The sequence below is a fragment of the Vreelandella sp. V005 genome (assembly GCF_052645115.1).
In genome coordinates this window covers 228,434-286,104 of sequence record NZ_JBQXYA010000004.1, presented here as the reverse complement: position 1 = coordinate 286,104, position 57,671 = coordinate 228,434, and the positions used below count along the sequence as shown (strand labels likewise).

Sequence of the window (57,671 nt, the reverse complement as noted above, 5' to 3'; positions counted from 1 at the left end):
ACCGGTGCGCTGACCGAGTCAATTATTACACTTCACTAAAGGACACCTAGATGGCGAACAAGATTACCTTTATTGGGGCCGGCAACATGGCCAGCGCCATTATCGGCGGCCTCATCGACAGCGGCGTCGATGCAAAGTCCATCACCGCCACCGCGCCCAATGACAGCGAACTGGCAACGATCAAGCAGCGCCTAGGCATCAATACCGACACCGACAACAACGCGGCGGTGGCGAAGAGCGACGTAGTGGTATTAGCGGTAAAACCGCAAATTATGCGCAACGTCTGCGAAGCACTGCGCGACAGCGTTCAGCGCCAGCAGCCGTTGGTGATTTCGATTGCTGCCGGTCTGGATGCCAATACGATTGATCAGTGGCTAGGTGGCAATAACGCCATGGTGCGCTGCATGCCCAATACGCCCTCGCTGGTGGGTTATGGTGCCAGCGGTCTTTACGCCAACGCCAATGTTAACGACGCCCAGCGCGATGTGGCCACCCAGCTAATGGAAGCGGTCGGCATTGTGGAGTGGGTCGAAGAAGAAGCGCTATTAGATGCAGTGACCGCCGTTTCCGGCAGCGCCCCGGCTTACTTCTTTCTGATGTTCGAAGCCATGGAGGAAGCCGCGGTCAAACTCGGCCTGCCTGCCACCACCGCGCGCCGCCTTGCTATTCAAACCGCACTTGGCGCCGCTACCATGGCCCAGCAAAGCGATAAAGACCCTGCCACATTACAACAGAACGTCATGTCGCCGGGCGGCACCACTGAACGTGCCATTAAGCATATGGAAGAGGCACAATTGCGCACCACGATTGCCGATGCCATGCAGGCTTGCGCTGATCGCGCCCAGGCAATGGCCAAAGAACTGAGCGGCGATTAAGGCCACAACTCAGTAACGGATTATCAAGGAGAAAAAAGAATGGGCAATGAATTGGGTAGTGCAGGGTTAATGCTGGTCAATACGCTGATCAATATTTATCTGTTTTTGCTAATGCTGCGCTTTTTGCTGCAAGCATCGCGGGCGGATTACTACAACCCCTTAAGCCAGTCGGTCGTCAAGATTACGCAGCCGGTGGTGGGACTGTTTCAAGGCTTTTTAGGACCTGTGGCAGGACGTTTTGATCTCGCTACGCTGGCGGCAGGCTTTGTACTTAAAGTGGTCAGCATCATTGCCATCTTCATGGTCATCGGTGTAGGCATGCCCCCGATCCCCGGACTGCTCATCGCAGGCGTTGCGGCACTGGCCAACGCCATTTTGAAAATCTACTTCTTTGCCATGATTGTGATGATTATTTTGAGCTGGGTAGCGCCCAATGCCAGCCACCCCGGTGCGCTGCTGGTGATGCAGTTAGTCGAGCCCATTATGGCCCCGGTGCGTAAGGTAATCCCGTCGCTTGGCATGATCGACCTTTCGCCAATTGCGGTCTTTATTGCCATTAATTTGATTGATGGGCTGGTGGTTGGCTCGATGATTCGTGCGGCGGGCATTTCCGGTGCGCTGGTCGGGTTGTAATAACGCCTACTCGCCGTTTGCCTAGATAGCGCTACTGCCAATGAACCTGTTTAATAAGGTTCATGCAGCAGGACGTTTCCAGTCGCACTTTTTCAGCAGGACTAGCGCCTTCAATGCCTGATTCAGATACGCTTGCGTTTGCAGACCGGCCGGCGGGCTCCGTCGGCCTTGTTACCCCACACGTAGCCCGTTTCGATACGCCTCTCTCTCTTGCTTGCGGCAAGGTACTGCCTGCCTATGAGCTGATTTACGAAACCTACGGCACGCTAAACGCTGAACGTAGCAACGCCGTGCTGATTTGCCACGCACTTTCCGGCCATCACCACGCGGCGGGTTACCACAGCGAAGAAGATCGTAAGCCCGGCTGGTGGGATGCCCATATCGGCCCTGGCAAAGCGATCGATACCAACCGCTTTTTTGTCGTTTCTTTAAATAATTTAGGCGGTTGCCACGGTAGCACCGGTCCCGTCAGTCATAACCCGGACACCGGCCGTCAATGGGGCCCCGAATTCCCCATGGTCACTGTGAGCGACTGGGTAGCCAGCCAGGCGCGGCTTGCCGACCACCTGGGAATTGAGCGCTGGGCCGCCGCCGTCGGTGGCAGCCTGGGCGGCATGCAAGTGATGCAGTGGACCATGACCTACCCTGAGCGGGTGGCCAACGCGGTCGTCATTGCCGCCACACCCCGGCTGTCAGCGCAAAATATCGCCTTTAACGAAGTAGCCCGCCAGGCCATTCGCTCCGACCCCGAATTTTTTGATGGCTGGTACGCCGAGCACGACACCGTGCCCAAGCGTGGGCTAAAGCTGGCCCGTATGGTGGGGCATATCACCTATTTGTCAGAAGACGCCATGGGCAGCAAATTTGGCCGCGATCTGCGTAGCGATGACCTGAATTTTGGCTTCGACGTTGAGTTCCAGGTGGAGTCCTACCTGCGTTATCAAGGTGATACCTTTTCCACCGCTTTTGATGCCAACACCTACCTGCTGATGACCAAAGCACTGGACTATTTTGACCCGGCGGCCACCCAGGGCGGTGATTTCGCCAAAGCCTTGGCGCCAGCCCAGTGCCCGTTTCTGATTGTTAGCTTTACTACGGACTGGCGCTTTCCGCCTTCGCGCTCACGGGAGCTGGTCGATGCACTCACCCGGGCAGGCAAGTCGGTGAGTTACGCCAATATCGACTCTCCCCACGGCCATGATGCTTTTCTTCTTTCAGAACCGCGCTACGACGCTATCTTCAGCGCCTTTATGAACCGTGCAGCCCGCGAGCTCGATCTCACCGAAGCGGTGAAAGACGAAGCGAGCGCAGATCACTCGGGCACAGAGGAGACGCTATGATGCGCGCCGATTTAGAACTGATTTATGACTGGGTGCCCGAAGGGGCGCACGTGCTTGACCTTGCCTGTGGCAATGGCGAACTGCTTGAAACGCTGGCACGCCATAAGGGCGTGACCGGTTATGGTTTAGAGATTGACCACGCCGGTATTAATGCCTGCGTGGAACGGGGCGTTAGCGTTATTGAGCATAACCTGGATGACGGCTTAAGCAGTTTTTGCGACAACAGCTACGACCAAGTGATCATGACCCAAGCACTGCAGGCGCTGCGACGCCCGGATAAGATGCTGGATGAAATGCTAAGGGTCGCGGAAGAAGGCATTATCACCTTCCCTAACTTCGCCTATTGGCGCCATCGTATTCATTTAGGCCTGCGCGGCTATATGCCGGTTTCCAAGTCACTGCCTCACGCTTGGTACGACACACCCAACATTCATCTCTCGACCTTCAATGACTTTGAACATCTCTGCCGGGAGAAGGGCTTAGTGATTGTTGATCGCGCCGTGGGCGTAGGCGATCATCAGGGCCACTGGAAATCACGACTGTGGCCCAATTTATTTGGTGAAATTGCCATTTTCCGCGTACGCCGACGCTAGACGTGAACGTTGCCCCACGCTTATGACGATCCATCATGATCAATGGAGATACGCCCATGTTACGCCGCTTAATGATCAGCGCTGCCCTTATCGGCACGCTCTTCACCACTGCGACGGCTTATGCCGAACAGTTCAGCCAAATTGGCGACTATGAGATTCACTATAGCGCGGTGAACAGCAGTTTTTTGACCCCCGAGGTGGCCCAGGCCAACAATATCCAGCGCAGCGTTAGCCGGGGCTTGGTCAATGTGAGTGTTCGCGAGCGGCAGGAGGATGGCAGCACCCGCCCTGTTAATGCTAGCGTTCAGGGCCACGTGAGCGGCTTGACGGGCACCCAGGAGTCGCTGAGCTTTCGTACCGTGCATGATGGCGATGCCACCTACCATCTAGCGCCGTTTACCATGCGTGAAGATGAAAGCATGCGCTTTGAACTCAGCGTTCGCTACGACCGCAATGCCGCTCCCGCCCCGGTGAACTTTATTCAGCGTTTTTATATTGACCGCTAAGCGCTTCGCTTTCTCACTGACGGCTTTACAGCCGCACAGGCAGGCGGCGGGTTAATCTTACCCCCGCCGGGCGCCCCTGCTCTCGCGCCACCTCAATGCCATAGGCCAGCACCTCCACGCCGCTGGCCGCGGCTTCCGCGAGGGCAGCGGCATAAACCGCGTCGATATGGGCGGCGGCGGCCACGTCAGCAATACCTTCATGGGCAACACAAAACAGCAGCACCGCCCGTTCACCCTGCTCTGCCAGCACTCGCAGCGAATGCAGGTGCTTGGTACCACGCACGCTCACCGAGTCCGGAAAGTAGCCGTGGCCGTCCTGCTCTTTGAGGGTGACCTGCTTGACCTCGATATACGCCCGCCCCCGCTGTGGGTCGTCCAGCCTAAAATCGAGGCGGGCATCGGCCACTTTCACTTCCCGGCGCAGCGTGGCATAGCCTGCCAGCGGCGCGATTTCTCCCGCCTCCAGTGACGCTTCCACGATACGGTTAGCGCGGCCGGTATGGACTGAGGCGAGCGCCATCTGCCCATCGGCTTGGGGCAGTTCAATAAACTCCCAGGTCCAGGCAAGCTTGCGCTTGGGGTTATCGCTAGGAGAGAGCCAAACCCGGCACCCCGGCACATTCACCGCCTTCATCGAGCCGGTATTGGGGCAGTGGGCGACCACCTCGCGGCCATCGTCTAACAGGACATCGGCCAGAAAACGTTTATAGCGTTTGAGCAATACGCCCGGCACAAGCGCTGGATAGCCCAACATCACAGCCTGCTCACAAAACGTTCAATTCGCGCTACTGCCTCTTCCAAACGGGCAATATCATTGGTGAAAGCAATCCGCACATGGTGCTCACCGCCGCGTACGGCAAAATCAATACCAGGCGTAATCGCCACGTTCTCTTCCAGCAGCAGGCGCTCACAGAAAGATTGGCTATCGCGGCTGTATCGGGAGATATCCAGCCATAAATAGAACGCCCCTTGTGGCGGTAGATCCGGCGCCAAGCCTAAGCTTGCCAAGCCTCTCAATAGCACCTGACGACGCTCTTTAAGTATTTCACGGCGCTGTTCGAGAATCCCTCGACATTCCGGCGTAAATGCTGCCAGCGCGGCATGCTGTGAAGGCGTTGGCGCGGCAAGGAACATATTCTGCGCCAGCCGGGTTAATGGTTCCACGGCATGTTCCGGCGCCACTAGCCAGCCCAGTCGCCAGCCGGTCATGCCGAAATACTTTGAGAAGCTATTCACCACAAACGCGTTGGCTGAGAGCGAGGTGGCCGACAGCGGCGCATCGTCGTAGTTGAGGCCTTGGTAAATCTCATCGACGATCACGTCGCCTTCGCGCTCGGCTACCGCTGCGAGCACAGCAGAGAGCTGCTGCGCGCTCAACGTATGGCCGGTGGGGTTGGAGGGCGACGCCAGCATCGCCAAGTGTGTATCCTCTCGCCAATGCTGCGCGATTAGGCCAGCATCCAACTGCCAGCCGCTATCACGACCAACCGATACCGCATCGACCTCAGCACCTGCCAACGCCATAAAGTGACGATTGCAGGGGTAGTTCGGATCCGCCATCAGCACCCGCGAGCCGTTTTCGACCACTAACTGGCTCGCCAGCATCAGCGCACCAGAAGCGCCCGGTGTGACCAAAATACGCGCTGGATCCACCTTGGCGTTAAAGTGTTCAGCGTAGTGCCCGGCAATGGCCTCGCGTAGCGCGGGTAAGCCTGCGGCGGGGGTGTAGCGCGTATACCCGTTGGTAAGCGCCTGCTGCCCGGCCGCGATAATAGGCGCGGGCGTGGCAAAGTCGGGCTCGCCCACTTCTAAGTGAATCACATCAAAGCCAGCGGCTTCTCGCGCCTGGGCCATTTCCAAAAGGTGCATGACCCGAAAAGGGGCAACGAGATCGACGCGCGAATTCCAGGCCATAACAGCTCCTTTTCCTCACTATTGTCAAAACGAGGTCATTATTAAAAGCTAACTAAAACATGGAGCTGCTTTTTTAACACATTCTACCATGGTCGAAAGCACACCATTATGCTTGCAACCCAGCCATTTTTCAGCTAAACAAGCATCCCTTTGGCGTGAGATCGTGACAGTCGCTCATGGTCGATCAGTAGTCACATATGTAAGGGGCAGTCCCATGCCAGTAGCAGAAAAGAAAACGGAAGCGTCCAAGTCCTTCACCCCGTACGAGCCAGCGCCGGGTGAAGAGTATATGAACGAGCAGCAGCTAGCGCACTTCCGACAGCTGCTGCTGGATTGGAAACAAGATCTCATGGAAGAGGTGGATCGTACGGTACGCCACCTGCAAGAAGATGCGAACAACTACGCCGATCCCGCTGACCGCGCTACCCAAGAAGAGGGTTTTAGCCTGGAACTGCGTACGCGGGATCGCGAGCGTAAGCTGCTCAAGAAAATTAACGAGACGTTGGATAACATTGATGATGACGATTACGGCTTCTGCGAAGCCTGCGGCGTTGAGATCGGTATCCGTCGCTTAGAAGCCCGTCCCACCGCTACGCTGTGTGTGGATTGCAAAACCCTGGCAGAACTCAAAGAGAAACAGCTGGGTGGCTGAGTACTAGCATAACGTTCTACTTGAGCGCGGGCACCTTAGGGTGCCCGTTTTTGTTCACGGCTTTTTTCAATCACCAGGTGCTTTCACGAGCCTCGTTATGAATGATTCTGCTCACTACCGTGGCCGCTTCGCCCCTACGCCCTCCGGGCCGCTGCATTTTGGCTCGTTGGTGGCCGCCTTAGGCAGCTATTTAGATGCCCGCGCCGCCCAAGGCCGGTGGCTGGTACGTATTGAAGATATCGACCCGCCTCGCTGCCCAGAAGGCGCTGCGAGCACCATCCTGCACCAACTGGAAACATTTGGCCTGGAGTGGGACGAAGCCGTGATGTGGCAGCACACTCGCGGCGATACTTACCAGCACGCTCTGGATCGGCTGATTCAGTTGGACCTTGCCTATCCCTGCAGCTGTTCCCGGAAACAGTGGCAGGCGTTTGAGATCTACCCCGGCTGGTGCCGCGAAGGCGTGTGTGATCCTAATAAGCCGTTGGCTTGGCGGCTACGTAGCGACCGCGGCGAGCGTCCCATACGTTGGCAAGATCGGCTGTTTGGCGAACAGCAGTTTGACCCCGCTGAACTAGGCGACGTGGTCTTGAAGCGCAAAGATGGCCTATGGGCGTATCAACTGGCCGTGGTAGTGGATGACGCCGAGCAGCAGATTACCGATGTGGTGCGCGGGCTCGATTTACTCGACAACACCCCTTGGCAGCGTCAATTGCAGAGCGCGCTTCAACTACCGCAGCCGCGTTACCTGCATTTACCACTGATCGTCACGGCCGAAGGACAGAAGCTCTCCAAGCAAAACCTGGCCCCTGCCCTGGCAGAAAACGAGAGTGGAGTTCGCCAGCAGCTTTTTCAGGCGCTGGAAGCACTTGATCAAGCGCCGCCGAAAGCACTGGCAACAGAACCGCCGGCGACTCAGCTACACTGGGCGATAGCCAACTGGTCACTGGCAAGGCTACGTCCTGTGGGCCATCGCTTAACGCCCTCCTCACACTCAGCAGGAGATTGATATGTACGTCTATCGCATCATGCTGTTTTTGGTGTTTGGCGGCTATTTACTCTCTCCGCTGCTGATGAATGGCTGGAGTGATCCAGGTGCCGCCTGGTACCGGCCGTTTGCCATCTGGGGAGGCTTGATCGCCCTGACGCTTTGGCTGGAGCAGAAAAGGAAGCTGGATGAACGTTGAGTTAATGGGCCTTTTACTGTTAGGCCTGGGCTATCTGGCGCTGCTGTTTGGCTGCGGGTTTGCCGTAGAGCGTGGCTGGGTGCCGGTGCGGATCACCCGTCATCCCATTGTCTATACTCTGGCGTTGGGCGTTTATGCGAGTGCCTGGGCGATTTATGGCAGCGTAGAAATGGCCGCCAACGCAGGCTTTGGCTTCCTTGCTTATTACTTGGGCGCGGCAGGCGCTTTTTTGCTTGCGCCGGTGCTGTTGGTGCCTATTCAGCGTATTACCCGTACCTACCAGCTAACATCCCTGGCCGACCTATTTGCCTTTCGCTTTCGCTCACGGTGGGCAGGGACGCTGGTCACGTTAGTCAGTTTGCTGGCGGTGCTACCGCTGTTGGGTATTCAGGTACAAACGTTGAGTGAAGCCATCGATATACTCACTGCCAGCCAAGCGGGCGGCAGCGTGGCACTGCTGTTTTGTGCGGTGATAGCCGCCTTCGCCGTGGTGTTTGGAGCGCGCCATAGCCAATCTCATGGTCGCCACGACACCCTGCTGAGCGCCATTGCGTTTGAATCCATCGTCAAACTGCTGGCCATGCTAGGCCTCGGCGCGGTCGCGCTGTGGATGGTGTTTGACGGCCCTAGCGATCTTCAGCTTTGGCTGGAAGGCCCTGGCGCGATCCTCCAGCAACAGACACCCAAGCTTGATCCTGCCCAATGGCGCACCCTGCTGCTGCTGTTTTTTGCCGCGGCGTTTATGATGCCGCACTTGTTTCATATCAGCTTTGCGGAAAGCCTTTCGCGGCATACGTTACTGCAAGCCAGCTGGGCACTGCCGCTTTTTTTACTGCTCATGGCGCTGCCTGTGCCCGTGATTTGGTGGGCCGCGCAGTCAGTGAATTCGGACATCCCCATCGCAGCCTATGCCGCTTTTCTGATGACCGAGCATTGGTGGGTAGGCGCGCTGGCGTTTATCGGCGGCCTGGCCGCCGCCAGCGGCACGATGATCATGATTGCACTGGCGCTGTCGGGCATGGTGCTCAACCACATTGTGCTGGTAGCAAGGCCCCCTGAAGCGCGCAGCGACCTCTATGGCTGGTTGCTATGGCTACGCCGAGGCTTAGTCGTTGGCGTGATTATCGGTGGCTGGCTGTTTTACCAGGGAGTGGGACGCCATCACGGTTTAATCGGCCTAGGGTTAGCGGCCTTTGTGGGCATGGCGCAGTGCCTACCCGGCATGCTCGCTCTGCTCTATTGGCCAGGAGCCAATCGCAAAGGCATGATTATTGGCTTGATCGCCGGCGTTAGCGTGTGGCTGTGGGGTTTATGGTTACCCCTAGTGCTCTCACTCCCGCCCCCGGTACTGCCCTTTGCACCGTTCACCGCCACTGATGGGCCGCTGTGGTACAACGTTACGCTGCTATCGCTAGCCATCAATATCTTACTGTTGATTGTGATATCGCTGTTCACGCGCATCTCTGAAGGGGAGCAATCCGCCGCAGAGGCATGCTCGGTAGATGCAGTGATTCGTTCTAAACGCTTTCCGCTCGAAGCCGCCACCGCTAGTGATTTTTCGGCGCATTTAGCGCAAGCACTGGGTGACGAAGCCGCTAGCCGTGAAGTCGCTCGCGCGTTGAAAGCGCTCAACTTAACACCCCAAGAACGCAGGCCCTACGCGCTGCGCCGTTTACGCGACCGTATTCAGGCCAATCTTTCAGGCTTGATGGGGCCTTCGGTAGCGCGGGATATCGTTGACCGCTACCTGCCTTACCGTCACGACGACGCCCCGGAAACCGATGACATTCACTTTGTCGAAAGCCGCTTGGAAGCCTACCGTTCGCGGCTCACCGGGTTGGCCCGCGAGCTCGATGGTTTGCGCCGTCACCACCGGCAAACGCTGGCCTACTTACCGGTAGGGCTGTGTGTTTTGGGTGATGATGATGAGCTGCTGATGTGGAACCAGGCACTCTCACAGCTCTCGGGGATCAGCGGAGAAAGCGTGATCGGTTCGCGCCGCGACAGCCTACCCGCCCCCTGGCCCAGCCTGCTGGGGAGCGTATTAGCGGCTACCTCAACGCCGCTCTATAAACAGGCCGTCACGCTGCACGGCAAGGACTACTTCCTTACCCTGCACAAAGCCATTTTGAGCGGCCATGATAGTCGCGGCGGCAGCGTCATTTTGATTGAAGACCATACGGAAATGAAGTGGCTGGAAGATGAGCTGGTGCATGCGGCACGCCTTGCCTCAATCGGCCAGTTAGCCGCTGGGGTTGCCCATGAAATCGGCAACCCGATTACCGGCATCTCGTCACTGGCGCAGAATCTTCGCTACGACACCAACGACCCCGCGTTGCTGGAAACCGCCGACCAAATTCAGCAGTTGACCCAACGAGTGACTAAAATCGTCAACTCGCTGGTGGGCTTTGCCCACGGCGGTCGTCAAACCGTGCTGCTTCCTGCCGCACCTGTCGAGCTCGCATCGATTAGCGACGATGCATTGCACTTGATCCACCTCGCCCGCTCGGGAGAGGATGTAACGTTAACGAAAGAGACGCCCGACAACCTGATGGTGCGTGGCGATGCTCAGCGATTAACCCAAGTAATGGTTAATCTGCTCAGCAATGCCCGTGATGCCTGTGACCAAGATGGGCAAGTACACATTGACGCAGGGTGCCAAGGGCAGCTGGCCTGGTGGCGTATAACCGACAACGGCCAGGGCATTGACCCAAGGGTTCGCGATCATTTATTCGAGCCCTTTACCACCACTAAACCAGCAGGCGAAGGCACCGGCCTGGGCCTTTCACTGGCGTATCAAATTATCAATGAGCATCAGGGTAAAATAGACGTGGTTTCGCCACCGCCCGGACAGCCTCGCGGCACTGCCATTACCCTATGGCTGCCGCTTTACCAACAGGATGATCAGCCAACTCATGCCCAGGATTCTGATTGTTGAAGATGAAGCGATTATTCGCAGCGCGTTAAAGCGGCTGCTGGAACGCAACGACTATGCGGTCAGCGAAGCCGGCAGTGCCGAGGAGGCCTGCCAGCTTGAACTTACGGGGTTTGATCTCATCATCAGCGACCTGCGCTTACCAGGCGAGCTAGGCACATCCTTAATTGCCGCGTCAGCGCCGGTGCCAGTGCTAATCATGACCAGCTACGCCAGCATGCGCTCCGCAGTAGAGGCGCTCAAACAAGGCGCGGTTGACTATGTCGCCAAGCCGTTTGATCACGCCGAACTGCTGGAAACCGTTGAACGCATCCTGCATAAGCAATCGATGCAGCAAAGCCCGCCGCCGGATATTACTGACGAAGGCGGCGGGCGCCAGACCATGATCGGCAACTGCGTTGCCATGCAGCAGGTGTACACCCGCATTCGTAAAACAGCACCGGCCGATGTCACCGTATTGATTCTAGGGGAGTCGGGTACCGGCAAAGAGCTTGTGGCACGTGCCATTCACCAGCAAAGCAAACGCGCTAAAGCGCCCCTCATTAGCGTTAACTGTGCCGCCATTCCCGAAACGCTGATCGAATCCGAACTGTTCGGCCATGAGAAAGGGGCTTTCACCGGCGCCAGCGCAGCACGCACGGGCTTGGTAGAAGCTGCCGATGGTGGCACACTTTTTTTGGATGAAATTGGCGAGCTGCCCCTCGATGCCCAGGCGCGCCTGTTGCGTGTACTTCAGGAGGGGGAAATTCGTAAGATTGGCTCGGTAGAAACTCGCCACGTCGATGTGCGTTTGATAGCCGCTACGCACCGCGACCTGCGCGCGCTATCAAAAACCGGCGAGTTCCGTCTCGACCTTTACTACCGGTTGAATGTCATGCAGATCGAACTGCCCCCGCTGCGCGAGCGTGAAGAAGACGTACTTGAAATCGCCGACATTCTGCTCGACAAGGCGTGCAAACGGCACGAACGCTCTGGGCTGCGCCTATCGCGAGCAGCTCGCCAAGACCTTCGCGACTACCCCTGGCCGGGCAACGTGCGTGAGTTGGAGAACGCGCTTGAGCGCGGGGTCATTCTTGCCGAGGGGCATCTGATACACCCAGATGACTTGGGTTTGGCGCCCATTACCGCTCGCCCTCATACTCCCCCAACGGCTACCGCTACTAGCGGTGTCAGCACCGATAAAAGCGCTGATGAGAATGAAGATGACCTCTCTTTAGAAGATTATTTTCAGCATTTTGTGCTTGAGCACCAAGATCAAATGAGTGAAACCGAGCTGGCCCAAAAGCTTGGCATTAGCCGCAAAAACCTCTGGGAGCGACGCCAGCGGCTAGGCATACCCCGTAAAAAGACTGCCCGACGTCCCGGTTAGCCGCTTGGGCCGTGGCGACAGCATCCCTACGACCATCGTCTAATACGCTGATTTCAATAAGAAATATTCACACCCTACCAATTAGACACTGTTACCTTCCCACACAACAGCGTGCACAAACGGACGTAAAAGGGGTAACACTTCTTATATTGGGAAGTTCCTTATCCTTTTTTAAAAACGTCAACCTTCTGAAATTTATGACTTATCCAGCAGGTGGCACAGCGTCTGCAATATTACTGGGTAAGAAAAACAAACTGGGCAAAGCGGTAGGTCACTAACAAAAACAATATGACCCTGCTTCAACCTGAGCCATAACAAAAACAACAGGGCCAGGTAGAGATAACGGTACTAATAAAAACAACATGCTTGAGTCTCATTACTTGCTGGCGCAGGCAGTACAGGCGCTGATAACAAAAATAAAGAGAGTAAGTAGCCCGAAAGGACGCGACGTACACCACAACTTGCATCCTAACAACAACAATAGCAGTCAATGTGTACACCCCGGCGCCAATAATAACTCCCCGGGGGGAGAATAGTTCGCGGTTGGATTATTGTTTTGAATACGAGGCGGTCGGAACTATCGTGATCCTTACGCCTACCGACTGCGGTGCGTATTCAGGGCGATGTGCCATCATGAAGAAAAACAGCAGCATGGAAGCTGATTAATTGCTTAACAGGGGAGGCTCTCTTAGCCTCCCCTTTCCGTGTCTGAAGCTTGCGTTATCGGCGCAAGCGTCAAGTGCTTTGCAAGCCACTCTTTGCAAGCAATAAAGGGTCGGCTACACTCAGCCACTAACTGTTTATGTTCAGTGCTCGTTTGAAGTGCTTAATAATGACTATCTTTTCGTACCCTGCGAGTTGAAATTATCGCATGTTTAAAGGATTTACCCGTTTCCTACACAGCCCGGGGGAGCAATTGAAAACCTTGCTCGATCCCCAAGAGAGCACCACCACCGCCCTCTCTCCACGTAATATTCCACGGTCCGAGCACCCCGTTTCTCGCCAACAAATCAGCGATGCCGCCTTAAAAGTGCTCTATCGTCTCAATGGCGCAGGTTACGATGCTTATTTGGTAGGCGGTTGCATTCGCGACGCGCTGCTGGGCAAGATGCCCAAGGATTTCGACGTCGCGACAAATGCCACCCCCGAGCAGGTTCGCGATCTGTTTCGTAACTCGCGCCTGATCGGCCGTCGTTTTCGGATTGTCCACGTGCGCTTTGGCCGCGAGGTTATTGAGGTCACCACCTTTCGTGGCAAACCCCAAGACGAGCATGGCGATCACATTGCCCATCAGTCTGATGAAGGGCTCCTGCTGCGCGACAATGTGTGGGGCAATATCGAAGAGGATGCGCTACGCCGCGACTTTACCGTTAATGCGCTCTACTACAACATTGCCGACTTCAGCATCACTGATTTTGCCAATGGCGCCCGCGATATCGAGACGCGCACGCTGCGCCTAATTGGCGATCCGGCCACGCGTTACCGTGAAGATCCAGTGCGAATGCTGCGCGCGGTGCGTTTTGCTGCCAAGCTTGATTTCACGCTAGACCCAGCCACCGAAGCGCCGATGTATGATCAGGCGCCGCTACTGCTGCAGATTCCGCCTGCGCGTCTATTTGACGAAGTGCTCAAGCTGTTCATGTCTGGCCACGGGTTAGTCACCTTCCGCCTGATGAGCCATTACGGCCTGTTTGGCATGCTGTTTCCCGAAGCAGAAGAAGCCATGGCCGATGCCGCCTGGGCGGAAGAATTGATCGAGCAAGCGCTGACCAATACCGATAAGCGTATTGCTGAAGAGCGACCCGTTACCCCAGCGTTCCTGCTCGCAGCGTTTTTATGGGCACCGGTCAAGCAACGTCAGGAAGTGCTGGAGCAAGAGGGTATGCCTGCCATTCCCGCTTTGCAGGCGGCCGCCCAGCAGGTCGTTTCGCGTCAGTTAGAGCACACCTCGATTCCCAAGCGGTTTGGGATTCCCATGCGAGAAATTTGGGAATTACAGCAGCGTCTTCCTCAACGCCGCGGTAAAAAAGCCTTTCAAACTCGCGAGCATCCCCGTTTCCGAGCAGGGTATGATTTACTCCTACTACGTGAGCAGGCGGGCGAAATTCCTCGCGGATTAGGTGATTGGTGGACCGCGTTTCAGCGCGGCGATGAACACGAACAGCGTCGCCTGCTGCAAAAAGTCGGCGGTGACCCGGCCAGCCAAGGCGATCGTCGTCGCAAACGCCGGCGTAAGCCCCGCGCCGCAGAGTAGCGAAGCATCGTGGCCACGCCTTTTCAGCTTGCGTACATTGGCTTAGGCAGCAACCTTGAGTCGCCTATCGAGCAGGTGCGCACGGCTTTTGACGAGCTTGCCACACTGCCGTTAACGCGCTTAGTGGCAGCTTCATCGCTCTATGCCAGCCGCCCGGTGGGGCCCCAGAACCAGCCGGATTTCATCAATGCCGTGGCGGCGCTGGAAACGCGCCTCTCGCCACTGGCCTTGCTTGATCAGCTCCAAGCATTGGAGCAGCGGCATCGCCGCCGCCGCCAGTTCCACTGGGGACCTCGAACGCTTGACCTTGATTTGCTGCTCTACGCCCACGATGACATCAAGACGCCGCGTCTACGCATACCCCACCCTCAAATGACCGCCCGCGCCTTTGTACTGGCACCGCTGGCAGAGATCGCCCCCACGTTAACACTTCAGCAGCAGCCGCTATCCATGTGGCTGAAAAGCACGGCGGCACAGGGCGTTGAGCGCCTGCCCGCTGCTTCGTAGACGGCCAGCGCTACCATTTGACACACATCTCGACACAGACCACACATTCAGGTAACAATTGCCGGTTACGCCACTTCGCGCAGGCAGGGAAGCCGCGTCACTAATGGTCGGCTGCCTAGGTGGCACTGGCCTAAAGAATAAAGAGAGCACGCCATGAAAACCGTCACTCTAAGTACGCTGCAAGCCTATAAGCAGGCTGGCGAGACATTCAGTTGCCTGACCGCTTACGACGCCTCCTTTGCTCATGCGGCAAGCCAGGCAGGCATTGACGTCCTGTTGGTCGGTGATTCCCTGGGCATGGTGCTACAAGGCCATAACAGCACGTTACCCGTCACTATCGACGACATCGTTTATCACACCCGCTGTGCAGCACGTGGCAAAGGGCATAGCCTGTTGATGGTCGATCTGCCGTTCATGAGCAATGCCACCACTGAACGCCTGCTGGAAAATGCTGGCGCCGTCATGCGTGCAGGCGCTGAACTGGTCAAACTAGAGGGCGAAGCGTGGATGGCTGACGGCATTCGCGAACTGACTCGCCGCGGAGTACCCGTCTGCGCCCACCTGGGTTTAACCCCACAAACCGTACACCAGCTTGGCGGTTATAAAGTGCAGGGCCGCGATTCCGCTCACGCCGAGCGCATCATTAATGATGCTAAGGTGCTCGTTGAGGCGGGCGCCTCGGTCATTCTGTTAGAGTGCGTTCCCGCGAGCCTGGGCAAAGCGGTCACCGAAGCACTGGAGGTGCCGGTCATCGGTATCGGTGCTGGGCCTGATACCGATGGTCAAATACTGGTGATGCACGATGTGCTCGGCGTTACCCATGGCCGTACGCCACGCTTCGTCAAAAACTTTATGACCGATGCTGACAGCATCCAATCGGCTTTTCAGGATTACCACGAAGCGGTCAAAACACGCGTTTTCCCAGCCCCCGAGCACTGTTTTTAAAGACTGTTTTTAAAGACCGTTTTAACCAGAAGACAACTCAATTATGCGCACCTTGCGAGACATTGATGAGCTACGCAGCACGCTGCAGGAACACCGCCAGCGCGGCCAGCGAATCGCGTTAGTGCCCACCATGGGTAACCTTCATGCGGGGCATTTAGCCCTGGTCGCCTGCGCGCGCCAGCAGGCCGATATCGTGGTCTCCAGCCTGTTCGTCAATCCGATGCAATTCGGCCCAGGCGAGGATTTAGACGGCTACCCCCGCACCTTTGATGCCGATCAGGCGCAGTTGGTTGAGGCTGGCTGTGACGTGCTGTTTGCACCGGCGGTGAGTTCGCTCTATCCCAACGGCTTGGATGCGCAAAGCCGTGTTCATGTACCCGTTGTCGGCGAAGGACTGTGCGGGGGTTCACGCCCCGGCCACTTCGACGGTGTTTCTACCGTCGTCAGCATGCTGTTCAACCTAGTGCAGCCAGATATTGCCTGCTTCGGCGAAAAGGATTACCAACAGCTTGCCGTCATTCGCAAGCTGGTGCGGGATCTGCACATGCCCATCGAGATTATCGGTGTACCGATCGTGCGAGCAGCGGATGGCCTGGCACTCTCCTCACGCAATAGCTATTTAAATAGTGAAGAGCGTGCGAAAGCCCCCGCGCTATACCGTACGCTGTGCACGCTTCGCGATAGCCTTGAACACGGCGCGGCTATTGAAGCCATACACCATCAAGGCAAAAGCGCGCTCTATGAAGCGGGCTTTATACCGGACTATCTGGAGCTACGAGATATGTCGCTCGGCCCGGCGAGCCCTAATACCCGCCAAGCGATACTGTTGGCCGCCGCCAAGCTCGGCCCGGCGCGATTGATCGACAACGTGACGGTGCAACTCCCAGGCAGCACTATCAGCTCTGCCAGCCAATAAACCAACAACGGGTCATAGAGGAACTCCCATGCATACCATTATGCTCAAAGCCAAACTGCACATGGCACGCGTTACCCATGCAGTACTCAATTACGAAGGCTCCTGCGCCATCGATGGTGACCTGCTAGATATGGCAGGCATTCGTGAAAACGAGCAAATTCAGATTTATAACGTGGAGAATGGCGAACGCTTCACGACTTACGCTATCCGGGGAGAGGAAGGCTCTAGATTGATCTCAATCAATGGCGCGGCGGCTCACTTGGCATCCCCTGGGCACCGTATCATCATTTGCAGCTACGCCCACTACTCAGAAACCGAACTGGAACAACACCAGCCCGCGCTGGTCTATCTCCAGGAAGGCAACCACGTTAGCCACACCAGCAATATCATTCCGGTGCAGTTAGCCTAGCGTTAAGGCCTATAACGCTTTCTCCTGACGGGCCACATGTTGGCCCGTTTTTATTTGCCTCTGTGTTTATTTGCCTATAAAAGCGTATTGCCGCAACGCATCACCTTCCCCTATGCTGAAGAGACGGCTGACAGAGCACGAATAAAAGAGTACGGCTGACAGAGCACGCCTATCGGGCATCTGGCTTCAGAATGTCTGTTCTTTACCCAGGAGTCATCTTATGCAAGAAGTAGTCATTGTTGCGGCACGCCGCACCGCCGTGGGCGCTTTCGGAGGTTCCCTTGCGGGTATCCCAGCGAGCGACTTGGGCGCTTTAGTGATTAAAGATATTCTCGCCTCCACCGGCGTCGCCCCCGACCAAGTTGACGAAGTACTGCTCGGCCAGGTATTGACCGCAGGCGTCGGCCAGAACCCGGCTCGCCAGGCAGCCATCAAAGGTGGCCTGCCGGACTCGGTGCCAGCCATGACCATCAATAAAGTATGTGGTTCGGGCCTTAAAGCGATTCACCTCGCGACCCAGGCAATCCGCTGCGGCGATGCTGACCTGATTCTAGCGGGCGGCCAGGAAAACATGTCTGCCTCGCCTCACGTATTGCCTAACTCGCGCAACGGTCAGCGCATGGGCGATTGGAAAGCCATCGATACCATGGTGCACGACGGCCTGTGGGACGCGTTCAACGATTACCACATGGGCATCACCGCTGAGAACTTGGCTGAGAAGTACGGCATCACCCGGGAAGAGATGGATCAATTCGCCGCCCAATCTCAGCAGAATGCCGCGAATGCCATCAAAGAGGGTAAGTTCAAAAGCCAGATCGTGCCGGTAGAGATTCCTCAGCGTAAAGGCGACCCGGTGGTTTTCGATACTGATGAGAATCCACGCGCGATCACCGCCGAGAAGCTGGCGGGCATGAAGCCTGCCTTCAAAAAGGATGGCACCGTTACCGCCGGTAACGCCTCCTCTTTAAACGATGGTGCGGCCGTCGTGATGATCTGCTCCGCTGAAAAAGCTAAAGAGCTTGGCCTGGAGCCGCTCGCGCGTATTGCGGGTTACGCCAATGCTGCCGTTGACCCCGCCATAATGGGTATTGGGCCTGCACCCGCTACTCGCCGCTGCCTAGAAAAAGCGGGCTGGAGCCTGGATGATCTTGATTTAGCGGAAGCCAACGAGGCATTCGCCGCTCAAGCGCTCTCCGTCAATAAAGAGCTCGGCTGGGATGTCAGCAAGGTAAACGTTAACGGCGGCGCGATCGCCCTTGGCCACCCCATTGGCGCTTCCGGTTGTCGTGTATTGGTATCACTGCTGCACGAAATGATCGCTCGTGATGCCAAGAAAGGTCTCGCCACGCTGTGTATCGGCGGCGGCCAGGGTGTCGCGCTGGCGATTGAGCGGCCTTAATTGCCCCGCTAGATAGCCAGTAACGATTGCCGGTAACGTAGCGATGCCCCCTTTTATTCGGGGGCATTTTTTATAGCACGTCTTTCTTCAACGTGTTTTCTCACCGACCACCTTGGCTGGGGTGCTAAGCACCAACAGCGCGCCTAGCAGGAACAGGCCAGACGCCGCCCACATGGCAATGGGCAGGCTAGTGCCATCGACGATACGCCCACCTAGCATGGCACCTAAACCAATCGACATATTGAAAGTAAACGCCATCAACGCCGTGGCGGCTTCGGTATTGGGTGCTGTGCGTAAAATCCAGGTTTGAATGCTGACCGATACGCTGCCAAACACCGCGCCCCACACCATCAGCAGCATGACCCCGCTGTTCGGCTGAATCCCCAGCAACGGGAAGATGGCCACCACAATGACCAGTAGGCTGGGAATCGCCAGCACCGCACGGTAGGGGTGACGTCCGGCAAACATCCCCGCCAGGATATTACCCACGATGCCTGCCGCCCCGTAAAGTAGCAGCAGACTGCTGACGTGACGCTGAGAAATACCGCTGATCTCTTGCAGGATGGGGCTAATAAAGGTGTAGGCAGCAAAGTGCCCGACCACCACAAAGGCCGTGGTTAACACCGCTACCCGCACCCCGCGATTGCTAAACTGCTGCGCGAGTATTCGCAGCCGCACTGGCTCCCGGGGTGGTAACGGCGGTAGCCAACACCACAGTGCCAAGGCCGTTAACAGGCTAAAACCGCCCAGTGCCCCAAAGGCGACGCGCCAGTTGCTGAGATCTCCGAGCAGCGTGCCTAGTGGCACCTCCAGTACGGAGGCTGCTGCCACGCCTCCAAAAATCATCGTCATCGCTTTTGGCACCTGGTCTTCAGGCACAAGCCGTGGGGCAATGCTGCCTGCCACCGCCCAGAATCCACCAATGCTAAGGCCAACCAATACGCGGGCGGACAGCAGCAATGCAAAGCTGCTCGCCAGTGACGACAGTACACTCCCGGCGACCATAACCAGCATCAACACTGTTAACATGATGCGCCTATCCAAGCGCCCTACAGCGACCGGTAACAGCGGGGCTGAAAAGGCAGCCACCACGCCGGGCACGGTGACCATCAAGCCCGCCACGCCCGGCATAACGCCCATTGATGTGGCCACTTGAGAAAGCAGCCCAATCGGCAGCTGTTCAGCAGTCACCAATAAAAAAATGCCGATCATCACGGCCACCACCGCCCACCAGCGCGGCGCTTGTTCCTGCTCCATCTGCAGCTCCCTGATTCTCTCTAAATCCGGCGAAAAAAACTATTCCTGCCACAAAGCCGACACCCTGCAAAAACAACGCCCCCGCAGCCAGAAGCTACGAGGGCGCTATCAGATACCTAGCTAACGATTTACATCACTCGCTTTAAATCGTCGCTTCGGTTTCCGCTTGTTCCGCTGTAAAAGCGGCTTTCTCTTCTTCGGTGATCTCTTTCATCGACAGCTTCACGCGGTTGCGGTTGTCGATATCCAGTACTTTAACGATCACATCATCACCTTCGTTCAAGAAATCGCGCACATTATTGACGCGCTCAGCAACGATCTGTGAGATGTGCACCAGGCCATCAGTCCCCGGCATGATGTTAACGAAAGCCCCGAAGTCAGCAATACGTACGACCTTGCCGTTATACAGCTTGCCGATTTCCGCTTCGGCGGTAATCGCCAGTACGGTATCGATGGCGCGTTTCGCAGCGGCTTTATCTTCCGCATAGATACGGACGGTGCCATCGTCATCGAGATCGATGGACGCGCCGGTGTCTTCGCAAATTTTGCGGATCGTTGCGCCGCCTTTACCGATAACATCACGGATTTTGTCAGGATCGATTTTGATGGTGGCCATCGACGGCGCGTTGTCGGAGACATCGCTACGGCTCTGGCTAATCACGACATTCATTTGCTCGAGAATACTCAGACGCGCGGTCAGTGCTTGCTGCAGCGCGAGCTCCATAATCTCTTCGTTGATGCCTTCGATCTTGATGTCCATCTGTAGGGCGGTGATGCCCTCTTCCGAACCGGCCACTTTAAAGTCCATATCCCCAAGGTGATCTTCGTCACCCAGGATATCGGTCAAGACAGCAAAGCCATCGGCGTCTTTCACCAGGCCCATGGCAATACCAGCGACCGGTGCTTTCAGCGGCACACCAGCATCCATCAAGGCCAGCGAAGAGCCACACACAGACGCCATTGAGCTTGAACCGTTAGACTCGGTGATTTCAGACACCACGCGGATGGTGTAGGGGAAAGCGTCTTCGGCGGGCAGCATGGCCTGAACGCCACGACGCGCTAAGCGGCCGTGACCGATTTCACGACGCTTCGGGCCACCCATAAAGCCAGCTTCGCCCACTGAGTAAGGGGGGAAGTTGTAGTGCAGCATAAAGCGATCTTTACGCTCGCCTTCCAGCGATTCAATTAACTGCGAATCACGCAGCGTGCCCAGTGTCGCCACGGCAATTGCCTGCGTCTCACCACGGGTGAAAACGGCAGAACCGTGTGCTTTCGGCAGCACGCCTACTTCGATGGCCAAAGGACGCACGGTTTGGTTGTCACGACCATCGATACGCGGCTCGCCTTTGACAACACGTGAGCGCACAACGCGTTTTTCCAAGCCAGCGAAGGCGCCTTTGACGTCATCTTTGCTGAATTTGTCGTTAACCGGTTCGCCTTCATCGGCTGCCAGTTGCTCGATCGCCTGCTCTTTTAACTCAGCCAGTGCATCCTGACGCTGCATCTTGTCGGTGATGCGGTAGGCGTCGCCCACTTTAGCTTCAAACGCATCGGCCATAGCGGCTTTGAGCGCCTGGTTCTCTTCAGCGGCCTGCCACTCCCAGCGCGGCTTGCCCGCTTCGGCAACCAGCTCGTTGATGGCACTGATGGCGACCTGCATTTCCTGGTGACCAAACAGCACGGCACCCAGCATTTCATCTTCGAGTAGCTCTTTGGCTTCGGACTCCACCATCAGCACGGCTTTTTCAGTGCCGGCAACGACCATGTCGAGCTCTGAAGTAGCTAGCTCTTCAACAGTTGGGTTGAGGAAGTAACCCTGCTCTTCGTTAAAGCCAACGCGAGCTGCGCCAATCGGGCCACTAAACGGTACGCCAGAGATACTCAACGCGGCGGAGGTGCCAAGCAGTGCGGCGATATCTGGATCGTGGTTACGATCGGTAGAGAGAACGGTACAGACGACCTGCACTTCGTTCATAAAGCCTTTGGGGAACAGCGGGCGGATAGGACGATCGATCAGACGCGAGGTGAGCGTCTCTTTTTCAGTGGGACGCCCTTCACGCTTGAAGAAGCCGCCGGGGATTTTGCCCACTGCGTAGGTTTTCTCTTGGTAGTGTACCGAGAGGGGGAAAAAGGGCTGGCTCGGGTTTGCCTCTTTACGAGCAACCACGGTGCACAGCACGACGGTGTCATCCATGGTAACCATGACAGCGCCGGTAGCTTGGCGAGCAATACGCCCGGTTTCGAGCGTGACGGTGCTACGACCGTACTGGAACGTTTTCTTTACCGGATTCACAGCGACTTCCTTCAGCATTATCAATATCTACTTGTCTATTCATTTAGGTCGTTTTGACTCGCTACCATTCTAGGCGCTGGAGCACGATAGGGCTACCAGTTCCCTCCCTGGTCAATGCGAAACATAAAAAAACGGGCAGCTCACAAGGAGCTGCCCGTTTCTAATCGTTGCCGTTAACGCTTAACGACGCAGACCCAGACGCTGAATCAGGGACTGATAGCGTTCGAAATCTTTACGCTTTAGGTAATCCAGCAGTTTACGACGCTGGTTAACCATGCGGATCAGACCACGACGTGAGTGGTGATCCTGCTTGTTGGTCTTGAAGTGATCCTGCAGGCCATTGATGTTGGCGCTCAGCAGGGCAACCTGCACTTCAGGGGAACCGGTATCGTTGTCGCCGCGGCCGTATTCAGTAACGATCTCGGCCTTCTTCTCAGCGGTTAAAGCCATCTGTCTCTCCAGTAAGCAATATGCCTAAAAATGAATGGGTGAGACCACGCATATTTGCAGTCTCAAGCTGCTAATTTCTAATAGCTAACTTCTAATGGCTGATTTCTACTAGCCATCTTCTATTAACTATTTTCCCGTAGAAGGTGCATCCTTGCAACGCTGTTTACGAGATAGCGACGGTGCTTAACAGTCGCTTAGGCGCCACTTCCTGGTCGCCTTTCACTACGCCAAGGCCGATAAACGTCTCGGCGTAATAAAGTCTAGCTAACGCCTCTGGCGCAAGCGTGCCGGTAGTTAGAGCGGCAGGCTGGCCATGGGCTAAGCGGGTATGGGCAGTATCGTCCACCGTCAACGACGGCAAATGATCGACCAGCACATCCACGGGCATCAGTTCAGCTTCCAGTGCGGCTTGGTCAGCTAACGCTTCCAAGGCCTCTAATGTCCACATCGCATCGGCTAAAAAAGGCCCCGTTTTGAGCCTTCTTAGTTGACTAATGTGCGCACCACAGCCAAGCGCTTTACCGATATCTTCGGCTAACGTGCGGATGTAAGTGCCTTTGCTGCAGCTTACTTCCAGCTCAAATGCAGTGCCATCAAACGACAGCAGGCGCGCATCATACACGCTTACCCGGCGTGCTGCACGCTCTACGTGCTTGCCTTCCCGGGCCAGTTCGTAAAGTTTTTTACCCTGGTGCTTCAAGGCCGAATACATAGGCGGCACTTGGTCAATGTCACCGCGAAAGCGGGTGAGCACAGCTTCCACGTCATCGACGCTTAGGCTAGGAACCTCATGCTGCTCAATAATCGTACCTTCAGCATCGCCGGTGTCGGTGATCATCCCTAGCTCTACCCGGGTGCGATATACCTTATCGGCTTCCAGCAAGTGCGATGAAAACTTGGTAGCTTCGCCCAGGCAAATCGGCAATAAACCGGTTGCCATCGGGTCTAGCGTGCCGGTGTGCCCAGCTTTTTGCGCCTGGAACAACCGACGAACGCGCTGCAGCGCATGATTGCTGGAAACGCCCTTGGGCTTATCCAACAAGAGTACGCCATTAACCGGCAAACCACGTCGTTGACGTGCCACTAGCGAGTTTCCTCACTGGCGTCTGGCTCGTCCTCGTCGTCATGATGACGGGCGCGATCAGTCGTCACCGCCTCATCAATCAATGAAGAGAGCTGCTGACCACGCACCACGCTCTCATCAAAATGAAAGCGTAGTTCTGGCACGTGGCGAAGCTTGATACGCTTAGCAATCTGACTTCTTAGAAAACCAGCCGCGCGCTTCAGCACCTGCAGGTTTTCCTTAATACGCTCGGGCTCTTGCTCACCCAGCAGAGTGACGTAGACATCTGAGTAGCCAAGATCACGGCTAACGGTAACACCGCTGACCGTGACCATGCCTAGACGTGGATCTTTCACTTCACGTTGAATAAGTACCGCCAGCTCCTTTTGGAGCTGGTCGGCTACCCGGTCGGTACGCTTAAATTCGCGCATGGTTAGCTCCTCGCAGCCTTACAGGCTACGCTCGACCTTCACTTGGTCGAAGACTTCGATCTTATCGCCGACTTGGACATCGTTGTAGTTCTTCACGCCGATGCCACACTCCATGCCATTGCGCACTTCCTGCACATCGTCTTTGAAGCGGCGCAGCGATTCGAGTTCGCCTTCGTAGATCACCACGTCATCACGCAGCACGCGGATCTTCTTATTACGATGAACGTTGCCTTCGATGACCATACAGCCAGCGATAGCACCAATCTTCGGCGCACGGAATACATCGCGCACTTCAGCAATACCGACGATCTCTTCTTTCCACTCAGGTGCGAGCATACCGCTCATCGCCTGCTTGACCTCGTCGATCAATTGGTAAATAACGCTGTAGTAACGCAGATCCAGGCCTTCGCGCTCAACGATCTCACGGGCAGCGGCATCAGCACGGACGTTAAAGCCGACCACGATGGCTTCAGACGCTAGCGCCAGGTTGGCATCGGTACCGGTGATACCGCCCACACCCGAGGAGACCACCGCCACTTCGACTTCATCAGTGGAGAGCTCTTCCAGGGCGCCTTTGATCGCTTCCAGCGAGCCTTGTACGTCGGCTTTGAGGACGATGTTGACCTTGGCCACTTCGTCTTGGCCCATCTGGCTGAACATGTTCTCCAGCTTGGCCTTCTGCTGACGCGCCAGGCGCACTTCGCGGTATTTGCCTTGACGGAAGTTAGCCACTTCCCGGGCTTTCTTCTCGTCGGCCACGACCATGAAGTCATCACCGGCATCCGGCGTGCCGCCCAAGCCTTGAATCTCGACCGGCATGGCCGGGCCAACTTCATCGACTTGCTGGGCAAGTTCGTTGGTCAGCGCACGTACGCGGCCGTAGTGCAGGCCAGCCAGGACGATATCGCCCTTTCTCAGCGTGCCGTTCTGAACCAGCACGGTAGCGACCGGACCACGACCTTTATCAAGGCGTGATTCAACCACAACCCCTTTACCCGGTGCGGAAGGCACCGCTTTTAGCTCAAGTACTTCGGAGGCCAGCTGGATCGCTTCCAGCAGCTCTTCCATACCTTCACCGGTCTTAGCAGACACGTGAACGAACTGCGTATCACCGCCCCACTCTTCCGAAATAACGCCGTGCTGCGAAAGCTCGTTTTTGATGCGATCCAGATCGATGCCCTGCTTATCGATCTTGTTCACCGCCACCACCATGGGAACTTCGGCGGCTTTGGAGTGCTCAATCGCCTCAATGGTTTGCGGCATCACGCCGTCATCCGCTGCGACAACGAGAATGACCACGTCCGTTGCCTTGGCACCACGGGCACGCATAGCGGTAAACGCCGCGTGACCAGGCGTATCCAGGAAGGTCACGCCACCGTGGTTATCTTCCACGTGGTACGCGCCAATGTGCTGGGTGATACCACCCGCTTCACCGGTGGCCACTTTCGCTTTACGGATGTAATCCAGCAGCGATGTTTTACCGTGGTCGACGTGACCCATCACGGTCACGACCGGTGAACGAGTGATCTCTTCGCCTTCGTAGGAGATGCCTTCGAGCATTTCCGTTTCCAGCGCGTCATCTTTCACCAGCTTCGGCGTGTGGCCCATCTCTTCCACCACGATCGCAGCAGTATCCTGATCGATGGTTTGGTTGATAGTGACCGCCGCGCCCATGTTAAACATGGCTTTGATCACTTCGTTGGCCTTGATCGACATTTTGTCGGCCAATTCCGCCACGCTGATGGACTCAGGGATCGACACTTCACGCACGATCGGCTGGGTCGGTTTCTGGAAGGCGTGCTTGCCATTGCCGGTCTGGTTGCCACCACGGCGACCACCACGACGTTGCTCGGCACGTTTTACCTTCTTACCGCCACCACCGCGCTTACGCTCTTCGCGATCGCCACGATCTTCATCGTCACGACGTCCTTTGGCTTTCGCTGCGGTCTTCTTAGGCGGCGCCGTACGGCGGTCAGAGCGGCCTTCTTTCGGCGGCGCTGGCGGCATATCGTCGCCGGATGGTGTGTCGTCAATCTCAAGATTGGGCACGTCGATATCGGGCGCTACCGGCGCTTTTTCAGTTTTCGGCTTGGCGTCGGCTGGCTTCTTAGCGGCAGCTTCTTTCTTGCTAGCAGCCTCTTCAGCGGCTTTAGCTGCCTGGGCCTTCTGCGCAGCCGCTTTTTCTTCGGCGGCACGTGCATCGCTGACTTTACGCTCAGCTTCCGCTTCTGCCATATCGCCGACTAGCTGGCGTGGGCCGGTATAGCTAGGCTCAGGGGCTTTCGGCTTCTCATCTTCAGCGCTTTTGACGTAGGTTTTCTTCTTACGCACCTGCACTTCGATGGTTTTGCCGCGCTCACCGGTATTGATACGGCTACGCGTTTTACGTGTCAGCGTAATACGGTTTTTACTGGCATCACCCGTGTCGCTACCGCCGTGGCTCTTCTTCAGAAAACTCAGCAGCTTCTGCTTATCTTCTTCAGACACTGCATCGCTTTCAGAAGCATGCTTTAAACCCGCTTCTTTCATTTGCTCTAATAGGCGAGGCACATCACGGCCCACCTTTACTGCGAAATCTTTAACTGTCATATCTGACATAGTGACCCTCCTCAGCCCGTGACCTGTTTACTGTGTGTTCGAATCCGATGCGTCATCGACTTCAAACCAGGGCGCACGGGCAGTCATGATCAGTGCCGCTGCGCGCGCTTCGTCCAACTCCTCGATATCGACCAGATCGTCGACAGACTGCTCGGCGAGATCCTCCATGGTGACAATGCCGCGACTGGCCAGGATGAAGGCCAGGTGGCGCTCCATGCCATCCATTTCCAGCAGATCTGCTGCTGGTTGGGCACCGTCTAGCGCTTCTTCCGAGGCAATTGCCATCGTCAGCAGCTCGTCTTTCGCACGTGCACGTAGCTCTTCGACCAAATCTTCATCGAACTCTTCGATTTCAAGCATTTCTTCCAGCGGCACGTAGGCGACTTCTTCCAGGGTTGTGAACCCCTCTTCCACTAACAGGCGGGCGACATCTTCATCCACTTCGAGGTGTTGGATGAAAGAGTCGACCAGGCTATCAATCTCTTGGTCGCGCTTAGACTCTGCTTCCTCTTCGGTCATGACGTTAATGCGCCAGCCGGTGAGCTCAGAGGCCAAACGTACGTTCTGACCGCTCCGGCCAATGGCCTGGGCCAGATTGTCCTGGGCCACGGCCACGTCCATCGCGTGGGCATCTTCGTCAACAAGGATAGACCCCACGTCGGCAGGCGCCATGGCGTTAATCACCAACTGGGCAGGGTTGTCGTCCCACAGCACGATATCAACGCGTTCGTTTTGCAGCTCCGAAGAGACCGCTTGAACGCGCGAACCGCGCATACCTACACAGGCGCCGACGGGATCGATGCGGCGATCATTGGTTTTAACCGCAATTTTGGCGCGCGAACCGGGATCACGCGCGGCCCCTTTAATCTCAATTAACTGCTCGGCGATTTCAGGGACTTCAATCTTGAACAGTTCAATGATCAGCTCAGGGCACGTGCGAGACAACTGAAGCTGAGCACCGCGAGCTTCTGGGTCTACTTTGACCAACAAGGCACGTACCCGCTCATTCATGCGGTAACGCTCGCCGTGGATCATTTCATTGCGCGGCAAAAAAGCCTCGGCGTTTTCGCCCAAATCGATGATCAAGCCATCGCGGGTCGTCTTCTTAACGATCCCAGCCACCAGCTCACCTTCACGATCAGCATATTGACGCACGACTTCGGCCCGCTCGGCTTCGCGTACTTTTTGTACGATCACCTGCTTGGCGGTTTGCGCAGCAATACGGCCAAAAGACGCATTTTCGATGCTTTTTTCGACCACATCTCCCAATTTCAGCGGCGGATCGCGCTGCTCGGCAATGGTCTCTTTAATTTCGTAATCTGGCGTTTCGAACTCGTCGTCTTCAACGACTGTCCAGAAGCGAAAGGTTTCGTATTCACCAGTGCGGCGATCAATATGCACGCGCACATTGGCTTCTTCTTTTTCGAAACGCTTGCGCGACGCGCTCGCAAGAGCAGCTTCTACCGCTTCGAAGATGACATCACGTGGGACGCCCTTCTCATTGGAGATCGCGTCAACGACCATTAAAATTTCTTTACTCATGCGTATGCCTCGCCAGAAAACCTATCCTTATGTGCATCACACCGGCAGCCTGCCGGCAGCGCCGCTACCCGGTTAATCGTCGAACTGCGGTACAATGTGAGCAGAATCAATACTCTCAATAGGAAAGCAATACTCTTCGCCATCCAGCTGTAGGAGTATTTCATCCCCTTCCACACCGACCAAAAGCCCTTGATACTTGCGCCGCCCGTCAAAGGCAGTGCGCAGTTTGAGCGCGACGTGATGACCTTGAAAGCGGGTAAACTGATCCAGGGAATACAAGGGACGTGCCATGCCAGGCGAGGAGACTTCCAACCGGTACTCACCGGCAATGGGGTCTTCTACATCCATGACAGCACTGACTTGGCGGCTTATATCTGCGCAGTCTTCAACGCTGACGCCACTCTCGCGCTCGATATAAATCACCAGCCGCGAGTTTTTGCCCTGGGAAAGATGGTCGATGCCCCATAGCTCAAAGCCCATGGCAGCAACAACAGGTTCGATCAGCGCGTGAAGCGCAGCGTGTTTAGTGGCCACAGACAAAGCTCCTATAGCCGTTGCATCAGGCACCTGGCCAGGAGTTTTTAGAAAAGCTAGGTGGCTGATTGGCGTTACTCGGAAATGTGCTTCCGGTTATCCGGAGGCATCCGCTATTAAGATTACTCGTGTTAGCAATGAGCGGGCGATAGCCCACTGCGCTTGCTAACCAAAAGCTGCTAACAAAAAGCCCCTTCACTGGAAGGGGCTTTTTAAAAGAAACCTTAAGTACCGTTTCAGCAACACGCCCCAGGATTAACCTGATAGCCGCCATTTTCAATCTATATAATTCAGTCTATATAAATAGAGAAAACAGCTGACAAACATGCTACTAGAAAATGGTAGCGGGGACCGGATTTGAACCGATGACCTTCGGGTTATGAGCCCGACGAGCTACCAGACTGCTCCACCCCGCATCAATCTAGGTCGACGATAATAGACATCAAAGCTACTTACGTCAAGAACTACTTGCTTCAAGCGTTACTTACTTAACGCTGACTTTTTCGCCTACCTATCGAATGCAACGTACTCATTCTGGCGAAAAAGGCATTCTGGGAAGCTGGCGAGCCAGCAAAACAGATGGTGCCGAAGGCGGGACTTGAACCCGCACGACCATACGGTCACTACCCCCTCAAGATAGCGTGTCTACCAATTCCACCACTTCGGCATCAAGGGAGACTAAAAAATAACAGCGACCGAAACTTCAACTACTTAGTCGTTGCTTTCCTCTAGCACTGGCGCGGTATTATCCACATCTGCAGGTCTGTCGTCAAGCGTGGGGACGCTTTGCTGCTGCTCGATCAGGCGTGAGTCCGGAATGCCCGCTTCAGGCGCTTGGCCAGCTTGTGTTGCGAAATAAGCCAGCGCCATGGAAGTAACGAAAAAACCCGCCGCCAAAATGGCCGTCGTACGCGACAAAAAGTTACCGCTACCCCTAGAGCCAAACACTGTTTGTGATGCGCCGCCCCCAAAAGCAGCGCCGGCTTCGGCACCTTTACCCTGCTGAAGCAGGATGAGTACCACCAGGGCGACCGCAATCACCACGTGGATCATAAGAATTGCAACTTGCATGGCGTTATCCTGCTGACTGACAAATGGCATAAAAATCATCGATCTTGAGTGAGGCTCCGCCCACTAGACCGCCGTCGATATCCGGCTGAGCAAGCAGCTCAGCCGCATTACTTGCATTCATACTGCCGCCATAAAGCAACCGAAGCTGCTCAGCGAGCCCTTTATCAAAGCCTGCCTGGTAAGCACGAATGCCTGCCATGACCTCTTGGGCTTGCTCAGGCGTGGCGGTGCGCCCCGTACCAATGGCCCAAACGGGTTCGTAGGCGATGACGACTTGCTGGCGCTGGTCTGGCTCTAGGCGAGACATCACATGCCCTACCTGGCGTAACACTACGTCCATCGTACGCCCCGCGTCGCGCTCCTCTAGGGATTCACCTACACAGAGAATCGGCGTGATATCCACGCTCAATGCCGCCAGTAGGCGCGCAAAAATCTGGTCGTCGCTCTCTTTATAAAGCTGACGCCGCTCCGAATGCCCAACCAGTACGTAAGAGACCGCAAACTCTTTGAGCATGCGACCACTCACTTCCCCGGTATGCGCTCCCGAATGAATGGGATTCAGCGTCTGTGCACCCAACGACAGCACCGTGCCTTCGAAGGCAAGACGCGCCGAATCCAAATAGGGGAACGGCGGAATGATAACGACATCCACCTCTTTTGGCGATACGGCAGCAGAGAAGGCCTGGCCAAATTCGTTGATCAACGCCACGGAACCGTTCATTTTCCAGTTACCGGCGATTAAAGGCGTACGCATCGACTCTCCTCACTCATGGTGGAGCGAAATGGTATAGGAGCGGCCTTGTCAAGACAACCGCTGTTGCAAGCACACAATAGGTTTACCGAACCAGCTAGCCATGCCGATTAGCTGGGAACGTCTATTTGAGCAGTGCCTGGACTTGATTGGCTAAACTTTGCGCCAACTGATCGACGTCCAAATGGGCACGCCCTTCCACCATCACACGAATCAATGGCTCGGTGCCCGATGGGCGCAGCAATACACGCCCCTCATCGCCCAGTTCATACTCTAGCGCAGCCACCGCTTGCTGAAGTGGCGCAGAAGCCATGACTTCTTGAGCACTTGCCTGGGCAGGCAAACGCACATTGACCAGCGCCTGGGGCACCTTCTCCAGCTCTTTTAACAGGGTCGGCAAACTCTTCTGTTCCCGCATCATCAGCGCCAACACCTGCAGCGCCGAGACGATACCGTCGCCGGTGGTCTGCACATGGCCGCACACAATGTGGCCAGACGACTCGCCGCCCAGCTCCCAGCCGTTGGCCGCCATGCGCTCCATCACAAAGCGGTCACCCACTTTCGCCCGCTCAAAAGGAATACCCAGCCTATCCAGCGCCATGGATAGACCAAAATTAGACATCAACGTGCCCACCACACCGCCTTGCAGCAAACCACGCTCGTGACGGTCGCGGGCGATCAGATAGAGAATATCGTCACCGTCCACTTCGCGCCCATCGCCATCCACCAGCAGGACACGATCACCATCACCGTCGAACGCAATGCCTAAATCCGCACTCTGCTGAATGACAGCGGCGCGCAGTGCCGCCGGATGGGTTGAACCCACCTGTTGATTGATATTCAAACCGTCAGGCGCGGAACCAATGGTGGTAACGTAAGCGCCCAGCTCACGAAACACATTAGGTGCGATGTGGTAAGTAGCGCCATGGGCGCAGTCCAGCACCACTTTCAAGCCGTGCAGGCTGAGCCGATCCGGCAGGGTTGATTTGCAAAATTCGATATAACGGCCGGCTGCATCGTCGATGCGGGTTGCTTTACCCAACTGAGCGGCCTCTGCCGTGGTCAGCGGCGCCTCCAGCATTTCCTCGATCCGATCCTCCGTATCATCGGGAAGCTTTTTACCTTCTGCGGAGAAAAACTTGATGCCGTTATCATCAAACGGATTGTGCGATGCCGAAATCACAATCCCCGCATCAGCACGGAACGTCCGTGTTAAGTAGGCGATACCTGGCGTTGGCATTGGCCCAAGCAGCGACACATCGACACCGGCCGCTGAAAGCCCTGCCTCCAGAGCAGACTCGAACATATAGCCGGAGATACGCGTATCTTTACCGATCAGGACCCGCGTTCGACCTTTATCACGGCGCAATACCTGCCCCGCCGCCCAGCCTAACTTGAGCATAAAATCAGCCGTAATGGGCGACTGCCCCACTGTGCCACGGATACCATCGGTACCAAAATAGCGCCTTGTCATGCGTCAGACTCCTTGTTAAGCGGCGGCTCGCAGCCTTCTTGTAATACCGCCCACGCCATGTTGACTGCATCAACCGTTGCAGCGACATCATGTACTCGCAGAATATTCGCTCCACGCTCTACCGCCATGGCCGCTAACGCCAAGCCGCCGGGGAGACGCTCCTCCACCGGACGGCCTAACACCTTACCAATCATACTCTTGCGCGACATACCTACCAGCAATGGAAGCTCTAACGCCTGTAGAGCCTCCATATATTTGAGTAAGCGTAGATTGTGTTCGACGCTTTTGCCGAAGCCAAAGCCTGGATCCACTAACAGCCGATTACGGCGCAGCCCGGCGGTCTCACACTCAGCCACTCGGCGCGCCAAATAGCCAGCCACCTCCTCTTCTATGGGGCGCGTATAAGCGGGTGCCTGCTGCATGTTCTGCGGCTCGCCTTGGCGGTGCATCAAACACACGGGCAGACCACTGCCCACGGCGGCCACTAGTGCCCCTTCGCGCTCTAACGCACGTACATCGTTAATCATTCCAGCGCCCAGCTCACTCGCCTCGCGCATCACCATGGGGCAACTGGTGTCCACCGACACTAACGCATCCAGTTCGCGCACCAGCAGCTCCACCACCGGCGCGACACGATCCAACTCCTCCTGGGGAGTGACAGGGGTAGCGCCAGGGCGGGTCGACTCGCCGCCTACATCAATCATCGCCGCCCCTTCCGCCAGCATGCGCTCGGCATGGCGTAACGCATCATCCAAGGCGACATGCTGCCCGCCATCCGAAAAAGAGTCGGGCGTGACATTGAGAATGCCCATCACACGGGGAAAGGAGAGGTCTAGTAGGTGGCGCCCACAGCGCAGTTGGAAAGCAGTACCAGCGGTTCGCGTCGAAGACGTGTCCATTATTGATTTCATGCTGCAGCCTGATCAAGAAAAGAAACATTGCAGTGTATGAGCACAGCATAACAAAAAAAGGCGCCCCTTGACGGGGCGCCTTCAGCTCATACGAGTGGTCAACTATCTCATCCCCACCTCATGCTCTACGGGCCTGCAGGGCCACCCAGAGGATCAGAGGGACGCCGACGCGGCTCATCATCCTCCTCCTCTTCACCGTCACTGCCAGAAGCATCCGATGACGAATCGTCGTTAGCTTCCTGCACTTTAGGCTTGTCACCACTTACAGGCGTACCGCCACCAGACGAGTCACCATCGTCCCAACCTTCTGGCGGACGCGGCTCACGGCCTTCCATGATGTCCTTCAACTGATTGGCATCGATGGTTTCGTATTTCATCAATGCTTCAGCCATGGCGTCGAGCTTATCGCGATTGTCGGTCAGGATTTGGCGCGCCTGCTCATAACAATCATCGATGATTTTACGCACTTCTTTATCGAGCCGCGTGGTGGTATCGCCAGACTTCATCTTGCTGCCACCCTGGCCAGGACCACCCAGGAACTGATGCGATTCGTCCTCGTCGTACATGATCGGACCCATCTCGTCCGATAAGCCCCACTTCGCCACCATGTTATGGGCTAGTTCAGTGGCGCGCTTGATGTCATTTGAAGCGCCGGTGGTTACCCCGTTGGGCCCCAGTGTCATCTCTTCGGCAATACGGCCGCCAAACAGTGAACAGATTTGCCCCAAAATTTGCTGACGCGACAGACTGTAACGATCCTCTTCCGGCAGGAACATCGTCACGCCGAGGGCGCGGCCGCGAGGGATAATCGTTACCTTATAAACTGGATCATGCGAAGGCACGACCAAACCGATAATAGCGTGACCCGATTCATGGTAAGCCGTGTTGAGCTTCTCTTTATCGGTCATGACCATCGACTTGCGCTCAGCGCCCATCATGATCTTGTCTTTGGCCAGCTCAAGCTCTTCCATGCTGACCAGGCGCTTATTGCGGCGCGCGGCAAACAGGGCAGATTCGTTGACCAAGTTGGCCAAGTCCGCACCGGAGAAGCCCGGCGTACCCCGTGCGATCAACTGCGGCTTAACGTCATCTGCCAGCGGCACCTTACGCAGGTGAACACCCAGGATATGCTCGCGACCACGAATATCCGGCAAGCCAACCGTGACTTGGCGGTCAAAACGGCCTGGGCGCATTAACGCAGGGTCAAGTACGTCAGGACGGTTGGTCGCGGCAATCACGATGATACCTTCGTTGGCTTCAAAGCCATCCATCTCGACCAGCAACTGGTTCAAGGTCTGTTCGCGTTCGTCGTTACCGCCGCCCATACCGGTGCCACGCGAGCGACCCACGGCATCGATCTCGTCGATAAAGATGATACAAGGCGCCTGCTTCTTGGCTTGCTCGAACATGTCGCGCACACGCGATGCACCGACACCCACGAACATCTCAACGAAATCGGAACCCGAGATAGAGAAGAACGGCACTTTGGCTTCGCCAGCAATCGACTTGGCCAGCAGCGTTTTACCCGTACCAGGAGGACCTACCATTAGCACGCCGCGGGGAATCATACCGCCCAGGCGCTGAAACTTGGTCGGGTCACGTAGGAAGTCGACCAGCTCTTCGACCTCTTCTTTCGCTTCGTCGCAGCCCGCCACGTCGGCAAAGGTGGTTTTAATCTGATCTTGGGAGAGCAGCTTGGCTTTCGATTTACCAAAGCTCATCGGGCCGCCTTTACCACCGCCAGCCCCGCCCTGCATTTGGCGCATAAAGAACATAAAAATGCCCAAAATCAGCAGAATCGGGAAGCTAGCGATTAGCAGGCGCGTCCAGATGCTTTGCTGCTCTGGCTCTTTACCCACCACCGTCACGTTATTGCTCAACAGGTCGTCCATCAGCTTCGGATCTTCCGCCGCTGGGCGGATGGTCTGGAACTGAGAGCCGTCCGTGCGCTCACCGCTGATGGTGTAACCATCAATCGTGACACTACGTACCTGCTGATTTTGCACCTGCTGCACAAACTGGGAATAGTTCGTGTTTTGCGGTGCGCTTTCCGTACTGAAATTATTGAACACTGTCAGTAGGACGGCCGCGATGACCAACCACAGAATCAGGTTCTTCGCCATATCGTTCAAGGGGCTACCCTCATTACAAGAATCCGTCAGTTAAACCCTGATGCTCAGTGAAGTCCGCTACTAAACAATCTAGTGCTATGACATTACAGCAGCATCAAGCGTTCAACCATTGCCAAAGCGTCTTATGCCTCGGGCCATCTGTGTCACGCGCACTTATAGCGACTAATGTGACACACGTTGCGCTTGCCTGTCTGGCAATCGCGCTGATAAATCTTGGCTATGAACCACACGCACCGTTACTGCACCCTTTTAAGGTCATCCTTTAAGGGCATCGAACCATAGGATACCTTAACCGCGAAACCCTTCGGCCAGAAAATACACCTCACGGGAGCGAGCCCGAGAAGCATCTGGCTTGCGAGTCATTACCTTGCTGAAGCTGCCACGTAGCTCTTTCAGGTAAGCGTCAAACCCCTCCCCTTGGAATACTTTAGCTAAAAATCGACCACCGGGTGACAACGTTTCGCGCGCAAGCTCCAACGCTAGCTCCACTAAGTACATCGCCTGGGGCTGATCAATGGCTGCCATACCACTCATATTGGGGGCCATATCCGACATCACAAGGTCTACGCGGCGATTATCCAGGCGTTTTAGTATCGCCTCTAACACCGCTTCTTCGGTAAAATCCCCCTGGATGAAATCAACGCCTGCCAGCGCATCCATTTCGAGAATATCAGATGCGATCACCACACCTTCAGGCCCTACCCGCTCTGCGGCAATTTGACTCCATCCACCGGGGGCTGCGCCTAGGTCAATCACCGTCATTCCAGGTCTTAGCAGCTTGTCCTTCTCATCCAGTTCGATCAACTTGTAGCTGGCACGAGAGCGATAGCCATCCTGCCAACTCTGCTTCACATACTGGTCGTCAAAATGCTCCTTCTTCCAGTTATTACTGGTCTTGCTGACGGAGTGTTTACGGTTTGGGGGCTTTTGCTGCATGTAGGAATCTAACACTGGAATAAGAGATGGGCGCATTCACGCGATCGCTTTCACTCGGTGGCATTTCACCGTAAGATGGAGCGTTAAGCGCTAACCGGGATACCGCAAGATACCATGAGCTTGTCACAGGCACAAAAGAAAGCATTTCGTAGCATTGGCCACCACCTTAACCCCGTGGTCACCGTTTCTGAGAACGGCGTCTCCGAAAATTTGCTCGCAGAACTTAACCGCGCACTCACCGATCACGAACTGATCAAAGTGAAACTCGCCATTCCTGAGCGTGATGATCGGGCTGCCATGATAGCCGAACTAATCGCCAACAGCCGTGCCGACCTTGTGCAAACCATTGGCAAAATGGCGCTGCTGTACCGCAGAAACCCACAGGTGAATCCAAAGCTTTCCAATGTTACCCGCTTTGAGAATCACCACGGCCGCCATTAAGCGTTGAATGAAACGCGGGGCAATAGCGTCTCGTCGCACCAAAACGCCCTTTCAACCGACCCATAGGGTCAATTGAAGGGGCGTTTTTATTATACGTGCTCGACGCTACCTACTTCGTACTCCACATCACCACCGGGGGTTTTGACCACCACGACATCACCCTCCTCTTTACCGATGAGGGCACGAGCGATGGGCGACGTCACCGAGATACGGCCGGACTTAATATCCGCTTCATCTTCACCAACGATGCGATAAGTCACTTCTGCATCGGTGTCCAGATTCATTAGCGATACGGTCACACCAAAAATGACCTTGCCGGTTTTCGGCAATTTCGTGACGTCAATTACTTGCGCAACAGAGAGCTTACTTTCGATCTCTTGAATACGCCCTTCGATGAACCCTTGCTGCTCGCGGGCAGCGTGATACTCGGCGTTCTCTTTCAGATCACCGTGCTCACGCGCTTCAGCGATGGCCGCGATCACCTGCGGACGCGCTTCGCTTTTAAGGTGGTCGAGCTCTTCACGAAGGCTTCTTTCTCCCGCCACTGTCATCGGGACCTTGTTCATTGACTTGCTCCTGCATGCAGATCCTGAAGGCGCCGCACCGTAATCTCCCTACCGTACTCAAGCGCCATGCAAACAGCATTAGCGCCCGCCAAGGTGGTCGCATAGGGCACCTTGCGCGCGAGAGCAGTACGGCGAATGACCGAAGAGTCATTAATGGCCTGACGACCTTCGGTAGTGTTCACAATGTAGGCAATTTCGTCGTTCTTGAGCAGATCGACGATATGGGGACGACCTTCGTAAACTTTATTGACGTGCTCCACGGCAAGCCCAGCAGCTTCTAAAGCAGCTGCTGTTCCCCGAGTTGCACATAGCGTAAAACCTAATGCTAACAGAGAACGCCCTACTTCGATAATCCCTGCCTTGTCCGGTTCACGCACGGAAAGGAACGCTTTACGCTCGCCGGTCAGCGCCGGTATTGCTTCGCCTGCGCCCAGCTGAGCCTTGAAAAACGCCTCAGCGAAGGTATCGCCAGAGCCCATTACTTCGCCGGTGGACTTCATTTCCGGCGACAGAATCGGGTCGACACCGGGAAATTTATTGAACGGGAAAACGGCCTCTTTAACACTATAGAAGTGCGGCACGATTTCCTTCTCAAAGCCCTGTTCAGCCAGGGTTTTACCGGCCATGCAGCGGGCCGCAATCTGCGCCAATGACGTGCCGATGCACTTGGACACAAAGGGCACGGTACGCGAGGCGCGTGGGTTGACCTCGATCACATAGATCTCGCCATCCTGCCAGGCCAGCTGCACGTTCATTAGGCCTTTCACGCCCAGCTCAACGGCCATCTGCTTGACCTGCTCGCGCATCTCGTTCTGCACATCGGCCGGCAACGAGTAAGGCGGCAGCGCGCAGGCAGAGTCACCGGAGTGAACGCCCGCTTGCTCTACGTGCTGCATGATGCCGCCGATCACGACCTGCTGACCATCCGACACGGCATCGATATCGATCTCGATCGCAGCACTCAAGAAGTGATCGAGCAACACCGGTGAATCGTTGGAAACTTTCACCGCGTGGGTCATGTAGTTTTCAAGCTCAGAGGCGTCGTAGACGATCTCCATGGCCCGGCCACCCAGCACGTAGCTGGGGCGCACCACCAGCGGGTAGCCAATCGCTGCCGCTTTATCGAAGGCTTCGGCAAAGCTGCGAGCGGTCGCGTTGGGGGGCTGCTTGAGGCCCAGCTTGTCGATCATCACCTGAAAACGCTCGCGGTCTTCAGCGCGGTCAATAGCGTCCGGAGTGGTACCGATAATGGGCACACCGGCGGCTTCCAATTCGCGCGCCAGTTTCAGCGGCGTTTGGCCACCAAACTGAACGATCACGCCTACCGGCTTCTCTTTATCGGCGATTTCGAGCACGTCTTCCAGCGTTACCGGCTCGAAGTAGAGGCGATCGGAGGTGTCGTAATCGGTCGAAACGGTTTCCGGGTTGCAGTTGACCATGATCGTTTCATAGCCGTCGTCGCGCATGGCAAACGCCGCGTGAACGCAGCAGTAATCGAACTCGATCCCTTGGCCGATACGGTTAGGGCCACCGCCCAGCACCATGATCTTCTGACGATCAGACACATCCGCTTCGCACTCCTCTTCATAGGTGGAGTACATATAGGCGGTATCAGAAGCAAACTCTGCGGCACAGGTATCGACGCGCTTATACACCGGGCGAATACCGGCGGCCTGGCGGGTTTGACGAAATACTTTTTCGCTGACATTCAGCAGTTTGGCCAGGCGCGCATCGCCGAAGCCTTTACGCTTGAGCTGGAAAAGCTCACGAGCGGAAAAATCAGCCAGCGTGCGCTTGGCAACCGCGCTTTCAGTCAGCACCAGATCTTCCAACTGCACTAGGAACCAGGGATCGATGTTGGTTAACGCAAAGACCTCATCGACACTCATGCCTGAGCGCATGGCGTCCGCCACGTAGAAAATACGCTCGGCACCGGCGGCCTGCAGCTCGCCCTGGATAATCGCCATGTTGTCCGGCGTGAAGTCGGTAATGATCGGATCAAGACCATCGTTACCGGTTTCCAGGCCGCGCAGCGCTTTCTGCAGCGACTCTTGGAAAGTACGACCAATCGCCATTACTTCGCCCACTGACTTCATCTGCGTGGTCAGGCGGTCGTTGGCCTGAGGGAACTTCTCGAAGGTAAAGCGCGGAATCTTGGTAACCACGTAATCGATAGACGGCTCGAACGACGCCGGCGTACGGCCACCGGTAATATCGTTTTGCAGCTCATCCAGCGTATAGCCCACCGCTAACTTCGCGGCAATCTTGGCAATCGGAAACCCGGTCGCCTTGGACGCCAGCGCGGAGGAACGCGACACTCGCGGGTTCATTTCAATCACCACCAGGCGCCCGGTTTTGGGGTCCATACCAAACTGGACGTTGGAGCCACCGGTCTCTACACCAATCTCGCGCAGTACCGCGAGGCTGGCGTCACGCATGATCTGATACTCTTTATCGGTCAGCGTTTGTGCCGGGGCCACGGTGATGGAGTCGCCGGTGTGCACGCCCATGGGGTCGAAGTTTTCAATCGCGCAGACAATGATGCAGTTGTCGTTTTTGTCGCGCACCACTTCCATCTCATACTCTTTCCAACCCAGCAGCGACTCATCGATGAGCAGCTCGTGGTTGTTGGAGAGTTCGAAACCACGGGTACAGATTTCTTCAAACTCTTCCTTGTTGTACGCCACGCCGCCGCCGGAGCCACCCATGGTGTAGGAAGGCCGAATAATGGTCGGGAAGCCAAGCTCTGCCTGAATTTCCCAGGCCTCATCCATCGTGTGGGCGACCTTCGCTTTCGGGCACTCCAAGCCAATACGCTTCATGGCCTGATCGAACAGGTCGCGGTCTTCGGCCATGTTGATCGCATCGGCGTTGGCGCCGATCATCTCGACGCCGTACTTTTCGAGCACGCCATGATGATCAAGCTCCAGAGCACAGTTGAGCGCTGTCTGGCCGCCCATGGTGGGCAGAATGGCATCTGGGCGCTCGGCTTCGATGATTTTTTCTACCGCCTGCCAAGTGATGGGCTCGATGTAGGTCGCATCGGCCATGGCCGGGTCGGTCATAATCGTGGCGGGGTTGGAGTTAACCAAAATCACCCGGTAACCCTCCTCGCGCAGCGCTTTACACGCCTGGGCGCCGGAGTAGTCGAATTCGCAGGCCTGGCCGATCACAATCGGGCCAGCGCCAATGATCAAAATACTGTTAATGTCGGTACGCTTAGGCATAACGGTTCCCGCAAAAAATGGTGACGATGAGCGACAAGAGACGACAATACGGTGATACGAGGACGCGTTAGCGACGTGCCTGCATCATAGCCACGAAGCGATCAAAAAGCGGCGCCACATCGCGCGGGCCGGGGCTCGCTTCCGGGTGGCCTTGAAAGCTAAATGCCGGCCGGTCGGTAAGCTCGATTCCCTGCAAGGTGCCATCGAACAGCGACCGGTGCGTGGCGCGCACGTTAGCAGGCAGGGTCGCCTCATCTGCCGCAAAGCCGTGGTTTTGGCTGGTAATCATTACCGTGCCAGTGTCCAGGTCCTGCACCGGGTGGTTAGCACCGTGGTGGCCGTGGCCCATTTTTACCGTTTTCCCACCGGCGGCCAGCGCCAGCAGCTGGTGACCCAGGCAGATACCAAACACCGGAATATCGGTTTCCAGCACGTCTTGAATTGCCTTGATCGCGTAGTCGCAGGGCTCTGGGTCGCCTGGGCCGTTGGCTAAAAACACGCCATCGGGTTTCATCGCCAGCACCTCAGCGGCAGGCGTTTGCGCGGGCACGACGGTCAGGCGGCAGCCGCGCGCGGCCAGCATGCGCAGAATGTTAAATTTCACCCCGTAGTCATAGGCCACCACGTGGTAAGGGCGTTCGCTCTGAGCGGTATCCGCGTAGCCTTCATCCAAGGTCCACTCGCCTTCCGTCCACTCGTAGGCTTCTTTGCAGGAAACCTCTTTCGCCAGATCCATCCCCTTCAACCCTGGGAATGCTTTGGCGGCTTCCAGCGCGCGCTCAACGGCGTCATCGCCTTCGGCCTCGGCCCCTGCCAAAATGGCGCCATTTTGGGCACCTTTATCACGCAAAATACGCGTCAGGCGGCGGGTATCGATATCGGCAATACCCAGTACATTCTGGCTTTTCAAGTAATCCGACAGCGACTGACGTGAGCGAAAGCTACTGGCCATTAGCGGCAAATCGCGAATCACCAGGCCCGCCGCCGCAATCGAGGCGGACTCGATGTCTTCAGGGTTAATGCCGGTGTTGCCGATATGGGGGTAAGTGAGAGTAACGATTTGGCGAGTATAAGAGGGATCAGTCAGAATTTCTTGGTAGCCGGTCATGGCCGTATTGAACACCACCTCACCGCTTGTTACTCCCTCCGCGCCAATAGCGATACCGTGGAACACGCTGCCATCTTCCAAGGCCAATATTGCGGGTTTGCTCAATGCGGGGTTATTCAAAACAAGATCCTCCCATGCTGGTGGGAGCCTGTAGGGCGCAGGCTCAGCAAATTCTTCATGAATCTACGGCCTCATCATCAAACGATTCGTTATCAATAATGAGGTCGTAAAAAAGCGGGACGAAGCCGATAAAAAAAATCGGTTTCATCCCGCTTGTTGTTCGATGCCTTCTGAGCCGCTGGCACAACCTAAAATTGGCTAGCGGACTCGGGGCAGGCTTTGGGCTGGCCAACGCAACAAGCGCGCCGTCTAAGGTCTGTAAGTCAGAGCTTCTAAGCCACCCGGCCAAAATTTTTGAAATGTTACAGGAATTCTTGGCCTAGAACTACCCCTTAATCGTAACACCCGCAGACATTAGTGTTTTCTTAATCCAGCCCCAGCACATCCTGCATATCGTAACGGCCACTCTCTTTGTCAACGACCCAGCGCGCCGCGCGCACCGCGCCTTTGGCAAAGGTCATCCGGCTGGAGGCTTTGTGAGTAATTTCGATGCGCTCGCCTTCGGTGGCAAACATCACCGTGTGCTCGCCCACGATATCGCCCGCGCGCACAGTGGCAAAGCCAATCTCTTTATCGGTGCGAGGGCCGCACTGCCCTACCCGCTCGAACACGCCGTGCTCTTTCAGGGTGCGCCCCAGGCTGTCGGCGATCACTTCGCCCATTTTAATGGCAGTGCCGGAAGGCGAATCCACTTTGTGGCGGTGATGCGACTCGATGACTTCGATATCGTAACCTTCATCGCCCAGCGCCTTAGCAGCGGTTTCGAGCAGCTTCAGCGTTAGATTCACGCCAACGCTCATATTGGGGGCAAACACCATAGCGACTTTATCGCGATAGCTGTCGAGCTGCGCCAGCTCATCATCGCTCATGCCGGTGGTACCAATCACGATGCGTTTACCGTGTTCAGCGCAGAACGCCAAATTACCGAGCGTGACCTGGGGAGCTGTGAAGTCGATCAGCACATCAAAATCATCAACAATCGAGGCGAGTGAATCGACCGCAACGACGCCGCGCTTACCCGCGCCGGCTAGCTCACCAATGTCAGCCCCCACCAGTGAGCTGCCTGGCTCTAGGATACCGCCAGCCAAGGTGGCCTCAGCATCCTGCTCAATAGCATTTACCAACGTGCGGCCCATGCGGCCAGCCACGCCTACTATGGCAATTCGGGTCATGCTCTCTCCTGCGCTCTGCGTTTCGGTGCGAAAACTCAAGCTTTAAAAATTGCGGCGATTATAACAGACGCACACGCGCATTCGGTGCAAGGCTTATGCACCAAAAGCGTGGTTTAGCTCTTCGCCATTAGTTTTCCCAGACAATCGCCAGCTCTTCATCGCCCGCCATACGCATCAGATGACGTTCTACCACGCCTTCAAGCTCATCCAGATGCTCCTCTTCCAGAGTTTCGATGGCGACCACCAGCTTATCGGGCTCAGCGAGCATTAAGCAGGTACCGGTAGCAAACGCGATTTTGCCTTGCTGGTCGCTTTGCTCTACTTCCAATTTGTGCGCCCAGTGCTTACAAAGGCGATTGATCAAACGCTCAGCAGACGGTGTAGCAATTTCAGCGCGGGAAAGCGGCATAGCAGTGACTCCAAGAAATTATCTACCTCTAAGCCTAGAGCGAAGCGACCAGCGCTGCCAAGTACTGAATGTTACACCGCTGGAACGGCACGTTTCAGCGTAGTTAAAAACGACATTCAAGCGTTCCTCTCTAAACGTCGCTCTGGGATTAAATGCTTCCTCTGCTCGCAAGACCAGCCTCAGCTTACCGTCGAAGCAGCCACCTAAGCCGCCGCCCCTCCATAGCAGCTAGCGCTACCCCGCTTAACATCAGCGGTAACGCCAGCAGAAAGCCACTGGAAACCGGTATTCCAAACAGCGCCCAATCGGCGATCACAGGCCAGACGAGCGCCACATATTCAAAGGGAGCCAGCTGTGAGACTTCGGCATAGCGGAACGCTAGCGTCATGGCGATATGCCCCGCCCCGCCAAACAGGCCCGAAAGCACCAAAAGCGCAAGCTGGGTGTCACTAAGCGTGGCCCACCCCAGCGGCAGCGTCGCCAGCCCGGCTAGCGCTGCCACCACAATAAAGTAGAAGGCGATAGCGCCAGCGGTTTCGGTGCGCGAGATACGCCGAACGGTAAGCAGCGCCCCAGCGGTCAATAACGCCCCCAGCGTACCCAGCACATAACCCAGCAGCCGCTCATCGCCTTCACTGGCATTAAGCCCAGGAATCACCAGCACGGCCATACCTGCCAGTGCCAGCACAACCGCGCCAGCGCGATAATAGGAAAACTTTTCACCGAGCAGCAGCACGCCACCTATCGCCATAAACACCGGCGCCAGTTGAATCAGCAGCGTCGCCTCGGCCACCGGCAAGAACGCCACGGCGGAAAACGAGAAGAACATCGCCGCCCCCAATCCAGAGCGCAATAAATGGCCCAGTGGTCGACGGGTAGCCAATGCGCTGGGAAACTCCCGGCGGATCATTAGAAAAATAACGATCGGGAACAGCGCAAACAACGAGCGAAAAAATATCGACTGCCCCACCGGCACTTCGTCACTGACTGCCTTAATGCACACCAGCATGCCGGTAAACAGGGCGCCTGAGAGTATCCTAAGCAAAATTCCCTTGATGGGCTTATCCTGAAGATTGTCCATCGCGCAGATCATTCCCTAAATAGCAAAAACCCCCGGCGAACCGAGGGTTTTTGAACCATACAACTAGTTGTTTACCATTATTGCAGCTTTACGGCTTCATATCTTCAAAGAAGCTCTTCACGCTATCGAAGAAACCGGTTTTCTTCGGCGAGTGATTGTGGCTGTTGCTGTCGTCGAAACTTTGTTGCAGCTGGCGCAATAGGTCGCGCTGCTCGTCGTTAAGCTTGACGGGGGTCTCCACTACCACTTTGCACAGCAGATCACCTGGCATACCACCGCGTACAGGCTTCACGCCTTTACCACGCAGGCGGAATAGCTTGCCGGTTTGAGTTTCCGGTGGAATCTTCAGCTTCACGCGGCCATCTAGCGTGGGTACCTCAAGCTCGCCACCCAATGCGGCATCAACAAAATTGATCGGCACATCACACTGCAGGTGTTTGCCGTCTCGCTGGAAGATATGGTGCGGCTTGATGGCTACCTGGACGTACAGATCCCCAGGCGGGCCGCCGTTTACACCGCTTTCACCTTCGCCGTTCAAACGAATACGATCACCGGTATCCACACCCGGCGGAATCTTCACAGAGAGTGTGCGGGTCTCGCGTACGCGCCCTTCGCCATTACACTTATGGCACGGCACTTTGATGTGCTGGCCAGAACCATGACAGGTCGGGCACGTTTGCTGCACGGCAAAGAAGCCCTGCTGCATACGCACTTGGCCGTGGCCATGGCAGGTAGGACACGTCTCTTTAGAAGAACCGGGCTCAGCGCCGCCGCCATCACAGCGGTCACACTCGATATGCCGTGGTACGCGGATATCGACTGTGGTGCCTGAAACGGCATTTTCCAGATCCAGCTCTAGGTTATAGCGCAGGTCGGAACCGCGTGCCGGGGCATTGGGCCCACGACGCCGGCCACCGCCTCCGCCGAAAATATCGCCAAACACATCGCCGAAAATGTCGCTGAAATCGCCAGCGCCTGCGCCGCCGAAACCACCGCCGCCACCTTGGCCATCAACGCCCGCATGGCCAAACTGGTCATAGGCAGCGCGCTTCTCGCCGTCGCTCAGCACTTCATAGGCTTCGGACACTTCGCGGAATTTCTCCGCGGAGGTGGTATCGTCCGGGTTTCGATCAGGGTGGAATTTTTGCGCCAGACGGCGATAGGCCTTCTTGATCTCTTTCTGATCGGCCCCTTTTTCGACACCCAGGACTTCGTAATAATCGCGTTTGGACATAGGCCCTACGCCTCCTGGTTAGCTACGCACTCAACTGCACATTTAGCTAGGTAATGATCTATTCCGTTAGCTACGTGCGTCTTGGCCGCGGAAACAGCAACGCGGGAGTAAGCTCCCGCGTCACCGCTTTCCTTGGCAGAAAGAGGTTATTACTGCTTTTTCTGATCGTCGTTGACTTCTTCGTACTCGGCGTCAACCACGTCATCTTCCGGCTTGGAACCTGTGTTTTCGGTACCTTCACCGCCCTCTTGCTGAGCCGCTTCTGCCTGCTCGGCGTACATCTTCTGGGCTAGCTGGCCTGAGGCTTCGGTCAATGCATCCAGTTTCTTCTGGATGTTGTCGACGTCGTCGCCTTTAACCGCTTCTTCCAATTCGCTGATGGCCGTTTCAATCGCCTGCTTCTCGTCGTCAGTCGCTTTGTCGCCCGCTTCTTCCAACGTTTTACGCGTGGCGTGAATCATGCCATCCGCTTGGTTACGCAGCTGTACCAGCTCTTCGAACTTTTTGTCCTCTTCAGCGTGCGCTTCGGCATCGCGTACCATTTGCTCGACTTCTTCCTCGGACAAACCGCTAGAGGCCTTAATGACGATGGACTGCTCTTTGCCAGTGGCCTTGTCTTTCGCCGATACGTTCAGAATACCGTTGGCATCCAAGTCGAAGGCGACTTCGATCTGTGGCACACCGCGCGGTGCCGGCGGAATGTCGGCAAGGTCAAAACGGCCTAGCGACTTATTCTGCGACACTTGCTTACGCTCACCCTGTACGGCGTGAATGGTCACGGCCGTCTGGTTGTCATCCGCGGTTGAGAAGGTTTGTGTCTTCTTGGTCGGGATGGTGGTGTTCTTCTCGATCAGCGGCGTCATCACACCACCCAGGGTTTCGATGCCCAAGGTAAGCGGGGTAACGTCGAGTAGCAGTACGTCTTTAACGTCGCCACCCAGTACGCCGCCCTGAATCGCGGCACCCACGGCAACCGCTTCGTCCGGGTTAACGTCTTTGCGTGCTTCTTTACCGAAGAAGTCAGCGGCTTTTTTCTGCACCATCGGCATGCGTGTCTGGCCACCGACCAAGATCACTTCGTCGATTTCAGACGCGGACAAGCCAGCATCTTTAAGTGCCATTTTGCACGGCTCGAGCGAGCGCTGAACCAGCTCTTCAACCAGCGACTCCAGCTTGGCACGGGTCACCTTAACGTTAAGGTGTTTCGGGCCAGTGTTGTCGGCAGTGATATAAGGCAGGTTCACGTCGGTCTGCTGAGCACTGGAAAGCTCAATTTTGGCTTTCTCTGCGGCTTCTTTCAGACGCTGCATGGCCAAGTTGTCGCCAGACAGGTCGATGCCGCTGTCAGACTTGAACTGGTCGACCAAGTAGTTGATTAATGCCAAGTCGAAATCTTCGCCACCCAGGAAGGTGTCACCGTTGGTGGCCAACACTTCAAACTGGGTTTCGCCGTCGACATCGGCAATTTCGATGATCGAGATATCGAAGGTACCGCCACCCAGGTCATAAACCGCGATGGTTTTGTCGCCGCGCGATTTGTCCATACCGTAGGCCAGTGCAGCAGCGGTCGGCTCATTGATGATGCGCTTAACGTCTAGACCGGCGATACGGCCAGCATCTTTGGTGGCCTGACGCTGGCTGTCGTTGAAGTAAGCCGGCACAGTGATCACCGCTTCGGTGACGGTTTCACCCAAGTAGTCTTCAGCCGTCTTCTTCATTTTCTTCAGAACTTCAGCGCTTACCTGCGGCGGTGCCATTTTTTTGCCTTTCACTTCAACCCAGGCATCACCGTTATCTGCTTCGGTGATTTTGTACGGCACCATTTTGATATCTTTTTGGACAACGTCGTCTTTAAAGCGACGGCCAATTAAGCGCTTGATGGCATACAGCGTGTTTTCTGGGTTAGTCACCGCTTGGCGTTTGGCCGCTTGGCCTACCAGCGTTTCGCCATCATCGGTGTAAGCGATGATAGAAGGCGTTGTGCGGCCGCCTTCGGCGTTTTCAATGACTTTAGCGCTGTCACCATCGAGCACGGCCACACAAGAGTTAGTGGTGCCCAGGTCGATACCAATTATACGTCCCATAGCAATAACCTCGAATTCGGTTGTTACAAAACTGAAAATTTAGACTTTTAAAGCGTGTCTGCGGGTTTCCCCGCGGGGTTGCCCTTTATTTGGGGGCCGCCGCTGACATTTCAAGGGCTTTTTTTTCACACACTTTTTTTCACTTGTGTGCCGCCAGTGGCTTAATCGGCTTTTTTACTCACTACCACCATCGCCGGGCGCACCAAGCGTCCATTAAGCAGATAGCCTTTCTGCATAACGTCCATCACGGTGTTCGGATCAAGATCCGGGTTGGGCACCATGGTCATGGCTTCGTGTACCTGAGGATCGAAGGGTTCGCCGTGAGGTTCGATACTTTCCACACCGAACTTATTGAGTACGTCCAGCTGCATTTTCAAGGTCATGGAAACGCCTTCACGGTGAATTTCCGAGGCACCCTCTTCCATGGTTTCAAGCGCTTTTTCCAGGCTATCAACGACCGGCAGCAGCTCTTTGACAAACTTCTCAAGCGCGAACTTGCGCGCTTTTTCAGCTTCTTGCTCGGCACGGCGGCGTACGTTTTGCGCTTCGGCGGCAGCGCGCAGGGCTTGATCCTTGGCATCGGCCAAGCTCTGCTCTAATTCACCTACCTGAGCAGCCAGCATTTCTGCTTCAGGGTTATCGACGTTACCTTCCAAGGGCTCATCATCATTGATCAAGCCTTCGAGTTCGCCTTCCATCAAGCGCTCTTCTGCCACCTTCTCGGCCGCTTGCTCAGCGCCCTCGGCTTCGTGCTCGTGGCGGGCCAACTCATCATCCATTGGGGTTTGCGGTTCTTTCGCCATGTTGTGCTCCTAAAAAGTAGAGCGCGGCCACGCGGGCGGCGCGCAAAGAAGTAAGCCGTTAGTTACTCGCTTTAATTGATCATGCACGCTATATGGGGGCCATAAATTTCATCTCAAGAGGTGCATTGAAGTGAGTTATTAACTACTGTATAAATCAACAACTATTGGATAAGTATCCAGCTCCTGTGCTGTTCCGCCTTGGGAGGCGTCATGCTTACTCAGCTCGCTATTCAAGATTTCGCTATTGTTGATCATTTAGAACTCGACCTAACCGGCGGCATGACGGCCATTACCGGGGAAACCGGGGCGGGGAAATCGATCCTGCTGGGCGCCTTGGGGCTCTGCCTGGGCGAACGCGCCGACGCCGGCAGCGTGCGCCATGGCCAGGAGCGCACGGATCTTTCTGCGCGTTTCGATATTCAACACCTGCCCGCCGCCGTCGAGTGGCTAACGGCACGTGAACTCCCTGCCGAAGAGTGCTTGCTGCGCCGTGTTGTTACTGCCAACGGGCGCTCCAAGGCGTGGATTAACGGCCACCCTGCGACTATCTCGGATCTCAAATCCCTCGGCGAGCAGCTGATTCAAATTCACGGCCAGCATGCCCACCACGCTTTAATGCGTGAAGAGACCCACCTTGCGTTGTTGGATGATTACGCAGGCCTGAACGATGCCACTACCCAATTAGCTGACACGTTTCGCGAGTGGCGTAATGCCCGCCGTCAGCTAAAAAAGCTAAGCGAGGAAGGCAGCGAAGTGGAGGCCAAACGGCAGCTGCTGCGTTACCAAGTGGAAGAGCTGGACCAGCTCGGTTTGGCCGAAGGCGAGCTGGCCACCCTAGAGGAAGAGCAGCATACCCTGGCACACGCGGAAGAGACGTTGCGTGAAACGCAATTTGCCGCTGACTGTTGCGCCAGCGATGAAGGCGGCGCGCTCTCTTTGCTCAACCAAGCCTTCGCCCACTTGAGCGCCCTGCCGGGCAGCGACAAGGGCACGCTGGCGAACACGCTGGCCATGCTGAGTGATGCACGCATTCAAGTGGAAGAGGCCTCCAGCGAGCTCAACCGTCTTGCCAGCACCACCGAGCTAGACCCTGAACGGCTCGCCTGGGTGGAAGAGCGAATGACCGACGTGCACCGGATTGCCCGCAAGCATCACGTGGCACCAGAAGAACTCTGCGCCCTGCATGCCGATTTACAGCGGGAGGTGGCCCAGTTGGAAGAGGGTGGCAATGACCTCGAGGCGCTAAGCGCTCAGGTGGTCGAATACCGCGAACGCTACCGCCAAGAAGCGAAAAAGCTGAGCGATAATCGCCAAAAAGCGGCACTTCGCTTAGGTAAGGAAGTACAGCAGCAGTTGGGCTTTTTAGCCATGGGCAAAGCCCGCTTTGAAGTGGAGGTCACGGCAAAAGAGTCGCCCTCCCCTGAAGGGCTTGATCGTGTGCAGTTCTTAATTAGCGCCAACCCCGGCCAGCCCGCCCGGCCGTTAACCAAAGTGGCTTCTGGCGGCGAACTGTCGCGGATCAGCCTAGCGATTCAAGTGGTCGCAGCCACACATTCGACGGTGCCCAGCCTGGTATTTGACGAAGTGGATGTGGGTATTTCAGGCGCCACTGCAGAAATCGTCGGCCAGCTGTTACGCAAGCTGGGCGAGAACGGCCAGGTGATGACCGTGACGCATCTACCCCAGGTAGCGGCACAAGCGCATCAGCACCTGCATATTGAGAAGCAGGCAAAACGCGACACAACGCTAACCCAGATGGCGCTGCTCGACGAACAGGGGCGCATCAGTGAACTGGCACGCATGTTGGGCGGGGTGACGCTTTCCGACCAAACCCTGGCGCATGCCCGCGAAATGCTGCACGCCAGCCAGCGCCCACCGCACTGATCAGAAATACCTCTATCAAGAAATACACCTATCAGGACTTTCGACGCCGCAAAATAAAACGCCCCTGATTACCTGAAAAATTCCCTTAATGGCGAATTCGAACAGGTAATACAGGGGCGTTCATATTATCGAGCTGCGTGCCGTGTCTAACCGCGAACATTATTTCTTGTTCGTCGGCCCGCTATCTTGGCGGGTCACGTCGGAACCACGCGGACGAACATAAAGCACTAGAGCATGATCCACTAGTTCGTAACCATGCTCTTCAGCGATCTCCTGCTGACGACGCTCGATGATTTCATCGACAAACTCGATGATTTCACCGCTTTCAAGGCACACCATGTGGTCATGGTGATCCTCTTGGGTCATCTCAAAAACTGCATGGCCGCCATCAAAATTATGACGAATAACCAAACCCGCTGACTCAAACTGAGTCAATACACGGTATACAGTCGCCAGGCCAACATCTTCGCCCGCATCAATCAGTGTTTTATACACTTCTTCCGCGCTAAGGTGGTGCTGACCCGAAACATTTTCGAGAATCTGAAGTATCTTGACGCGCGGCAGGGTCACTTTCAGACCGGCTTTGCGCAATTCATGGTTCTGATCGGCCATGGTCGCTCTTCGCAGTAACAGGTTAGGTCGGGTATGATCAACCGAAACCACGATAGTGAAGAATAGGTCCAAATGCAAAAATTGACTCGAATCATCACGCTCTCCGTTGCCCTAACCGTTGTTAGTGGCTGCAGCTACGTTGGCGTGTACAAGCGCGATATCCCCCAAGGCAACTTGGTCACGCAAGAAATGGTGAGCCAGCTTCAGCCCGGCATGACGCAAGAACAGGTCACGTACGTAATGGGCAGGCCGCTATTAGAAGCGCCCTTTGATGCCAGCCAGTGGGACTATGTTTTCCGTTTAGACAAAGCATACGGCGATGTTGAGCAACGCCGTGTCACGCTTACCTTCGACCCGCGGGGCCGGTTGGTGAATATTGAGCAAGAAGGGGATTTATCCGCAGATTTGCCGCTTGAAGATGAGAGCAGCATAGGGCCAGCCACCGAAGGCGTCGACCCAATGGATGCCTTACCCGCTGATAGCACCCAAACGCCGGTACCGCCGACGGTACAGCCAGTGCCACAGCCTTAAGACGCGCTTATCGGCCCGAATCGTTCGCTTGCTGGCGCTTGGCGCGTTCTAAGCGAGCGGCTTTGGGGTCGATGGCCAGCGGTCGGTAAACTTCTACGCGATCTCCGGGACGCAACACGTGGGTGCCGGGGTCACGTAGTGCTTTACCGAATACTCCTAACGGCGCCTGAGTAAAGGTGTCTTCAGGCAGGTCAGGAAATAGCGCGGGCAAATCCGCCATGGCAACGGCCTGACACGCGGTAGTGCCCTCAGGCACCCTCAGCGCCACTATGCGCTGCTTGGATGGCAGTGCGAAGGCTACCTCAACCGTTAGCGTTTCAGGGGCCATACAGCTCGTTTGCGCGCTTGGTGAAGGCATCGACCAACTGCCCCGCTATTTGCTGAAAAATCTTTCCAAAGGCCATGCCGAGCAGCCGATTAGCAAATTCAAACTCCATTTCTAAACTGACCTTGCAGGCATCTTCTCCCATTGGGATAAACAGCCAGCGACCTTTTAGGCGTTTGAAGGGGCCTTTTACCAACGAAAGCTCTATACGCTCAGGCGCAAAGAGGTCGTTACGAGTGGTGATGGTTTGCTCGACGCCGGCGCGGCCAAGGGTCATTTCACCGATCAGGTGTTCCTCATCATGCTCAATTAAGCGCGCCTGACGGCAACCGGGTAAGAACTCCGGGTAACGCTCAAAATCGTTGACCAGATCGAACATTTTCTGGGGGGTGTGCCGCACCAAGGCGGAACGATTGACGGTTGGCATTGACCTCTCCGCTGACTTCACAGTGCCCAAAGCGTATCATGGGAAACATTATTTCAGACGCTAAATGGTATCACGCCTCCCCAAATAACGAAGGGGATGCCACTGACAGATTAATTATGAGGTTCCATGGCCACTAAGAAAGGTAATAGTAAGGGGCCCGGTAGCAGCGTTATCGCCCAAAACAAGAAGGCACGGTTTGAGTACCATATCGATGAGACCTTCGAGGCAGGGCTGTCGCTGGCTGGCTGGGAAGTAAAAAGCCTACGTGCCGGCAAAGCTCAGCTTACCGACACCTATATTTTGGTGCGTAATGGCGAAGCTTTCCTGCTGGGTAGCCATATCATGCCACTCAACACGGCAAGCACCCATGAAATTGCTGACCCTACCCGCACGCGTAAATTGCTGCTGCATCGCAAAGAGATCGCCAAGATCTTTTCGATCACCCAGGACAAAGGTCACACCTGTGTGCCGCTAAAACTTTATTGGAAGCGCAATAAGGTAAAGTGCGAGCTGGCGCTAGTGACCGGCAAACAGCTGCATGACAAACGGGCTACTGAAAAAGATCGCGACTGGAGTCGCCAAAAAGGGCGAATTATGCGGGAACATAACAAGGCATAACTGGTCAATTAGTTGTGAGCACGTTAGAATGCTCACCTGTAATCAGGGGGCGACATGGTTTCGACGCCGGTGACAACCCTTGCGGTGCATGCCGAGAGCGTGATGTATCTCGTAAATCCCACATCACGAAAAATAGTCGCAAATGACGAAAACTACGCTCAAGGCGCGCTAGCAGCTTAAACTGTTAGCTTCTTGTCTGGCCCCAAGGTGATGTGCCTATTCATCACTGAGGGGATACGAGCTAAAGCTGATAGGACCGCGTTTGGTGGTGTCTTCTCGCCAAGCGTTAAACTTTAGAAGGCTCGCGTAGCTGAATCCTGATCGTCGGAGTCAGTCGCGTTAAATCAAATGACGAAATCTAAGCATGTAGAGCCAATAGGCGCGTGCTGGCGGACGCGGGTTCAATTCCCGCCGCCTCCACCACCTTACTATACAAATCAAGCACCTACGGGTGCTTGATTTGTGTCTGGCTGTTCTTCTCGTTGGGATGTGCTCGACCTTTTTGAGAGGCCATACTTTTCCTGGGCATTATCACCTATACCTTTATGAACATAGTGCTAGCCCAAAAAGAGCCTGCACTGACGAACCTTAGTGCCACACTTGCTGCCTCTCGGCACTGAGCACTGGATGTTGTCTGCATTGTAGGGCGCTTGTCGTACTAGTAATAGGCTCACGCCTGCTGGTGGAGCATTCCATTAACCTAGCCAAGGTTTGGCATTAGTGAGGCCGTTATCGGGCTTACCATCGTGGCTGCAGGCACTAGCATGCCTGAATTGGCGACCTCGAGTGTGGCAGCTTTTCGTAAGCAACCTGACATCGCAACAGGTAATGTTGTCGGGTCAAATGTATTTAATATATTAGGATACTGGGCCTGCCCTCTCTCGTCTCACCGTGAAACGCAGCAGGCTATCGGCTCTCGATTACACGACAATGGTAGTGTTCACAGTTATCCTCATTGCTTTGCTCTATACAGGTCGGATTCTTCATCAGATTGAAGGTGCTTTTTTCTCTCACTATATGGCGTATATATCTTTGTTCTGTGGCACGTATAGGTACGAATCAGCATGCGCCAAATTATAACGCTATAAACTATGTTGGGTTTTCCACTAAATGGAGGTAAAGAGGGTCAAATTCAGCAGCATCCTTTAACTTCTGCCAATCAAGTACAGTTATTTGGTTTTTATTGCTACTAATGAGACCATCTTTACGAAGCGCCTGGAGTACTCTATTCACGTGAATTTGCGTCATGCCGGTCGCATCAGCTAGCTCAACCTGGGTAATCGGCAACTCGAACGTTGCTTGTTTAGCCAACCCCACGGCCTCAAGTCGCACCATGAGCTCGCAGATAAGGTGGGCAATTCGGTTGTAAGCATGCCGCTGCCCGATATTTAAAAGCCACTCTCGCGCAATGGAACAGCTCACCAACGTTTCACGCCAAAAAGCAGCCGAAAGGCGCGGGTACTGAGCGCAGATATTACTCATATCATCGTGTTCAATAAAGCCCAGCGTGCTAGATGTAAATGAGGCAATATTTACATCCAGATACGGCAGGTGCAAGCTTTGCAGATCAGGTATATCGCCCGGTATAAATATTGACAATATCTGGCGCTTCCCTTCAGACGTTAGCTTATAAGCACAAATAAATCCCTCAACCACTAGACAGCATTGAGTTGGCTGATCACCAATTTTCAATATGGCCTTGTCCGGGCGAAGGGTAACCGTTTTAATCGGCAAGTCATGTATTACCTGCCTCTCTTCTGCGGTGAGAAGAAAGATGCTCTCCAGCTTGCGGATAATAAGGAGGTTAGGCGTGATGAGTAACGTTCTCATCGCTGGCTCCATCATTGGCAGGAATGAAGCCATATGCGACATTTTGTCTGCTGATCAGGTGGAAGTTAGATCGCTCGTGATCATGCGCTCTCTAATAACAAATAGCCACCCTCAGCAGGAACGCTGCTTTAGAAAGTCAGCCCTCGTGATTCGGCTGTTATTGTGATACGAGCAAGTAGGACTCAAAGAGGGCGTGCCCTTGGCATTACCCTTTTACCGTAACAACTACTCTCGACTGCATCTGTAGAACATCGCTGATAATTTTGTAAGTGATTTCTTACAACTAAAAACAAAAACGCCCCATTTAAGGGGCGCCTTATTACTCTCTGACTTGTGGCCGCTCGTCCTGAGCGAATTTCCGTATTATGTGCAGTTTAATGCAGCTAGAACATCCAGTTTAATTTGGATTTATTAGACAAACAACACCCTGTTCAACGAAAAAGTACCAAAAACAACATAAGTTAAAAAATGTTCAGCTCAATTAATATGAATATATAAGGCTGAGTATTTGCATATATCTTAGGCACAAAAAAACGCCCCACGAATGGGGCGCTCTAAAGCTTTTGCCTTCCTGGCTTGTGATCGCTCATCCTGAGCATGACGTCCGTTTCTTCAGCAGCTCTCCTGCCACCGATGCACCTACGCTAGACCACAGGATAGGTAGGATCAACCTTGGTCGCCCACCGATAGGCGCAAAAAACCGCCTTAACAAACCGCTACCTTCACCTTCTTTACTTATGAGCCTCGTTTTCATAGCGTTTTATCTCCCGTGCAATAGCCTTTATAAGGCTATTAAACCGGATACAGACATCAACAGGCGTAAAGCCCACCTGCACAAGATGGGCTACTTAACGCCTTTCCCTCCACTTACGTGGATCAATTCGGCCTCCGTACATCGGTAATTCTAGCACCGGGTCATCGTCTCGGAACTGAGACCACATACGGTTCAAACCTGCAGTGCCGAAGGTACGAGCCCGCTCGACTTCATCCAGGTTGAGAACATCGGTCAGAATACCCGGGGTAGCGCCAGGCATCCTCGCGCGGATGCGGCCTTCGGGGTCGACGATTAGACTCTGGCCTTCTCCCGCAGGCGCGGCCGCGTTGGCGCTCACCATATACACTTGGTTGAAAATCGCATTGGCCTGCACAAGGATTTGCTCCTGGGCGCGGTCGCAGGTGGTGGTGGCCACTTGGTTGATGATCACTTCCGCCCCCAGCCACGCTAGCTGACGCACCATCTCGGGAAACCAGATGTCGTAGCAGATAGCCAGGCCGACCCGGCCAATGCCCGGCACCTCGAACACTTCAAAGCGATCTCCCGGCTGATAGGGCTCGTAAGGCCGCCAGGGGAAACACTTACGGTAGGCAGCCACTCGCTCACCTTCGGGCGAATACACCGGCGCGGTGTTGTACAGATGCCCGTCTTCTCCCCGCTCGCATACCGTGCCGGGTAGCAGCCATACTCCCAGGTTGCGGGCAATACGTGACAAGTGCTGGTCACGGGAGCCATCAATCGGTTCAGCCGCAGCTTCCAGTTGCTCCCTGCGCTGCTCAGGCGTACCCGTGGCACCGCATAGATAGAGCTCTGGATAAACCACCATCCTTGGCTGTTCAAAATCGGCACCGAAGTCGCTCAGGTGTACCGCCAGCTCGGCCTCAAAGTCCAGCAGTTCGGTGTCAGTGCCGTGCGGCCGTGAAGCTTCCTGCGCCGCAAGGACAGGCAAATTTCTGGACATAATAAATCTCCGTTTAAAAGGTCGCTTGTTCCGAGGCGGGCGCTGACTCGGGCTCTGAGTCATCAAAGGCCACTTCCGGCGGCTCGCGACGGAAGAATCGGGTCAGGTAGGCCAACTGAACGAGGCCAATGGAGAGCCAGATCACCCCAAGAATAAAGGCGTTGATATCCAGCTTACTCATCAGCCAAAGATTGACCAGGGCACCGATGAGTGGCACTAACATCCCTCTAATCACACCATACTGGCGCTTTGCATCGGCGTCTTTGCTCACCAGAAAGATCACTGACAGGTTAACCATCGTGAAGGCGATGAAAGCACCGAAGTTGATGAACGAGGCGGCCGATAATACATCGAGGAACAAGGCGATAATGCCAATGGCGCCCGTTAACACGATATTGAACACCGGCGTATGGAAGCGCGAGTGCAGCGCACCGAACAGCTTAGGCGGCAGTACCGCGTCCCGCCCCATGGCAAACAGCAGCCGAGAGGCACTGGCTTGGGCGGCCAGGCCAGAGGTGAATTGGGCGAGCACCATACCGGCCAGAAAAATAGCCCCGAAAAGATCCGCACCGATGGCCTTGGCAATCTCGAAGGCAGCGGAATCGGCGTTTACGAAGCTGCCACCAGGATGAACCAGCTGGGTGGTGTAACCTACCAGCACGTAGATACCGCCGCCGAGCAGAGCGGTGAGCATGATGGCTTTGGGAATATTACGTTTTGGGTCAATGGTTTCTTCGGTCAATGTGGTAACGGCATCAAAACCAAGGAAAGAGTAAGCGGCCACCGCTGCCCCCGCGGCAATCGCGGTGAAACCGGCCTCTTCACCCAAGAAAGGCCCCAGGCTAAAAAGCGAATCAGTGCCACCGGTCGCAAATACGTGACGAATTGAAAGCAGTACGAAGAAGGCGATCACCAGTATTTGGAAAACCATCAACAACGAGTTCACTTTGGACGCGAGCTTGATGCCGTAGATATTCAAGAAGGTGGTGATACCGATGAAGCCCAGCAGGAATATCCAGCTCGGTACTTCAGGAAAGCGTGCGTTCAAATAAGCCGCGCCGATCAACCAAATCACCATCGGCAGGAAGAAATAATCCAGCAGCACACTCCACCCCACCATAAAGCCAACTCGCGAGTCGATGGCTCTGCGTGCATAAGTATAGGCAGACCCGGCTACCGGATAAGTACGCGCCATAATGCCGTAGCTATATGCCGTGAATAGCATGGCAACGGTCGTGATGAGATAAGCAGTGGGTACGGCGCCATTGCTAGTACTGGCAATTACCCCGAAGGTGCCAAGCACGATCAATGGCGTCATGTAGGCTAGGCCAAACAGCACCACGGCTTTTAGGGATAGCGTTCTTTCCAGTTTGATATTGTTATCCGTCATGATCCATCTCCAGGAAACGTTGGAACCGACAGCGGGCAATCGCTGAGTCGGCACAAAACGAAGAGGTGGTTGATCAAGCCAGCCGCCGAAGCTAGACCAGCTTGCTACCGTTAAGGATCGGCTAATAACCCCCAGTTGCTGGCGTTACAGCTGTCCAGCTAGACTGAGATGCTTAGTAGCCAACCTCTTTAGAACG

52 protein-coding genes, 2 tRNA genes and 1 other RNA gene are annotated in these 57,671 nt (G+C 55.5%); 22 read left to right on the top strand and 33 right to left on the bottom strand.

What is annotated here, in order from left to right:
* Positions 1-50 precede the first annotated feature (50 nt).
* From proC to ACUN8H_RS12480, 5 genes are all read left to right on the top strand, one after another.
* Positions 51-875, top strand: coding sequence for a pyrroline-5-carboxylate reductase (gene proC / locus ACUN8H_RS12500; protein ID WP_445532406.1), 825 nt, complete (start codon positions 51-53; stop codon positions 873-875).
* A 39-nt stretch (positions 876-914) separates the two neighbouring features.
* On the top strand, positions 915-1,508 hold the full coding sequence (locus ACUN8H_RS12495) for a YggT family protein (protein WP_445532405.1): 594 nt from the start codon (positions 915-917) through the stop codon (positions 1,506-1,508).
* 113 nt (positions 1,509-1,621) lie between these two features.
* Positions 1,622-2,848 (top strand): homoserine O-succinyltransferase MetX, encoded by a 1,227-nt coding sequence (gene metX, locus ACUN8H_RS12490; protein WP_445532404.1) that lies wholly within the window; start codon positions 1,622-1,624, stop codon positions 2,846-2,848.
* Complete coding sequence (gene metW / locus ACUN8H_RS12485; RefSeq protein WP_290700573.1) at positions 2,848-3,441, top strand: methionine biosynthesis protein MetW; 594 nt, start codon at positions 2,848-2,850, stop codon at positions 3,439-3,441. The genes metX and metW overlap by 1 nt, the downstream gene beginning before the upstream one ends.
* 56 nt (positions 3,442-3,497) lie before the next feature.
* On the top strand, positions 3,498-3,947 hold the full coding sequence (locus tag ACUN8H_RS12480) for a DUF4426 domain-containing protein (RefSeq protein WP_290700543.1): 450 nt from the start codon (positions 3,498-3,500) through the stop codon (positions 3,945-3,947).
* Positions 3,948-3,972: 25 nt separating this feature from the next.
* Here the strand turns inward: ACUN8H_RS12480 and sfsA are convergent, their stop codons facing one another.
* The gene (sfsA, locus tag ACUN8H_RS12475; protein ID WP_445532403.1) at positions 3,973-4,701 is read right to left on the bottom strand and encodes a DNA/RNA nuclease SfsA; all 729 of its coding nucleotides are present in this window, start codon (positions 4,699-4,701) and stop codon (positions 3,973-3,975) included.
* Complete coding sequence (locus ACUN8H_RS12470; RefSeq protein WP_445532402.1) at positions 4,701-5,861, bottom strand: aminotransferase class I/II-fold pyridoxal phosphate-dependent enzyme; 1,161 nt, start codon at positions 5,859-5,861, stop codon at positions 4,701-4,703. Before ACUN8H_RS12470 ends, sfsA begins: the two co-directional genes overlap by 1 nt.
* Positions 5,862-6,075: 214 nt before the next feature.
* Here ACUN8H_RS12470 and dksA point away from each other — a divergent pair, with 214 nt between their 5' ends.
* The 11 genes from dksA to ACUN8H_RS12415 all read left to right on the top strand — a co-directional run bounded on the left by dksA (position 6,076) and on the right by ACUN8H_RS12415 (position 18,434).
* Positions 6,076-6,513 carry an RNA polymerase-binding protein DksA gene (gene dksA / locus ACUN8H_RS12465; protein ID WP_008958813.1) on the top strand — a complete coding sequence of 146 codons (438 nt, stop codon included), beginning with the start codon at positions 6,076-6,078 and terminating at the stop codon, positions 6,511-6,513.
* 97 nt (positions 6,514-6,610) lie between these two features.
* Positions 6,611-7,522, top strand: coding sequence for a tRNA glutamyl-Q(34) synthetase GluQRS (gene gluQRS, locus ACUN8H_RS12460; RefSeq protein ID WP_445532401.1), 912 nt, complete (start codon positions 6,611-6,613; stop codon positions 7,520-7,522).
* 1 nt (position 7,523) lies between these two features.
* Entirely contained in the window at positions 7,524-7,700 is a 177-nt protein-coding gene (locus ACUN8H_RS12455) for a hypothetical protein (protein ID WP_445532400.1), read from the top strand.
* Positions 7,690-10,638, top strand: a complete 2,949-nt coding sequence (locus ACUN8H_RS12450) for an ATP-binding protein (protein ID WP_445532399.1) — start codon at positions 7,690-7,692, stop codon at positions 10,636-10,638. Before ACUN8H_RS12455 ends, ACUN8H_RS12450 begins: the two co-directional genes overlap by 11 nt.
* Positions 10,616-12,004: a sigma-54-dependent transcriptional regulator gene (locus ACUN8H_RS12445; protein WP_445532398.1), complete on the top strand. Its 1,389-nt coding sequence runs from the start codon at positions 10,616-10,618 to the stop codon at positions 12,002-12,004. Before ACUN8H_RS12450 ends, ACUN8H_RS12445 begins: the two co-directional genes overlap by 23 nt.
* Before the next feature lie 871 nt (positions 12,005-12,875).
* The gene (pcnB, locus tag ACUN8H_RS12440; RefSeq protein ID WP_445532397.1) at positions 12,876-14,258 is read left to right on the top strand and encodes a polynucleotide adenylyltransferase PcnB; all 1,383 of its coding nucleotides are present in this window, start codon (positions 12,876-12,878) and stop codon (positions 14,256-14,258) included.
* A gap of 9 nt (positions 14,259-14,267) precedes the next feature.
* Entirely contained in the window at positions 14,268-14,765 is a 498-nt protein-coding gene (gene folK / locus ACUN8H_RS12435; protein WP_445532396.1) for a 2-amino-4-hydroxy-6-hydroxymethyldihydropteridine diphosphokinase, read from the top strand.
* A 153-nt stretch (positions 14,766-14,918) separates the two neighbouring features.
* On the top strand, positions 14,919-15,710 hold the full coding sequence (panB, locus tag ACUN8H_RS12430) for a 3-methyl-2-oxobutanoate hydroxymethyltransferase (protein ID WP_445532395.1): 792 nt from the start codon (positions 14,919-14,921) through the stop codon (positions 15,708-15,710).
* Positions 15,711-15,753: 43 nt separating this feature from the next.
* Positions 15,754-16,626, top strand: a complete 873-nt coding sequence (gene panC / locus ACUN8H_RS12425; RefSeq protein WP_445532394.1) for a pantoate--beta-alanine ligase — start codon at positions 15,754-15,756, stop codon at positions 16,624-16,626.
* A gap of 28 nt (positions 16,627-16,654) precedes the next feature.
* A complete protein-coding gene (gene panD, locus ACUN8H_RS12420) occupies positions 16,655-17,035 on the top strand; it encodes an aspartate 1-decarboxylase (RefSeq protein ID WP_445532393.1) in 381 nt (126 codons plus the stop codon).
* Between the two features lie 220 nt (positions 17,036-17,255).
* Positions 17,256-18,434: an acetyl-CoA C-acetyltransferase gene (locus ACUN8H_RS12415; RefSeq protein ID WP_445532392.1), complete on the top strand. Its 1,179-nt coding sequence runs from the start codon at positions 17,256-17,258 to the stop codon at positions 18,432-18,434.
* A gap of 87 nt (positions 18,435-18,521) precedes the next feature.
* On the opposite strand, the gene ACUN8H_RS12410 is transcribed toward ACUN8H_RS12415, so the two are convergent.
* The 16 genes from ACUN8H_RS12410 to rlmE form a co-directional block, all read right to left on the bottom strand.
* Positions 18,522-19,691, bottom strand: a complete 1,170-nt coding sequence (locus ACUN8H_RS12410) for an MFS transporter (RefSeq protein WP_445532391.1) — start codon at positions 19,689-19,691, stop codon at positions 18,522-18,524.
* Between the two features lie 142 nt (positions 19,692-19,833).
* A complete protein-coding gene (gene pnp / locus ACUN8H_RS12405) occupies positions 19,834-22,002 on the bottom strand; it encodes a polyribonucleotide nucleotidyltransferase (RefSeq protein ID WP_445532390.1) in 2,169 nt (722 codons plus the stop codon).
* Between the two features lie 162 nt (positions 22,003-22,164).
* On the bottom strand, positions 22,165-22,434 hold the full coding sequence (gene rpsO, locus ACUN8H_RS12400; RefSeq protein WP_007111823.1) for a 30S ribosomal protein S15: 270 nt from the start codon (positions 22,432-22,434) through the stop codon (positions 22,165-22,167).
* Between the two features lie 163 nt (positions 22,435-22,597).
* Entirely contained in the window at positions 22,598-23,518 is a 921-nt protein-coding gene (truB, locus tag ACUN8H_RS12395; protein WP_445532389.1) for a tRNA pseudouridine(55) synthase TruB, read from the bottom strand.
* Positions 23,518-23,928, bottom strand: a complete 411-nt coding sequence (gene rbfA, locus ACUN8H_RS12390; RefSeq protein WP_445532388.1) for a 30S ribosome-binding factor RbfA — start codon at positions 23,926-23,928, stop codon at positions 23,518-23,520. The genes truB and rbfA overlap by 1 nt, the downstream gene beginning before the upstream one ends.
* 18 nt (positions 23,929-23,946) lie before the next feature.
* Complete coding sequence (infB, locus tag ACUN8H_RS12385; RefSeq protein ID WP_445532387.1) at positions 23,947-26,526, bottom strand: translation initiation factor IF-2; 2,580 nt, start codon at positions 26,524-26,526, stop codon at positions 23,947-23,949.
* A gap of 27 nt (positions 26,527-26,553) precedes the next feature.
* The gene (nusA, locus tag ACUN8H_RS12380) at positions 26,554-28,068 is read right to left on the bottom strand and encodes a transcription termination factor NusA (protein WP_445532386.1); all 1,515 of its coding nucleotides are present in this window, start codon (positions 28,066-28,068) and stop codon (positions 26,554-26,556) included.
* Between the two features lie 72 nt (positions 28,069-28,140).
* Entirely contained in the window at positions 28,141-28,602 is a 462-nt protein-coding gene (gene rimP, locus ACUN8H_RS12375) for a ribosome maturation factor RimP (RefSeq protein ID WP_445532385.1), read from the bottom strand.
* A gap of 339 nt (positions 28,603-28,941) precedes the next feature.
* Positions 28,942-29,018, bottom strand: a tRNA-Met gene (locus tag ACUN8H_RS12370).
* A 164-nt stretch (positions 29,019-29,182) separates the two neighbouring features.
* Positions 29,183-29,269: transfer RNA gene (locus ACUN8H_RS12365), tRNA-Leu, on the bottom strand.
* Positions 29,270-29,313: 44 nt separating this feature from the next.
* A complete protein-coding gene (gene secG, locus ACUN8H_RS12360) occupies positions 29,314-29,673 on the bottom strand; it encodes a preprotein translocase subunit SecG (protein WP_113269739.1) in 360 nt (119 codons plus the stop codon).
* Between the two features lie 4 nt (positions 29,674-29,677).
* On the bottom strand, positions 29,678-30,427 hold the full coding sequence (gene tpiA, locus ACUN8H_RS12355; RefSeq protein WP_445532384.1) for a triose-phosphate isomerase: 750 nt from the start codon (positions 30,425-30,427) through the stop codon (positions 29,678-29,680).
* 121 nt (positions 30,428-30,548) lie between these two features.
* A complete protein-coding gene (glmM, locus tag ACUN8H_RS12350; RefSeq protein ID WP_445532383.1) occupies positions 30,549-31,898 on the bottom strand; it encodes a phosphoglucosamine mutase in 1,350 nt (449 codons plus the stop codon).
* Positions 31,895-32,797: a dihydropteroate synthase gene (gene folP / locus ACUN8H_RS12345; RefSeq protein WP_445532382.1), complete on the bottom strand. Its 903-nt coding sequence runs from the start codon at positions 32,795-32,797 to the stop codon at positions 31,895-31,897. Before folP ends, glmM begins: the two co-directional genes overlap by 4 nt.
* 137 nt (positions 32,798-32,934) lie before the next feature.
* A complete protein-coding gene (gene ftsH, locus ACUN8H_RS12340) occupies positions 32,935-34,941 on the bottom strand; it encodes an ATP-dependent zinc metalloprotease FtsH (RefSeq protein WP_445532381.1) in 2,007 nt (668 codons plus the stop codon).
* A 288-nt stretch (positions 34,942-35,229) separates the two neighbouring features.
* Positions 35,230-35,877 (bottom strand): 23S rRNA (uridine(2552)-2'-O)-methyltransferase RlmE, encoded by a 648-nt coding sequence (gene rlmE / locus ACUN8H_RS12335; RefSeq protein ID WP_445532380.1) that lies wholly within the window; start codon positions 35,875-35,877, stop codon positions 35,230-35,232.
* Between the two features lie 114 nt (positions 35,878-35,991).
* Here rlmE and yhbY point away from each other — a divergent pair, with 114 nt between their 5' ends.
* Positions 35,992-36,318 (top strand): ribosome assembly RNA-binding protein YhbY, encoded by a 327-nt coding sequence (gene yhbY / locus ACUN8H_RS12330; RefSeq protein WP_008958789.1) that lies wholly within the window; start codon positions 35,992-35,994, stop codon positions 36,316-36,318.
* A gap of 89 nt (positions 36,319-36,407) precedes the next feature.
* Here the strand turns inward: yhbY and greA are convergent, their stop codons facing one another.
* From greA to grpE, 9 genes are all read right to left on the bottom strand, one after another.
* On the bottom strand, positions 36,408-36,884 hold the full coding sequence (gene greA, locus ACUN8H_RS12325; RefSeq protein WP_009287920.1) for a transcription elongation factor GreA: 477 nt from the start codon (positions 36,882-36,884) through the stop codon (positions 36,408-36,410).
* Complete coding sequence (carB, locus tag ACUN8H_RS12320) at positions 36,881-40,111, bottom strand: carbamoyl-phosphate synthase large subunit (protein WP_445532379.1); 3,231 nt, start codon at positions 40,109-40,111, stop codon at positions 36,881-36,883. Before carB ends, greA begins: the two co-directional genes overlap by 4 nt.
* 67 nt (positions 40,112-40,178) lie before the next feature.
* Entirely contained in the window at positions 40,179-41,324 is a 1,146-nt protein-coding gene (gene carA / locus ACUN8H_RS12315; RefSeq protein WP_445532420.1) for a glutamine-hydrolyzing carbamoyl-phosphate synthase small subunit, read from the bottom strand.
* Positions 41,325-41,704: 380 nt separating this feature from the next.
* Positions 41,705-42,511 (bottom strand): 4-hydroxy-tetrahydrodipicolinate reductase, encoded by an 807-nt coding sequence (gene dapB, locus ACUN8H_RS12310; RefSeq protein ID WP_445532378.1) that lies wholly within the window; start codon positions 42,509-42,511, stop codon positions 41,705-41,707.
* A gap of 127 nt (positions 42,512-42,638) precedes the next feature.
* On the bottom strand, positions 42,639-42,920 hold the full coding sequence (locus tag ACUN8H_RS12305; RefSeq protein ID WP_445532377.1) for a DUF2218 domain-containing protein: 282 nt from the start codon (positions 42,918-42,920) through the stop codon (positions 42,639-42,641).
* Positions 42,921-43,104: 184 nt separating this feature from the next.
* The gene (locus tag ACUN8H_RS12300; RefSeq protein WP_445532376.1) at positions 43,105-44,001 is read right to left on the bottom strand and encodes a DMT family transporter; all 897 of its coding nucleotides are present in this window, start codon (positions 43,999-44,001) and stop codon (positions 43,105-43,107) included.
* Positions 44,002-44,089: 88 nt separating this feature from the next.
* Positions 44,090-45,235: a molecular chaperone DnaJ gene (gene dnaJ, locus ACUN8H_RS12295; RefSeq protein ID WP_445532375.1), complete on the bottom strand. Its 1,146-nt coding sequence runs from the start codon at positions 45,233-45,235 to the stop codon at positions 44,090-44,092.
* A 149-nt stretch (positions 45,236-45,384) separates the two neighbouring features.
* Positions 45,385-47,319, bottom strand: a complete 1,935-nt coding sequence (gene dnaK, locus ACUN8H_RS12290) for a molecular chaperone DnaK (protein WP_290700654.1) — start codon at positions 47,317-47,319, stop codon at positions 45,385-45,387.
* A 161-nt stretch (positions 47,320-47,480) separates the two neighbouring features.
* Positions 47,481-48,122 carry a nucleotide exchange factor GrpE gene (grpE, locus tag ACUN8H_RS12285; protein WP_290700657.1) on the bottom strand — a complete coding sequence of 214 codons (642 nt, stop codon included), beginning with the start codon at positions 48,120-48,122 and terminating at the stop codon, positions 47,481-47,483.
* Between the two features lie 210 nt (positions 48,123-48,332).
* On the opposite strand from grpE, the gene recN reads away from it, so the two are divergent.
* Positions 48,333-50,006 carry a DNA repair protein RecN gene (recN, locus tag ACUN8H_RS12280; protein WP_445532374.1) on the top strand — a complete coding sequence of 558 codons (1,674 nt, stop codon included), beginning with the start codon at positions 48,333-48,335 and terminating at the stop codon, positions 50,004-50,006.
* 159 nt (positions 50,007-50,165) lie between these two features.
* Here recN and fur read toward each other — a convergent pair whose 3' ends face one another.
* Complete coding sequence (gene fur, locus ACUN8H_RS12275) at positions 50,166-50,618, bottom strand: ferric iron uptake transcriptional regulator (RefSeq protein WP_007111850.1); 453 nt, start codon at positions 50,616-50,618, stop codon at positions 50,166-50,168.
* Between the two features lie 72 nt (positions 50,619-50,690).
* Here fur and ACUN8H_RS12270 point away from each other — a divergent pair, with 72 nt between their 5' ends.
* Entirely contained in the window at positions 50,691-51,149 is a 459-nt protein-coding gene (locus ACUN8H_RS12270; protein WP_445532373.1) for an outer membrane protein assembly factor BamE, read from the top strand.
* 7 nt (positions 51,150-51,156) lie between these two features.
* On the opposite strand, the gene ACUN8H_RS12265 is transcribed toward ACUN8H_RS12270, so the two are convergent.
* Positions 51,157-51,477: an RnfH family protein gene (locus ACUN8H_RS12265; RefSeq protein ID WP_445532372.1), complete on the bottom strand. Its 321-nt coding sequence runs from the start codon at positions 51,475-51,477 to the stop codon at positions 51,157-51,159.
* Positions 51,467-51,901, bottom strand: coding sequence for a type II toxin-antitoxin system RatA family toxin (locus tag ACUN8H_RS12260; RefSeq protein ID WP_445532371.1), 435 nt, complete (start codon positions 51,899-51,901; stop codon positions 51,467-51,469). Before ACUN8H_RS12260 ends, ACUN8H_RS12265 begins: the two co-directional genes overlap by 11 nt.
* Positions 51,902-52,027: 126 nt before the next feature.
* Here ACUN8H_RS12260 and smpB point away from each other — a divergent pair, with 126 nt between their 5' ends.
* The 3 genes from smpB (at position 52,028) to ACUN8H_RS12245 (ending at position 53,514) form a co-directional block, all read left to right on the top strand.
* On the top strand, positions 52,028-52,519 hold the full coding sequence (smpB, locus tag ACUN8H_RS12255) for an SsrA-binding protein SmpB (protein ID WP_008958772.1): 492 nt from the start codon (positions 52,028-52,030) through the stop codon (positions 52,517-52,519).
* 45 nt (positions 52,520-52,564) lie between these two features.
* Positions 52,565-52,942: a transfer-messenger RNA gene (gene ssrA, locus ACUN8H_RS12250) on the top strand.
* Positions 52,943-53,283: 341 nt separating this feature from the next.
* Complete coding sequence (locus ACUN8H_RS12245; protein WP_445532370.1) at positions 53,284-53,514, top strand: hypothetical protein; 231 nt, start codon at positions 53,284-53,286, stop codon at positions 53,512-53,514.
* Between the two features lie 94 nt (positions 53,515-53,608).
* Here ACUN8H_RS12245 and ACUN8H_RS12240 read toward each other — a convergent pair whose 3' ends face one another.
* From ACUN8H_RS12240 to ACUN8H_RS12230, 3 genes are all read right to left on the bottom strand, one after another.
* Positions 53,609-54,349 (bottom strand): Crp/Fnr family transcriptional regulator, encoded by a 741-nt coding sequence (locus ACUN8H_RS12240; RefSeq protein WP_445532369.1) that lies wholly within the window; start codon positions 54,347-54,349, stop codon positions 53,609-53,611.
* Between the two features lie 848 nt (positions 54,350-55,197).
* Complete coding sequence (locus tag ACUN8H_RS12235; RefSeq protein WP_445532368.1) at positions 55,198-56,085, bottom strand: carbon-nitrogen hydrolase family protein; 888 nt, start codon at positions 56,083-56,085, stop codon at positions 55,198-55,200.
* Between the two features lie 13 nt (positions 56,086-56,098).
* Positions 56,099-57,475, bottom strand: coding sequence for an APC family permease (locus ACUN8H_RS12230; RefSeq protein WP_445532367.1), 1,377 nt, complete (start codon positions 57,473-57,475; stop codon positions 56,099-56,101).
* Positions 57,476-57,671 lie beyond the last annotated feature (196 nt).

Excerpts from the sequence above, each read along its gene's own strand:
- proC (WP_445532406.1), top strand. The coding sequence starts at position 51 with ATGGCGAACAAGATTACCTTTATTGGGGCCGGCAACATGGCCAGCGCC.
- ACUN8H_RS12495 (WP_445532405.1), top strand. The coding sequence starts at position 915 with ATGGGCAATGAATTGGGTAGTGCAGGGTTAATGCTGGTCAATACGCTG.
- metX (WP_445532404.1), top strand. The coding sequence starts at position 1,622 with ATGCCTGATTCAGATACGCTTGCGTTTGCAGACCGGCCGGCGGGCTCC.
- metW (WP_290700573.1), top strand. The coding sequence starts at position 2,848 with ATGCGCGCCGATTTAGAACTGATTTATGACTGGGTGCCCGAAGGGGCG.
- ACUN8H_RS12480 (WP_290700543.1), top strand. The coding sequence starts at position 3,498 with ATGTTACGCCGCTTAATGATCAGCGCTGCCCTTATCGGCACGCTCTTC.
- sfsA (WP_445532403.1), bottom strand. The coding sequence starts at position 4,701 with ATGTTGGGCTATCCAGCGCTTGTGCCGGGCGTATTGCTCAAACGCTAT.
- ACUN8H_RS12470 (WP_445532402.1), bottom strand. The coding sequence starts at position 5,861 with ATGGCCTGGAATTCGCGCGTCGATCTCGTTGCCCCTTTTCGGGTCATG.
- dksA (WP_008958813.1), top strand. The coding sequence starts at position 6,076 with ATGCCAGTAGCAGAAAAGAAAACGGAAGCGTCCAAGTCCTTCACCCCG.
- gluQRS (WP_445532401.1), top strand. The coding sequence starts at position 6,611 with ATGAATGATTCTGCTCACTACCGTGGCCGCTTCGCCCCTACGCCCTCC.
- ACUN8H_RS12455 (WP_445532400.1), top strand. The coding sequence starts at position 7,524 with ATGTACGTCTATCGCATCATGCTGTTTTTGGTGTTTGGCGGCTATTTA.
- ACUN8H_RS12450 (WP_445532399.1), top strand. The coding sequence starts at position 7,690 with ATGAACGTTGAGTTAATGGGCCTTTTACTGTTAGGCCTGGGCTATCTG.
- ACUN8H_RS12445 (WP_445532398.1), top strand. The coding sequence starts at position 10,616 with ATGCCCAGGATTCTGATTGTTGAAGATGAAGCGATTATTCGCAGCGCG.
- pcnB (WP_445532397.1), top strand. The coding sequence starts at position 12,876 with ATGTTTAAAGGATTTACCCGTTTCCTACACAGCCCGGGGGAGCAATTG.
- panB (WP_445532395.1), top strand. The coding sequence starts at position 14,919 with ATGAAAACCGTCACTCTAAGTACGCTGCAAGCCTATAAGCAGGCTGGC.
- panC (WP_445532394.1), top strand. The coding sequence starts at position 15,754 with ATGCGCACCTTGCGAGACATTGATGAGCTACGCAGCACGCTGCAGGAA.
- panD (WP_445532393.1), top strand. The coding sequence starts at position 16,655 with ATGCATACCATTATGCTCAAAGCCAAACTGCACATGGCACGCGTTACC.
- ACUN8H_RS12415 (WP_445532392.1), top strand. The coding sequence starts at position 17,256 with ATGCAAGAAGTAGTCATTGTTGCGGCACGCCGCACCGCCGTGGGCGCT.
- ACUN8H_RS12410 (WP_445532391.1), bottom strand. The coding sequence starts at position 19,691 with ATGGAGCAGGAACAAGCGCCGCGCTGGTGGGCGGTGGTGGCCGTGATG.
- pnp (WP_445532390.1), bottom strand. The coding sequence starts at position 22,002 with ATGCTGAAGGAAGTCGCTGTGAATCCGGTAAAGAAAACGTTCCAGTAC.
- rpsO (WP_007111823.1), bottom strand. The coding sequence starts at position 22,434 with ATGGCTTTAACCGCTGAGAAGAAGGCCGAGATCGTTACTGAATACGGC.
- rbfA (WP_445532388.1), bottom strand. The coding sequence starts at position 23,928 with ATGCGCGAATTTAAGCGTACCGACCGGGTAGCCGACCAGCTCCAAAAG.
- infB (WP_445532387.1), bottom strand. The coding sequence starts at position 26,526 with ATGTCAGATATGACAGTTAAAGATTTCGCAGTAAAGGTGGGCCGTGAT.
- nusA (WP_445532386.1), bottom strand. The coding sequence starts at position 28,068 with ATGAGTAAAGAAATTTTAATGGTCGTTGACGCGATCTCCAATGAGAAG.
- secG (WP_113269739.1), bottom strand. The coding sequence starts at position 29,673 with ATGCAAGTTGCAATTCTTATGATCCACGTGGTGATTGCGGTCGCCCTG.
- tpiA (WP_445532384.1), bottom strand. The coding sequence starts at position 30,427 with ATGCGTACGCCTTTAATCGCCGGTAACTGGAAAATGAACGGTTCCGTG.
- glmM (WP_445532383.1), bottom strand. The coding sequence starts at position 31,898 with ATGACAAGGCGCTATTTTGGTACCGATGGTATCCGTGGCACAGTGGGG.
- folP (WP_445532382.1), bottom strand. The coding sequence starts at position 32,797 with ATGGACACGTCTTCGACGCGAACCGCTGGTACTGCTTTCCAACTGCGC.
- rlmE (WP_445532380.1), bottom strand. The coding sequence starts at position 35,877 with ATGCAGCAAAAGCCCCCAAACCGTAAACACTCCGTCAGCAAGACCAGT.
- yhbY (WP_008958789.1), top strand. The coding sequence starts at position 35,992 with ATGAGCTTGTCACAGGCACAAAAGAAAGCATTTCGTAGCATTGGCCAC.
- greA (WP_009287920.1), bottom strand. The coding sequence starts at position 36,884 with ATGAACAAGGTCCCGATGACAGTGGCGGGAGAAAGAAGCCTTCGTGAA.
- carB (WP_445532379.1), bottom strand. The coding sequence starts at position 40,111 with ATGCCTAAGCGTACCGACATTAACAGTATTTTGATCATTGGCGCTGGC.
- dapB (WP_445532378.1), bottom strand. The coding sequence starts at position 42,511 with ATGACCCGAATTGCCATAGTAGGCGTGGCTGGCCGCATGGGCCGCACG.
- ACUN8H_RS12305 (WP_445532377.1), bottom strand. The coding sequence starts at position 42,920 with ATGCCGCTTTCCCGCGCTGAAATTGCTACACCGTCTGCTGAGCGTTTG.
- ACUN8H_RS12300 (WP_445532376.1), bottom strand. The coding sequence starts at position 44,001 with ATGGACAATCTTCAGGATAAGCCCATCAAGGGAATTTTGCTTAGGATA.
- dnaJ (WP_445532375.1), bottom strand. The coding sequence starts at position 45,235 with ATGTCCAAACGCGATTATTACGAAGTCCTGGGTGTCGAAAAAGGGGCC.
- dnaK (WP_290700654.1), bottom strand. The coding sequence starts at position 47,319 with ATGGGACGTATAATTGGTATCGACCTGGGCACCACTAACTCTTGTGTG.
- grpE (WP_290700657.1), bottom strand. The coding sequence starts at position 48,122 with ATGGCGAAAGAACCGCAAACCCCAATGGATGATGAGTTGGCCCGCCAC.
- recN (WP_445532374.1), top strand. The coding sequence starts at position 48,333 with ATGCTTACTCAGCTCGCTATTCAAGATTTCGCTATTGTTGATCATTTA.
- fur (WP_007111850.1), bottom strand. The coding sequence starts at position 50,618 with ATGGCCGATCAGAACCATGAATTGCGCAAAGCCGGTCTGAAAGTGACC.
- ACUN8H_RS12270 (WP_445532373.1), top strand. The coding sequence starts at position 50,691 with ATGCAAAAATTGACTCGAATCATCACGCTCTCCGTTGCCCTAACCGTT.
- ACUN8H_RS12265 (WP_445532372.1), bottom strand. The coding sequence starts at position 51,477 with ATGGCCCCTGAAACGCTAACGGTTGAGGTAGCCTTCGCACTGCCATCC.
- ACUN8H_RS12260 (WP_445532371.1), bottom strand. The coding sequence starts at position 51,901 with ATGCCAACCGTCAATCGTTCCGCCTTGGTGCGGCACACCCCCCAGAAA.
- smpB (WP_008958772.1), top strand. The coding sequence starts at position 52,028 with ATGGCCACTAAGAAAGGTAATAGTAAGGGGCCCGGTAGCAGCGTTATC.
- ACUN8H_RS12245 (WP_445532370.1), top strand. The coding sequence starts at position 53,284 with ATGCCTGAATTGGCGACCTCGAGTGTGGCAGCTTTTCGTAAGCAACCT.
- ACUN8H_RS12240 (WP_445532369.1), bottom strand. The coding sequence starts at position 54,349 with ATGAGAACGTTACTCATCACGCCTAACCTCCTTATTATCCGCAAGCTG.
- ACUN8H_RS12235 (WP_445532368.1), bottom strand. The coding sequence starts at position 56,085 with ATGTCCAGAAATTTGCCTGTCCTTGCGGCGCAGGAAGCTTCACGGCCG.
- ACUN8H_RS12230 (WP_445532367.1), bottom strand. The coding sequence starts at position 57,475 with ATGACGGATAACAATATCAAACTGGAAAGAACGCTATCCCTAAAAGCC.